A 56,605-nucleotide genomic window follows, 5' to 3' on the forward strand; every position below is an offset into this window, starting at 1 on the left:
CGCGGCCGGCGCAGACGGCTGGCTGTTCGTCTCGGGCCAGACGCCCATGGTGAACGGCGAGGTGGTCGGCAGCGGCATCGTCGAGCAATCGCACCAGACCATCAAGAACGTGCTCGCCATCCTGGCCGAAGCGGGCTACGGCCCCGAACACGTCGTGCGCTGCGGTGTGTGGCTGGATGATCCGCGCGACTTCCAGTCGTTCAACAAGGTGTTCAAGGAGTACTTCGGCGCCAACCCGCCCGCACGTGCGTGCGTGGTGTCGAGCATGGTGATCGACTGCAAGGTTGAAGTCGATTGCGTGGCCTACAAGAAGCCGTAACGCGCAATACAAGTGCAATTCAAAACGGGCGCCCGCACAACGGCGCGCCCACGACAACAAGAGCCGTGAATATCCCTGAGGAGGAAACCCGATGGTCCCGATGCAAGGCAACTCGCTATTGCTGACCGCCGCGCTGGCGGTGGTTGCGCTGATCTACCTGATTGCAGTCCAGAAACTGAACCCGTTCGTCACGCTGATCGTCGTCTCGCTCGCGCTGGGCGTGGTGGTCGGCATGCCGATGGGCAATATCGTCAAGGCGTTCGAAACCGGTGTGGGCGGCACCCTCGGCCACATTGCGCTGGTGGTGGGCCTCGGGACGATGCTCGGCAAGATGATGGCGGAATCCGGGGGTGCCGAGCGCATTGCCAAAACGCTCATCAGTGCCTTTGGCGAGAAAAACGCGCACTGGGCCATGATGGTCGTGGCGTTCATCATCGGTTTGCCGGTGTTCTTTGAAGTCGGTTTCGTGCTGCTGATCCCGATTGCCTTCAACGTGGCCAAGCGTACGGGCACGCCGATCCTGATGGTCGGCCTGCCGATGGTGGCCGGCCTGTCGGTGGTGCACGGCCTGATCCCCCCGCACCCGGCCGCGCTGCTGGCGGTGACGGCTTACCAGGCCGACATCGGCAAGACCATCATGTATGCGCTGATCGTCGGCCTGCCGACGGCCATCCTGGCTGGTCCGCTGTGGGCAATGCTGGTCTCGCGCTACGTCAAGCCGGACGAGAACAACCCGCTGGCCGCGCAATTTGTTGAAGCCGACCAGAAGCGCGAACTGCCGGGCTTTGGCGTGACGCTGTTCACGATCCTGCTGCCGGTGGTGCTGATGCTGATCGGCAGCTGGGCCGACCTGATCGCCGCGCCCAAGACGCTGGCGAACGACATTCTCAAGCTGGCAGGCAACTCGGTGATGGCCCTGCTGATTGCTGCCATCGTGAGCTTCTACACGTTCGGCAAGGCACGCGGCTTCAACCGCGAGACCATCCTCAAGTTCACCAACGAGTGCCTGGCACCGATCGCCACGATCACGCTGGTGGTGGGCGCGGGCGGCGGTTTCGGCCAGATCCTGCGTGACTCGGGCGTGTCGAAGGCCATCGTGGCTGTCGCCACCGATGCCCATCTGTCGCCGCTGCTGCTGGGCTGGGTGGTGGCTGTGCTGATCCGTATCGCCACGGGTTCGGCCACTGTTGCAATGACGACCGCCTGCGGCATCGTGGCCCCGATCGCCGCAGCCTCGGGCGCCGCCGTCAAGCCGGAGCTGATGGTGCTGGCCACCGGCGCCGGGTCGCTGATCCTGTCGCACGTGAACGACGGCGGCTTCTGGCTGGTGAAAGAGTATTTCAACCTGACCGTGCCGCAGACCTTCAAGACATGGACGGTGCTGGAAACCATCATCTCGATCGTCGCGCTGCTGCTCACGCTTGCGCTGGCGACCGTCGCTTAAGCTTGTTCCGTTGAAGTTGATCTAGGAGAACGTTGTGGGTATCGATTCCGTCGTCAAGGCCGGCCCGGTCATCCCGGTGCTGCAGTTCCAATCTGTCGATGAAGGCGTCAAGGTGTGCCGCGCGCTGTACGAGGGCGGTATCCGCACGTTCGAGATCACGATGCGCACGCCGGTGGCGCTGGATGTGATCCGTGCGGTGGTGAATGACCTGGGCAGCGATGCCATCGTCGGTGCCGGCACGCTCACGCGGCCGGAGCATTTCCAGCAGGCGAAGGATGCCGGTGCGGTGTTCGCGGTGTCGCCAGGCATTACGCCCATGTTGGCCGTGGCACAAGCCAAGACAGAACTGGACTGGCTGCCGGGCATCGCTACGCCGTCCGAGCTGATCCTGGCACTGGAGTTCGGCCTGAACACGCTCAAGTTCTTCCCGGCCGAAGCGGCGGGCGGCATCCCGATGCTCAAGTCGATCTACGGACCGTTCGGCGATGTGCGTTTCTGCCCAACCGGCGGCATCACGCCGCAAAGCGCGCCCGACTACCTCGCGCTGCCCAACGTGGTGTGCGTAGGCGGCTCGTGGATGGTGCCCAAGGACAAGGTCGCTGCCGGCGACTGGGCAGGCATCACGGCGCTCGCAAAGGAAGCGGCCGCGCTCAAGCGGTAAGTCAACCTCGCCCCTTTCGCGCGGCCGGCTTTGGCGTTAGACGAAGCTGACCGCGCGCTCCATCTGCTCCCGGTATTGAACGATGTCTTCAATGGTCAGCACCGGCAGGTTGTGCTGATCAGCGAAACGCACCGCGTCGTCCCGGCGCGCCATGGTGCCGTCGGGCAGCATCAACTCGCATAGCACGGCAGCCGGCGGCAGGCCCGCCAGGCGTGCCAGGTCGACCGAGCCCTCGGTATGACCGCGCCGCGCCAATACACCACCCTCCTTAGCCACCAGCGGAAACACATGCCCGGGGCTGACGACCGATTGCGTATCGGCGTCGTCCGCAATGGCTGCGCGGATGGTCGTGATGCGGTCCGCCGCTGACACGCCGGTACTGACGCCCGTGCGTGCCTCGATCGACACCGTGAACGCCGTGCCGTACTGGCTGCGGTTGTCTTCCACCATCGGGCGCAAGCCGAGCGATGCGCTCTTCTCCGCCGTCAGGCACAGGCAGACGATGCCGCTGCACTCGCGAATGAGCATGGCCATGCTGGCCTGCGTGAGCCTGTCGGCAGCGACGATGAGGTCGGCCTCGTTCTCGCGGTCGGCATCGTCGAGCACGACAACGGGCACGCCCAGCCGCACCGCATCAAGCGCAGCGGCCATGCGCGCGGGCATGTCGGCCGGATCAAAGCGGGCGTCGATGGCGTCAAGCATCACATTGCGGGCAGGCAATGCGGGCGGGTGAACTACAGGGGATTGCTGAGTGGACAACATGGAAACGCTCCTCGCAAGATTGGCGACAAGACGTTCCAGGGCAAGCAGACAAACACGCGCGCGCCATGCAGCGGCGCAGCCCGGCGCAGCCCGGCGCAAAGCCAAGCGCGCCCCTGTCGCACGGGCGTGTTGTTCCGCACATCTTCTTCCATCCGGACTCTGACCGTCGGCCCCGGCATCTCACCGGATCTGCTGACCCTTGCATGCAGGCGCATGCAAGGCGCTCGCGGGCTCACGGACGCACGGTCCGCCTACCGCCGGTGGGGAATTCCACCCCGCCCTGAAGACGTACTGAACCGGCAGGATCGCCGGCAAGCGCAATGCTACCGCAACAAGTTGCAACGATTCGACCCTACTGACGGGGCGGGCAAAGTGCTATCTCGCTATCTCGTTCACTGCGCCCGGGCCAGCATGGCATGCAGCAGCACATCGGCGCCGCGCGTCACATCTTCGGGCAGCGCGTCTTCGGCTTCGTTGTGGCTCAGACCGTTGACGCACGGGATGAAGATCATCGCCGTCGGGCAATGTTTAGCGATGTGGATGGCGTCGTGCCCGGCGCCACTCACGATGCGCTGGTGCGGGTAGTCGAGTGCTTCCACCGCATCGGCCACCGCCTTCACGCAGGCCGCGTCGAACAGCGTGGCCGGGCTGACCCAATGCTGGTCGATCTGCACGGCCAGGCCACGGCGCTCGGCAATGGCGGCAAAACGCTCACGCAGCGCGGTTTCCATCTCGGCGATGCGGGCGTCTTCGTGGTGACGCAAGTCCACCGTGAAGGTGAGATCGGCGGCGATGGTGTTGCGCGAGGCATTGCGGATACCGACTTCGCCAATGGTCACCAGACCATGCGGGGCAAACATCTCGACCAGCGTTTCCAGCGAGGCCGCCATCTCAGCGGCCGCGAACATCGCATCGCGCCGGAAGCGCATTGGCGTGGTGCCCGCATGCGCCGCCTGGCCCTGCACACGCACATCGAGCCAGCGGATCGCCTGCCCGCCGGTAACGACGCCAATCGGCACGCCGTTCTCTTCCAGGATCGGGCCTTGCTCGATATGCGCCTCGAAATACGCGTCGAACGGCACACCGGGAATGGCGCGTTCGCCTGCGTAGCCGGTCGCCGCCAGCGCATCGGCCACGGAGACGCCCTGCGCATCACGCGAGGCCAGCGCCTGTTCCAGCGGCATCACACCCGCAAATGCGGCAGAGCCCAACATGGCGGGCGTGAAGCGCGCCCCCTCCTCGTTGGTCCACACAACGATCTCGATGGGCTTGTCCGTTTCGATGCCCGCGTCGTTGAGCGTGCGCACGACTTCCAGCGCGGCCAGCACGCCGTAGACGCCATCAAAGCGCCCGCCTTCGGGCTGCGTGTCGAGATGGCTGCCGCTCGCCACAGCGCGGGCTTCGGCGGACTTGCCGGCGCGGCGTGCGAACAGATTGCCGACGCGGTCGGTGCTGAGCGTCATGCCCGCGTCTTCGCACCAGCGCGCAAACAGCGCGCGCCCAGCGGCGTCTTCTTTCGTCAGCGCGAGGCGCCGCACGCCGCCCTTGAACGTGCCCCCAACAGCTGCCATTTCCATCAGGCTCGACCACAGCCGCGCCCCGTTGACCTTCAACATGTCTCCATTCCTTTGCATGCACGCCGACCGGCTCGGCGCATCCAGCCGTCTTTATCTGGCAATCGCAAAATGCGCGTCAAATTGCGAATCTTTATTCGGGCTATAAATCGGGCAAATACGGCTGGCGCGATGCGTGCATTCCGTCGTTGCTGCGACCGGCGGGAAATGGCTCTGTAGAGCTCAACGGCAATCGGCGGACTTCTTCGCCCGCGCGCATGATGTGAATGGCGGTGGCCTGGCGGCCGATCAATGGCACGTCGATGGCGAGAAACATGCGCAGCAGGTCAGGGGCAGAGTCTGGACATTTGGCCGGGCTAACCATCCGCTAATCCGGCATCGACTAGAATCCCCCCTTTCCGACCGTGCCCGCGAAGTTCACCCCAGCATGGAATCCCGCCTCGTTTCTTCCCGCCGCTCGCCATGGATGGCGCTGATTGTCATCGCGCTCATCGCCGTATTCCTCGCGCTGTGGACGGATGACCTGTTCCAACGTTCCACCCTCTTCCGGCCAGATGAAGGCCGCTATGCGGAGATCCCGCGCGAGATGGTGGTCTCGGGCGATTGGGTGACTCCGCGCCTAAACGACCTCAAATACTTCGAGAAGCCGCCCCTGCAGTACTGGACGACGGCCGCCACGTTCCAGGCATTCGGCGTCAATGCCTGGGGTGCGCGCCTGTGGCCGGTGCTGTTCGGCCTGGGCGGCATCCTGATGACGGCCTGGACGCTGGCGGTCTATCGCGGTGGGCGCGCGGCGGCAACCGGTGCGGCGATTCTCGCCTCATCGCTGCTGTATCTGCTGTTCGGCCAAGTCATCACGCTCGACATGGGCGTGGGCTTCTTCCTGACCGTCGGTGCGTGCGGTTTTGCGTTGGCCCAGCGGCCCGGTGCATCGCGTCGCGGGCAGCTCGCTTGGATGCTGGTGGTCTGGCTGGCGCTGGCGGGCGCGACACTCACCAAGGGCTTGATCGGGCTGGTCGTCCCGGGCTTGATCGGCGTGGCCTACCTGCTGATGACGCGGGACTGGGCACTGATCCGCCGCATGCATTGGCTACCCGGCCTTGCGCTGTACCTGATCGCCACGGTGCCATGGTTCGTCGTCGTGCAGGAGCGCAACCCCGAGTTCTTCCATTTCTTCTTCATCCACGAGCATTTCGAGCGCTTCCTGACCAACGAGCACCATCGCAGCGGCAAGTGGTGGTACTTCATTGCGGTGGGCCTGGCTGGGCTGCTGCCGTGGACGCCCCTGTTGTTTGCGGCCATCGGCCGGCGCATGGGGCGCGTGGCCGATCTCTTCGTTGGCACGCGACAGTTTGACCTGATGCGCTGGTCGATTGCGTGGGCGGGGATGATTTTCCTGTTCTTCTCGGTATCCAACTCGAAGCTGCCGGGCTACATCGTGCCGGCCTTCCCTGCGCTGGCGATTGCGCTGGCTTTGGCGCTGGAGAAGATGCCCACGCGCGCCGTTGCGTGGTCGCTGGGCGTCAATCTGATGATCGCTGTCGGCCTGTGGTTTGCGGTGCCGATGATCGGCGCCAAGGCCGGCGCGAAGATGCCCGCCGAACAGGTTGCGCTGGCCATGCCTGCGTTACGTCAGGTGATGGCCATGCTGGCCGTCGGCACGCTGGCTGCACTTGTGGCGCTGCGCTGGCAAAGGCGCACCGTGGCCGTGATCGTGCTGTCGATCTCCGCCCTGCTCTGCTGGGACCGCGTGCTCAACGCCAGCGAGATCTTCCGCGACGCACTGTCTGCCCGCGACGTCATCGAAAAGACGCTGAGCGCGACGGGCCAGATTCCTGCCGAGACGCCGTTCTACTCGGTCGAGTGGCTAGATCAGACAGCTATCTACTACCTCGGTCGCCCAATGACACTGGTCTCGGGCTTTGACGAACTGGAAATGGGCGCCGGCCTGGAGCCGAGCAAGGTCGTTGCCACCACAGACGAATGGATCAAGCGCTGGACCGACGGGCCACCCGCCTACGCATTCATGCGCCGCACCACGTGGCAGAAACTCCAAGCCGCCGGTGTGCCGATGCGCCTGGTGGCCGAATCTGCCGACAAGGTGGTGGTGGCGCGGCGGTAAGCGCATCTCCAAACCATTCGCCTCCTCCAAACAAAAAGGGCCGCAACATCTGCGGCCCTTTTTCATTGCCTGCGGCAACTGCCCGCACTTACCACGTACAACTTCCGCGCAGGAACGCCCATTCCTCGCATTCATCCCCGCCAGGGCTGACGCAGGTTCCCACGTCAGCGCCGTTGGCACGGGTGGAAAATTCAAGTTGACCTCCGCGCTGCAGGCAATACGTGGATGCCGGATTCGCCATGCCTGGCGTTGCGCGCGGGGGTTCCGTGTCTGCGGCAGGCGGTGGGGCGTAGGCCGGCGGCTGAGACGGCGCCGGCTGCATGGCCGGGGACGGCGGCAGCGTGGTCACCGGCGCGGGTGCCGGTGCAGGCACAGGCGGTGGCGCGGGCTGGATGGTCATGCGCGGCGGCTGCCACGGAGGCATCGGCGACGAGCAGGCCGCCAAGCCCATCGCCAGCACACACGCGGCAACGGCGGCGGCCATGCGGGCCTGGCCAGCATCCTTGACGAGACAGACAGCGCGATTCATGCGTTTTCCTCCCGGAGTTCTGGTGAACGCACGCAACAAGCGTGCTTGCCTCGCCTAGGATAGCTCACGCAATCGCTTGCCCGTGTGTCAGTCGGGCAATCGGTCGGGCGATCGGGCGATCAAGCCGCCGCTGTTGAGACCGGAAACCGCATGGTGATGCGAAAACCCGGCGATGGCGCGTCCGCAGCCGACGGCCCGACCGCGAGCTCACCGCCCAGGTGACGCACCAGCCGATCGACGATTGCCAGGCCGAGCCCGCAATGCGCATTGCCGCCGCGCGCCGGGTCCAGGCGCACAAAGGGCCGCATGACGCGGTCAAAGTCGGCAACGGGGATGCCCGCGCCATGGTCTTCCACCGTCAGCGTGTAGCCGGTTTCATCCACCGTGGTGCGGATGTTGACAGGCTCGGCGCCATACGCGAACGCGTTGTCGAGCAGGTTGACGACGATGCGCTCCAGATGCGTCGGCTTGAGGCGGAAGCGGTCTCCCGCATGCAGATCGAGCGCGACATGCTTACCCTGCTCGGCAAACGGCTGCACCAGGCCGCGCAGATGGCGGTCGACCGACACCTCGCGCGCCTCGCTATCGCCGCTTTGCGCATAGGCGAGAAACTGTTCGACGATGGCCGACATGGATTCAACGTCGCGTTCGATACCGGCGCCTGCTTTCTGGTCGGCCAGCATTTCGGCGCGCAGGCGCAGGCGTGACAGCGGCGTCTTCAGGTCGTGCGCAATGCCGGCCAGCATGGTGTTGCGCTCTTCGTCGGCGGCCGACAGGTCAGCAGCCATATGGTTGAACTGATCGGTCAACTGGCGGAGTTCGTACGGGCCGCGCTCCTTAAGGGGGGCCACGTAACGACGCCGGGCCAGCGCACCGGCCGCATCGGCCAGCTCGCGCACGGGGCGCTGAATCTGCCACGCCGCAAACAGCGAGAACGCAATGGCAATCGCCAGCACCACCATCACGCCCGGCACAACGGCCGAGATGGTGGGCGGCGCATGCACCCACACCAGCGGCATGGCGATCCACTTGTTGCGCTGCGGAAAGCGCACGAACACGCGGGGCGTGGGGCCCGCTTCGAGCCGCAACTGCGTGTCGGATGGCAAACGGCGCGCAAGCTGTCGCACCAATTCCGCAGATTTGTCAGATGCCGACGACGCGTCGCCCGAAGGCGGCTCAGCGGTTTCGGTCACGAGGTCAGGGAGTTTGACCTTCAGATGACCATCCATCGCTGCCTGGAAGGCCTGCAACTGGAACGCCATCTGATCCACCGAAGCCTGGAACTGCCGCTCGCGCCGCTCCGCGCGCAGCACGCCCAGCCATGAGAAATGGCTGAGCACCAGCACCACCACGATCAGCACCGCCAGCCGGCCGAACAGCGTGTCGAATCTAGCCTTGAACTTCATTGACCTCTTCCCGCTCGTCCGGCACGAAGGTGTAGCCGCGGCCGCGCACGGTCTGGATGTACCGCGGGCGCTGCGCGTCTTCCTCCAGCACGCGGCGCAGGCGCCAGATCTGCACATCGATGCCCCGGTCGGACACGCCGCTGCCCGGCCCGTACATCAGCTCGACGATGTGCTCGCGCGTGAGCACCTGCATCGCATGCCCGATCAGCAGCTTGAGCAGCGCGAATTCGGTATCGCTGATGGAGAGTGCGTTGTCGCCGCGAAACAGCGTGCGCATGCGGAAGTTGAGCTTGAACGGGCCGAAGCTGAAGCTGTCGCGGTCTTCCGGAGCCGATGCCGGCACGGCCAGGCGCCGGCGCAGCACCGCGTTGATGCGGGCGAGCAGCTCGCGCGGCGAGAACGGCTTGCCGAGATAGTCGTCGGCGCCGATTTCCAGGCCGATGATGCGATCGATCTCGTCGCTGCGGGCGGTGAGCAGGATGACGGGCACGTCGTCGTTGCGGGCACGCAGGTCGCGCAGGGCGGACAGGCCATCCACCTTGGGCATCATCAGGTCGAGCACGACGAGTGCGGGGCGCTCCCGTTCGAGCCGGGCGCCCAGCCCATCGCCGTCGTGCAGCACGGAAACGGCAAAACCCTGCTGGGTCAGGTATTCGCGCAGAAGGTCGCGCAGTTCGACGTCGTCATCGACGACCAGGATCTTGGTGCCGCTCATCTGTCTGGTGGAGTGTCTGGTATGCGCAGGAAGGTGTGCTCATGATAGCGATTGTGGCCACCACGAATCGCGCGCACTTTCACCATATTGTTTCGCCCGGTAACACCGCAATGGGTTTGTAATCTGCCGTAATAGAACCCGCTGCGCGACTCATTCTGCGCAAAGGCGTTGCCTTTAAGCTGCGGTCTGACTGGCACGGGCGCCAGCTATGATGTGCGCTCGTCCCCATATTGCTAAGAACAGGAACGCCAACATGTCCGATCCCAAGGACCAGAAGCCCGGCCAGTTTGACGACGCCGGCCGCCGTACGCACGAGGGGAAGGAGACGCCCAACGAGGTGTCTTCGACGCTGCTGCCGCCCCCGCGCGAGGGTGGCAAGGGCCGCCGCTGGGGCATCTGGGTGGTGATCATTATCCTGGTGCTGATCGGCTATGCGGTCTACCACGCGAAGTACCGCAATGCGGGCGGCCCGGCAGGGCGAGGTGGCCCCGGTGGGCGCGGGGCGGCCATGGCGGGCAAGCCGATGCCGGTGATGGTCGGCACGGCCGTCAAAGGCGACATCAACGTGGTGCTGTCGGCGCTGGGCAATGTCACGCCGGTCAACAACGTGACGGTCAAGACGCGTGTGGATGGCCAGCTCGTGCGCCTGGCGTTTACCGAGGGGCAGACCGTCAGGGCCGGCGACCTGCTTGCCGAGGTTGACCCGCGTACCTATCAGGCGCAGCTCGCCCAGGCGGAAGGTCAGCTTGCGCGCGATCAGGCGCTGCTGCAAAACGCCAAGCTCGACCTGCAGCGCTATCAGACGCTGCTCTCGCAGGATTCGATCTCCAAGCAGCAGGTGGACACGCAGGCCGCGCTGGTGCGCCAGTACGACGGCACGGTCAAGCTGGACCAGGGCAACGTTGACAACGCACGCGTGCAGCTTTCCTATACGCGCATCACCGCGCCGGTGTCTGGCCGGGTTGGCCTGCGCCAGGTGGACCCGGGCAACATCGTGCACGCCTCGGACACCAACGGCATCGTGGTCATCACGCAGATCGACCCGATCACCGTCATCTATTCCATTCCTGAAGACAACCTGCCCAAGGTCATGCCGCGCCTGCAGTCCGGCGACAAACTGCCGGTGGAAGCCTGGGACCGCGGCCAGACCACGCAGCTCGCGCGCGGCGTACTCATGACGGTGGACAACACCATCGACAACACCACCGGTACGGTCAAGCTGCGTGCGCAGTTCCCGAATCAGAACGCCATGCTGTTCCCGAACCAGTTCGTGAACGTGCGCATGCGGGTGGATACGCTACGCGACGTGGTGATCGTGCCGGGCGCGGCTATCCAGCGCGGCACGCAGGGCACCTTCGTCTACGTGGTCGGCGAAGACAACAAGGTGGCGCTGCGCGTGGTCAAGCTGGGCGTGACCGAAGGGGAACGCGTGTCGGTTGCGCAAGGCCTGCAGCCCGGCGAGCGTGTGGTGATCGATGGTGCCGACAAGCTGCGCGACGGCTCGCCGGTGGAGGTGATCCAGCCGGGCGCCGCCGCAAGCGCACCCGCCGCCGGCCAGGCCCACCAGGGCGGGCGTCATCGCCGTGGCCAGGGCGGCGCTTCGGCACCCGCCGCGAGTGCCCCGGCTGCCAAGCCGTAAGCCCTGAGTCGTGCATTGCGTGCACTCGCCTGACGAAGTCTTCTGTTCCGAGCTGGCATGAATCCCTCCCGAATCTTCATCCTCCGGCCCGTGGCGACCACGCTGTTGATGGTCGCCATCCTGCTCTCGGGCCTGGTGGCGTACCGGATGCTGCCGCTCTCTGCGCTGCCCGAGGTCGACTACCCGACCATCCAGGTCACGACGCTGTACCCGGGTGCCAGCCCCGACGTGATGACGTCGTCCATCACCGCACCGCTGGAGCGGCAGTTCGGGCAGATGCCGGGCTTGAAGCAGATGACGTCGTCCAGCTCAGGCGGCGCCTCGGTCATCACGCTGCAGTTTGACCTGTCCCTCTCGCTCGACATTGCGGAGCAGGAGGTACAGGCGGCCATCAACGCGGCCGGCAACCTGCTGCCCAACGACCTGCCGATGCCGCCGATCTACAGCAAGGTGAACCCGGCCGACGCGCCGATCCTCACGCTGGCGATCACCTCCAACACGATGCCGTTGCCCAAGCTGGAAGACCTGGTCGACACGCGCATCGCGCAAAAGCTATCGCAGTTGCCGGGCATTGGCCTGGTCAGCATCAGCGGCGGGCAGCGGCCGGCCGTACGCATCCAGGCCAATACGTCAGCGCTAGCCGCGCTCGGGCTGTCGATCGATGACATCCGCACCGCCATCGGCACCGCCAACGTGAATGGCGCCAAGGGCAGCTTCGACGGCCCGATGCGCGCCTCCACCATCGATGCCAACGATCAACTCAAGTCAGCCGCCGAGTACGGCAAGATGATCGTCGCCTACAAGAACGGCGCGCCCATCCGACTGACCGACGTTGCGCAGATCGTTGACGGCGCTGAAAACAGCAAGCTGGCCGCGTGGTCCAACACCACCCCCGCCATCATCCTGAACGTGCAGCGCCAGCCTGGCGCCAACGTGATCGAGGTGGTCAACCGTGCCAAGGCGCTTTTGCCACAGTTGAAAGAAACGCTGCCCGGCAACGTTGAGGTGTCGCTGCTGACCGACCGCACCACGACGATCCGCGCCTCGGTATCGGACGTGCAGTTCGAGCTGATGCTGGCCGTGGCGCTGGTCGTGATGGTGATCTTCCTGTTCCTGCGTAACGTGCCGGCCACGGTCATTCCGGCGGTGGCGGTGCCGCTGTCGCTGGTCGGTACGTTCGGCGTGATGTACCTGGCGGGGTTTTCGATCAACAACCTCACGCTGATGGCGCTCACGATTGCCACTGGCTTCGTGGTCGACGATGCCATCGTCATGATCGAAAACATCGCCCGCTACATCGAAGAGGGCGACCCACCGATGGAGGCCGCACTCAAAGGCTCCAAGCAGATCGGCTTCACGATCATCTCGCTGACGTTCTCGCTCATCGCCGTGCTGATTCCGCTGCTGTTCATGGGCGACGTGGTTGGGCGGCTGTTCCGCGAGTTTGCAATCACGCTGGCGGTATCGATCCTGATCTCGGCCGTGGTGTCGCTCACGCTTACGCCGATGATGTGCGCGCGCTTGCTCAAGCACATTCCCGAAGCCGAGCAATCGCGCTTCTATCACGCTGCCGGCGCGTTCTTCGACAACGTCATCGCGCGGTACGGCCGCATGCTGCAATGGGTGCTTGACCGACAGAAGACCACGCTGCTGGTGGCCATCGGCACGCTGGTGCTGACGGGCCTGCTGTATGTGGTGGTGCCCAAGGGGTTCTTCCCCGTGCAGGACACCGGCGTGATCCAGGGCATTTCCGATGCATCGCAGTCGATCTCGTTCTCGGCCATGGCCGAACGGCAGCAGAAGCTGGCCGAGGTGGTGCTGAAAGACCCTGCGGTCGAGAGCCTGTCGTCGTTCATCGGCGTGGATGGCGTGAACACCACGCTCAACAGCGGGCGCATGCTGATCAACCTCAAGCCGAAGGATAAACGCGACGCCGACGCCACCGAGATCATTCAGCGCCTGCAGCCCGAATTGGCCAAGGTGGCGGGTATCTCGCTGTACATGCAGCCGGTGCAGGACCTGACGATTGAAGACCGCGTGAGCCGCACGCAGTACCAGTTCACGGTGGAAGATCCGGACCCGAACAACCTCTCGAAGTGGGTGCCGAGACTCGTTGAACGACTGCAGCAGACCAACGAGCTGCGCGACGTGGCGAGCGACTTGCAGGACAACGGCTTGCGCGCCTACGTGCAGGTCGACCGCGACAAGGCGGCGGTGTACGGCATCACGATGGCGGCGGTCGACAGCGTGCTGTACAGCGCCTACGGCCAGCGCCTGATTTCGACCATCTTCACGCAATCGAACCAGTACCGCGTGGTGCTCGAAACGGACCCGAAGATGCAGCTTGGGCCGCAATCGCTGTATGACCTGCACGTGGCATCGAGCAGCGGCCAACAGATTCCGTTGGGCGCGTTTGCCACGGTGGTGGAACAACCGGGCTCGCTGGTGGTGAACCATCAGGGCCAATTCCCGGCGGCAACCATTTCGTTCAACCTGGCGCCGCATGCTTCGCTGGGCGCGGCGGTCGACACGATCAATGCCGTCGAACAGGAAATCGGCTTGCCTGCCAGCATGCAAACAAGTTTCCAGGGTGCGGCACTGGCGTTCCGTGCGTCGCTGTCGAATCAGTTGTGGCTGATCCTGGCAGCCGTCATCACGATGTACATCGTGCTGGGCGTGTTGTACGAAAGCACGATCCATCCGGTGACAATCCTCTCGACGCTTCCGTCGGCCGGCGTGGGTGCCCTGCTGTCGCTGCTGGTGTCAGGCAAGGACATGGGCATCATTGCGATCATCGGGATCATCCTGCTGATCGGTATCGTCAAGAAGAACGCGATCATGATGATCGACTTCGCGCTGGAGGCCGAGCGCGAGCAGGGGATGGCCCCGCGCGACGCCATCTACCAGGCGTGCCTGCTACGCTTCCGTCCGATTCTGATGACGACCATGGCCGCCCTGCTGGGTGCCCTGCCGCTGATGCTCGGCACGGGCGTGGGCTCCGAGTTGCGCCAGCCGCTGGGGATCACGATGGTGGGCGGCCTGCTGGTCAGCCAGGTGCTGACGCTGTTCACCACGCCGGTCATCTATCTGGCCTTCGACAACGTGGGCGAACGCCTGCGTGACTGGCGAGCGCGCCGTGCTGCCCGACGCCACGGCGCTCCGGGCGCCAACCAATCTGGCGGGCCGCGATGAATCTGTCCGCCACCTTCATCGCGCGGCCGGTTGCGACGGCGCTGCTGACTATCGGTGTGGCGTTGGCCGGTATCGCGGCGTTCCGCCTGCTGCCGGTGTCGCCGCTGCCGCAGGTGGACTTTCCGACCATCTCGGTCAACGCATCGCTGCCGGGCGCCAGCCCCGAAACGATGGCGGCTACCGTGGCGACGCCACTGGAGCGATCACTCGGCCGCATCGCGGGCATTACCGAGATGACTTCGTCCAGCTCGCTCGGTTCGTCGCGGATCACGCTGCAGTTTGACCTGTCGCGCGACATCGACGGCGCTGCGCGCGACGTGCAGGCTGCCATCAATGCGTCGCGCAGCCTGCTGCCTTCGGGCTTGCCGAGCAACCCGACGTATCGGAAGGTCAATCCGGCCGATGCGCCGATCATGATCGTGGGGCTGACGTCCGACACCAAGTCGCGCGGCGAGCTGTACGACGCGGCCTCGACCATCCTTGCGCAGAAGCTGTCGCAAGTGAACGGCGTGGGCCAGGTCACCATCGGCGGTGCGTCGCTGCCGGCGGTGCGGGTGGAGCTGAATCCGATGGCACTGAACAAGTACGGTATCTCGATGGAGACCGTGCGCACCGTCATCGCCAGCACCAACGCGAACAAGCCCAAGGGCATGATGGAATCCGGCGAGCGCGTCTGGACCATCTACGCCAACGACCAGGCCAAGAAGGCTGCCGAATACCAGTCGCTCATCGTCGCCTGGCGCAAGGGCTCGCCGGTGCGGCTGGCCGACGTGGCGGACGTCAGTGACAGCGTGCAGGACATTCGCAACTACGGCTCAGCCAACGGCAAGCCATCGGTGCTGCTCATCATCAGCCGGCAACCGGGCGCCAACATCATCGACACGGTCGACCGCATCAACGACATCCTGCCGTACCTGCGCAACACCATTCCCGCGCAGATCAACCTCGATGTGATGATGGACCGCACGCCCACCATCCGCGCCTCGCTCAGGGATGTGGAGCGCACGCTGGTGCTGTCGATCGCGCTGGTGATCATGGTGGTGTTCCTGTTCCTGCGCAACGTGCGGGCAACGCTCATTCCGAGCGTGGCGGTGCCGGTCTCGCTCATCGGCACATTCGGGGTGATGTACTTGTGCGGCTACAGCCTCGACAACCTTTCGCTGATGGCCTTGACCGTGGCGACAGGCTTTGTGGTGGACGACGCCATCGTCGTGCTCGAGAACGTCTCGCGCCACATCGAGAACGGCATGCGGCCCATGCAGGCGGCACTCAAGGGCGCGCGCGAGGTCGGCTTTACCGTGGTGTCGATGAGCCTGTCGCTGATTGCCGTGTTTATCCCGCTGCTGATGATGGGCGGCATCGTGGGACGGCTGTTCCGTGAATTTGCGGTGACGCTGTCGGTCGCCATCCTGGTGTCGCTAGTGGTGTCACTCACCACCACACCGATGATGTGTGCGCGCTTGCTCAAGCCCGCTGCCGAGGAAGAACACGGCTGGTTCCACCGCAAGACCGAAGGCTTCTTCACCTTCCTGCTCGACATCTATCGCAACTCGCTGGCGTGGGCGCTGCGGCACAGCTGGCTCACGCTGCTGATCCTGTTTGCGACGGTTTGCCTGAACGTCTATCTGTACATCATCGTGCCCAAGGGGTTCTTCCCCCAGCAGGACACAGGCCGCGTGATCGGCAACATCCAGGCAGACCAGGCCATCTCGTTCCAGGCCATGCGCACGAAGGTGACCGATTTCATCCACATCATTCAGCAAGACCCTGCGGTTGAAAACGTGGTCGGCTTCACAGGCGGCAGCCAGCGTAACAGCGGCTTCATGTTCATCCAACTCAAGCCATTGGCCGAGCGGAAACTCTCTGCCGATCAGGTGATCAATCGCCTGCGGGGCAAGTTGGCGCGCGAGCCAGGTGCGAGCCTGTTCCTTCAATCGGTACAGGACATCCGCGTGGGGGGCCGGGCGAGCAATGCGCAGTACCAATACACGTTGCAGGCCGATGACCTGAACGAGCTGCGCGCGTGGGATCCGAAAATCAAGCAGGCACTCACGCAGGTGAAATCGCTGACAGACGTCAACACCGATACGCAGGACAAGGGCTTGCAGACCTCCCTCGTCATCGACCGCGACAAGGCGAAATCGCTCGGCATCAACCCAAGCGATGTCGACAATGCGCTGAACAACGCGTTCGGACAGCGCCAGGTGTCGACCATCTACAACCCGCTCAACCAGTACCGCGTGGTGATGGAAGCCGCGCCGCAGTACTGGCAGAACCCCGACGGCCTGCGGGACATTTACCTCATCACATCGACAGGTGCGCAGGTGCCGCTGTCGACCTTCTCGCACTACGAGCCGACCAACACGGCGCTGGCGGTCAACCACCAGGGGCAATTCGCGGCGAGCACGATCTCGTTCAACCTGGCCCCCGGGGCATCGCTGTCGGGTGCCACGCAGGACATTCAGGACGCCATGAACCGCATCGGCGTGCCATCCTCCGTGCACGGCAGTTTCCAGGGCACCGCCAAGGCGTTCCAGGATTCGCTCTCCAGCCAGCCCGTGCTGATTCTGTTTGCGCTCATCACCATCTACATCGTGCTGGGCGTGCTGTACGAGAGCTACGTGCACCCCATCACGATTCTGTCGACGCTGCCTTCGGCCGGTGTCGGGGCGCTGCTGGCGCTGATCATTACTGATACGGACTTTTCGATCATCGCGTTGATCGGCGTGATTCTGCTCATCGGCATCGTCAAGAAGAACGCAATCATGATGATCGACTTCGCGCTGGAGGCCGAGCGCAGCCAGGGCATGAGCCCTGCGGATGCGATCTTCCACGCCTGCGTGCTGCGCTTCCGACCGATCTTGATGACGACGATGGCCGCGCTGCTGGGCGCCCTGCCCCTGGCGCTCGGCCATGGCGACGGCGCGGAGCTGCGCACGCCGCTGGGCATCTCTATCGTTGGCGGGCTGCTGGTCAGCCAGATCCTCACGCTCTACACCACGCCGGTGGTCTACCTGGCGCTTGACCGGCTGCGCCTGCGTCGCGCCGGGCGCACCAAGGACACACCGCTGCCCGCATTGGATTCGCAAGGAAGCTGAACATGACAAGAGGCACTCAAGCCCTTCGTACCTCGTTGCTCGTGCTAGCCGCGTGCGCGCTCGTCTCGGCGTGCGCGGTCGGGCCCGATTACAAGCGCCCCACCGCCGAAGTGCCGCAGCAATACAAGGAAGCCGGCGACTGGAAAGTCGCCGACCCGAGCGACGCCATCGCCCGCGGCAAGTGGTGGGAAATCTTCAACGACCCGCAATTGAACGCGCTCGAAGAACAGGTGGCCGCCGCCAACCAGAACATCCTTGTGGCCGAGGCGCAATACCGCCAAGCCCAGGCGCTGGTGCAATCGGCGCAGGCTTCGTTCTTCCCGACGCTGGGTGCCAATGCATCGGCCACGCGCAGCCGTTCAGTGCGCACCTCGGTCAACCCGGACGGCAGCCTGTCGACAGGCAACCCGAGTCTGCTCAACTCGCAAAGCCTGTCACTCAACGCCAGTTGGGAGCTGGACCTGTGGGGCCGCATCCGCCGATCGGTGGAGTCGAACAAAGCCAGCGCACAAGCGAGCGCCGGTGATTTGTCGTCCGCTTTGCTGTCCGCGCAGGCAACGCTTGCGCAGAACTATTTTCAATTGCGTGTCACGGATACCCAAAAGGCTGTCTTGCAACGCACGGTTGCCGACTACGAGCGCTTCCTGAAGCTCACGCAAAACCAGTACGCCGTGGGCGTGGCGCAGCGTTCGGATGTGTTGACCGCGCAGACGCAGCTCAAGCAGTCGCAGGCGCTGCTGTTGGATACCGAAGTCACCCGTGCGCAGCTTGAGCACGCCATTGCGGTGCTGATCGGCAAACCGCCGTCTGAATTCTCGCTGGCCCCGGCCACCGCTGCGAGTGCAGCCGACTTGCCGGCCCTACCCGCCATTCCGCTGGAAGTGCCATCGGCCGTGCTGGAGCGCCGCCCCGACATTGCCGCCGCCGAGCGCCGCATGGCCGCCGCCAACGCGCAGATCGGCGTGGCCAAGGCTGCGTACTTCCCGACACTCACGCTGGGAGCCTCGACCGGTTTGGCGGCCAACACGCTTTCGCGCCTGGCAACGCTGCCGAGCCGCGTCTGGTCGATCGGCCCAACGCTGGCCGCCACGCTGTTCGATGGCGGCGCGCGTGCAGCCGCCGTCGACAAGGCCGGTGCTGCTTACGATGCGTCGGTCGCGACATACCGCCAGACGGTGCTGGGCGCGTTTCAGGATGTCGAAGACAACCTCGCCGCGCTTCGCTGGCAGACGCAGGAATTTGGCGTGCAGGCCGATGCCGTCAAGGCCGCGCAGGAAGCCGCGCAACTCAATCTGAACCGCTATCGCGCGGGCACGGTGAGCTTCCTGGAAGTCATCACCGCACAGGCCACGGCCTACAATGCCGAGCGCACGCTGCTCACGCTGCAGGGCAAGCAGTATTCGGCAGCGGTGCTGCTGGTCAAGGCGCTGGGCGGCGGGTGGCACGGCGAAGTGCCGGTGGTTGGCCAGGCGGCGCTGCCGCGGGCATCCGCTCCTGCCGCGCAATAACCCTTCTGTTGTTGCCGGTGGCCGACGATGTTTCGCTACCGGCAATGTCCCCTTGTGCGTAAGCCCGCACGCAGTCGGATAGTTCCCCCTATAATCGATGGAATTTATTTCAGACCGCCCGACCATCCGGGCCGGCTGATGCAGCAGCGGGCGCGCAAATTGCGTCGCCCGATGCCTTGCAAGCCGCCCCGGTGCTATCCAGACCGTCTGTTTGCCAGCCACCATGTCCGCCGCGCGCGTGGTTGCCGACGCAGTTGCCCCGATTCACGCGCGCCGCTCAACTGACTCTGCTCTCTCTCTGATGATCCGATCCGCGCTTCCCCGTTCCGCCAAGCTGCTGGCTGCCGCCCTGGGCGCCGCCACGCTGTTTGCCGCCCTGCCCGCTCAGGCTGACCCGTCCGTGCGCGTCATCTATGGCAAAGACAACAAGCACGGCATCGAGAAATACGGCGTCGACCTCGACTTCGACTCGGGCTTCCACTGGGGCAACCCGGAAGGCTGGTTCGTGAATCTGGATTGGGAAGTCGCGCTGGGCCAGTGGCGCTCGACCAAGGGCACCAACCGCCAAAACATCACCGAATTCGGCGTGACGCCGCTGTTCCGCCTTGAAAAGCGCGGCGGCTCGTGGGTACCGTTCATCGAGGCTGGTGTCGGCCCGCGCTTGCTGTCGCACGTCAGCACGTCCAACGAGCACTATTTCAGCACGGCCTTCCAGTTCTCCGACATGATCGGCGTGGGCGTGGCCTTTGGCAGCAAGCAACAATTCCAAATGGGCTACCGCTTCGAACACCTGTCGAACGCGTCGATCAAGCGCCCGAATCCGGGCACGGACCTAAACGAGCTTTACCTCCGTTACACGTTCTAAAACCTGAACGTTTGCGACGCTTGAAAAAAAAACGGCCTGCCTTGCGGCGGGCCGTTTTGTTTTGGCGCGCGGCGGTGAATCAACGCGCGTCGGCGTCCCCATCAAGATCGCGATCGCGCGATCGCATGCCCATCAACCGCTCGTAATTGAGCGAGGCATGGAAGCCCAGGCCGTTGCCGCCGGCACGCTTGACTTCATACATCGCTGCGTCGGCATTGCGGATGAGCGTCTGCGCGTCATGCCCGTCGGTCGGATACAGCGCCACGCCGGCGCTCACGCCCATCGACAGCACATGGCCTTCCACACGAAACGGCGTCTGCAATTCTTCGATCAGGCGTTCCACGGTTTGCGTCACATCGTCGCGCGTGGCGCAGTGCGTGAGGACGGCAACAAATTCATCCCCGCCCAAGCGCGCCACCGTGTCCGAGGCCCGCAGCCCGCTGCGCAACCGCATGGCCGTAGCCTTCAGGACGAGATCGCCAACCCCGTGGCCGTACTCATCGTTGACGGGCTTGAAGCGATCGAGATCGATGAACACGACCGCAACCTGGCCGCGCGCGCGACGTGCCGTCTGAATGGCGACGAACAGACGATCGCGAAGCAGACGTGCATTGGGCAAGTCCGTCAGCGGATCATGCAGCGCGAGGTGGTGGGCCCGATCCAGCGCTGTGCGCCGCTGTGTCACGTCGAGCAGCGTGCCGCTCACGCGCGTGGCCATGCCACGGGCATCGCGCTCGGTCACACGCCCGCGCGCGGCCACCCAGATCCATTGGCCATGGCGTGCGCGCATGCGTTGCTCGATTTCAAAGCTGTCGGCATCGCCGCGCATATGGCGGTAGATGCGTCGCGCGCTCAACGCGGCGTCTTGCGGATGCACCATCGCGAACCAGGCATCCGGATCGTTGGACAGATCCGTTGGCTCGTAGCCGAGCATGTCAGCCGTCCGACGGTTGAACGACACATGCCGTGCACGCGTGGACCAGTCGAACGTACCCAGCCCGGCACCGTCCAGCACATAGGCCAACCGTTGCTCCGACGCGCGCAGCGATTCCAGCGCCAGGCGCCGCGCGGTCACGTCCTGCATCTGCACGACGAGATGCTCATTGCCGTCGTCGCGCGCCACCGCCACATCGGTCTGCACCCAGACGGTGGTGCCGTCCTGGCGGACCAGGCGCGTTTCCATCGACAGCGTGTCGCGCTGACCGGCGAGCAGCGACTCGACACCATGTCGTGTGCGTTCAGTGTGGTCGGGGTGGCACAGGTCGAACAGATCGCGCGCGCGCAGCGCCTGTGCTTCGTGTCCCGTTAGCGCGCACAGCGCTCGGTTCACGTCGAGGAAGCGACCCTCCGGCGCGCACAGGCCGATTCCTATCGGCGAATGTTCGATCGCAGCCTTGTACAAGTGGTGGTCCTCAAGCATGGCGATGCTGTTTCGCGAATGCGGCAGTCCCGGGGTGTGGTTGATGTGATGGCCATCGCGCCGCCGGGTGCCCCATGACGCAATCGTTGCGTCAGGCGCGCGGTGGCAGTTGGCGTGATCCCCGTAACCGGTCTCGTGGTCTGCGTGGCCCAGTTGGCGGCGGGCAATGACAGACCTTGGTGCGTTGCAAGCGCACGAATCGAGGCGGACTATAGAAGCCGCGAGTTAACGGGGCAATCCCTTCCCGCGAGGGGACATGGACCGCGTGCGCGCTTTGGGTCCCCTCGTGCGCGAGATGACGCGAAGGAAACGCGCCCCGCGTCATTCCCGTCTGCGTTTGTCGACCTCGATTGTCGACACTTGTCCGGCGTCGCCAGACATCCGGTGACTGTACACCGGCCCTCGCGGCGAAGCAGCTAGCCGTTCGGTTAGGTCGCGTAGACGCTGCCGCCCCGCAACCGTTTGCCATATGAACGAACGGCAATCTCCACATTGTGAATGTCTTAAAGTTAAGACAAGACCCCTCGACCTCATCCGGAAAGACGAAAGGCGCAAACGGCCGGCTCCGTTACTATTCTTCAATATCGCTTCGGGGGGAGCGAATTCAAACACGGCAAGCCGCGGCACAAGCGCTCGCGGTTGTGGGAGGTCGTATGGAATTGAGTTTTGTCGCCCCCGGCACGCAGACGCATCGATATGCGCTCAAGCTCGCGGGTCTGCCCGAAGGTAACGAGCCCGGCACCACGGCAGTCGACCCCACCTGGGTGGACGATGCCCTTACCGCTGCCGTGCGCGTATTCGATGCGCACCGCGTGCATTTTGCCGATGCCTACTTCGCCTATCGCGCACGTGAGACAGCGCAGCACCCCACGCGCGCTGCCGGCAAAATCCCACCCGCACGCGTTGCCGGCGATCTCCACGACGATACTCCGCTGCTCGCGGATACGTTTGCGATTGCGCAGTTGGCCGCACTTGTTTCGCTGGAGGCATCTGGCGTGGCCGATGTGATCGATGTCCATCTGGTGGTGGAGCGCTTGCGTGACGATGCCCCCACCCCGCCTGCCGATGGCATCGGCGAAGTGACGTTCGTCACGGAAACCGCGGCCGGCCTGCAAAGCGTGGCAAGTCGGCATTAAGGCGGGCAGGGCCGCTTACGGCCCATGGTGCGTGGGCCGCTCCGGCACGACGGTCGGCTGCGGCTCAGTTGGCGCGCCGACTGCGTCGGCGTCGCGAAACGTCCAGTACCGGTGCACCACGAAGTTGAAGATTGCCGTGATGGCCGAGGCGAACATCTGCGCGATCAGGTAGTACAGGCCAATTCCCAGGCCGATGGCCATGATGGTCGCGTTGCATCCCAGCGCGAGAAAGGCCACCAGGCCAAACCGCACCATCGCGCCGACGTGCCCGCGTGTGCTGTTGAAGACGGCCTGCCGGCTGATGAAGTAGTTGAGCGTGGCACCGATCACACTGCCGACCACCGACGCTCGCCACGGCGAGACTCCCACCTGCACGAGCCCGAACAGCACCACATAGTGCGCCAGCGTTGCGCCGCCGCCGATGACGACATAGCGAGCAAACTGCTCCACCGCCGCCCAGAAATGCCGCCGAGACGCCATGCGCACACTCACCCCATCTACTTTGGAACCGACATTGTGCTCGACCATGGTTCTCAGGCCGCAACTCGCGTGCCACCGACCCCGCACAATAAGTGCGCTTAAAGTTGTGCAACATTTGGCCGTATAGAAACGTGGGGCCCTGCGCAGCTGTTGGCTCCCCATTGCCATGCTCGAACTTCAACCTCTCGACATTCCGCTAGCGATCCCCCTGCCGTGGCCGATGCTTGACGCCGACGGGCAGCTGCTCGTCCCGAAGGGCGACGTCATCCACTCCCCGGAGGAGATCGACCTGCTGTGCACGCTGCACCGCCCGCATCGTATGGCGGACGGCACGCCCGCGCCTGCACCAGCGTTTGCAAATACGCAGTTCCCGAACACGACGTTCCCCGACATGGGCGACGATCCTGACGGTGAACGCACGATCGCCATGGAGCTGCTGGGCCTGCGCCCCGGTGGCATGCTGACCGTGCGACTGACCGCAGGCGCCGGCCAGACCAAGGGCGCCGCGCGCGTGATGGGCTACAGCCCGCAGCGCCATCTGCTCATCACCATGCCCACCGACAGCGGCCGCTCGGTCATGCCGGTCAAGGACGAACTGGTGGAAGTCCACGCCTTCTCGGGCGAGGGCATTGCCAGCTTTGAATGCACGGTGATGGCGGTGTGCCGCATTCCGTTCGAATACGTCGTGTTGTCGCCGCCGCGGCGGATCAAGAACCGCATGTTGCGCAAATCGCTGCGCGTGCGCGCCAACGTGGTCGGCAAGATGCTGGTGAGCGGCGACCCGCCGCGCATGATCCATATCTCCGACATCAGCACGACAGGCGCGTCGTTCCGCTCCGTGCATCGGCTGGAGGTGAGCGGCGCGCCGGCGCGTCTGCGCTTCCGGGTGAAAACGCGCGACTATCACTCCGAACTGGTGGCAGCCGCCCTCGTTCGCAGTGAAAAACCGGCCGACCTGCCCAACGTCTATCAATACGGCGTGGAATTCGTAGAGCTGGTCGCGGCCCAAAAAATGCTGCTGCAATGCTTTATCTATGAACAGTTACTTTGGGGCGGCCAGCGCATGGTGTAGCGTGCAGGCAGAACTGATATTCGCCCCGCTTTGCTCAGAATTAACTGCCGCTAAAGGTTAAAAACATCTGCCGAAATCACGCAAAAAACGCCGCAAATCGGCCACCATGGCCGGTTTTCAGCTTATGATGCCGCAGGCATGCTTGTGACAAAGCTATACAATTGACAGCACATCAAGTGCAGGCATTTCCGTTTTAAAGGCATTTGCAGGACGATCCCCATTTATGAGCCGCGCAAGGTCTGCCGCGCCATCGAGTCTGGACCCAATCTCCGGATTGCCGGACCGCGAACGATTCGTCCAGCTGCTGGCTGCCATGCCGCAACCCGCACGCCAGGATGCAATCGGCGCACTGCTGCTGATCGGCTTCGACCATTTTGCCGAGGCCACCAACACGCTCGGGCCGCTGGCCGCGCGAGAGGTCATCGTCGAATGTGCATCGCGGCTTGAAGCGCTGAGCGTGCCACCTGCGGATGGCATCGCACCCATCGTCGGGCGCGTCGGCCCCGAGACCTTTGCCGTTGCCTGCGCAGACTTTGTCTCGGCACAGGATGTGCACGATCTCGCGCGGCGGATTTCCGCGGCGCTTACGCGACCTTTCATCACGCATGGTTACGAGCTGGTCTGCTCATGCAGCATCGGCATGACGCTTTTTGAGACCATGCCTTCGGATGCAGCGCGGCTGATTGAACAGGCCGACCGGGCGCTCTACGGGGTCCAGCACGGTGCCGAACAAAGCCCCGCGCTGTATGCCCCGGCGGCCATGCCTCCGATCTCGGGCGGCAACACCGCCGCCATCGATGGATACGACGCCGCCGCCGAGCATCCGCGCCTGGCCGCCCAGTTGCGTCATGCGCTTGCGCGCCGCCAGTTCAGCCTGAACCTGCAGCCGCAACTGAGCCTGACCGACGGACGGATCGTCGGTTACGAATTTTTGCTGCGCTGGATTTCACCGGAGCTGGGAGTCGTTGCACCGGCCGATTTTCTGCCAATCCTGGAGCAGACAGGCGACATTCGTGAGGTGGGCCGCTGGGTGCTCGACAATGCCGCGCAGATGCTGGCCGGGCTGCTACGCGAAGAATCCCTGCGCGCGGGACGCAACAGCCGGCATCAGCCGGGCGTGCATGCAGCTGTCAACTTGTCGGTTGCGCAGCTACTCGATCCGCAATTGAGCGACGCCGTGCGCGACATTGCCGCACGCCACGCGGTGCCGACCGCACGCCTCGTCTTCGAGATATCGGAACACACGCTGCACCGTGCCAACGGCTCGGCGCAGAAAGCCGTGGAAGCCCTGCATGCCTGTGGCGCACGCGTGGCTGTGGAAGACTTTGGCGCCACCGCGCACAGCCTCGATTGCCTGGCAACGTTCCGCCCCGATCAGGTCAAGCTCGATCAGGCCATCGTCAACGCAGTGACCAAGGCGAGCGATCACGCGGTGCTGCAACGCCTGGTGGCTGCCGCACATGGCGCGGGGGTGCCCGTCACCGCCACGCGCGTGGAAACCGCCGCGCAGCTCCATGCGTTGCGTGCCTGCCGGTGCGACGTAATCCAGGGCTACCTGCTCTCGCAACCCTTCCCTGCCCGCTGGATCGACGACACACAAGACGTGATTGCCGAGCGCGCACGCGATCTGATGCCGTAAAAGAAAACGCCCTCCCGCCTGCGCGGCGGAAGGGCATCGGCGCTGGCGCGCGTGCTGCTTATGCGTGCTCGACGCGAAAGACCGCCACTGCGCTGCGCAGCGCCTCGGCCTGTTCTTCCAGCGATTCCGCCGCAGCCGCAGCCTGTTCGACCAGCGCTGCATTCTGCTGCGTCACCTGGTCCATCTGCGTGACGGCCTGGTTGACCTGTTCGATGCCGCTGCTCTGTTCTTCCGACGCCGCGCTGATCTCGCCCATGATGTCCGTCACGCGGCGCACGGCCACCACCACCTCGTCGATCACCGTGCCAGCTTCGGCCACGAGGGTCGTACCGTTCTGCACACGGCCCACCGAATCGCCAATCAGCTCCTTGATCTCTTTGGCGGCCGTGGCGCTGCGCTGTGCAAGGCTGCGCACCTCTCCGGCAACGACGGCAAAGCCGCGGCCCTGCTCGCCGGCGCGTGCGGCTTCCACCGCAGCATTCAACGCCAGGATGTTGGTCTGGAACGCAATGCCTTCGATCACGCCGATGATGTCGGCAATCTTTCGGCTGCTTTCATTGATGCCGGCCATCGTGTCCACCACGCGGCCCACGACTTCCCCACCCTTGACCGCGATATCCGACGCACTGACGGCCAGCGTGCTCGCCTGACGCGCGTTATCGGCATTCTGCTTCACGATGCTCGTCAGCTCTTCCATGCTCGACGCGGTTTCCTCCAGCGACGAGGCCTGTTGCTCCGTGCGTTGCGAGAGGTCGGCATTGCCGGCGGCAATCTGCTTGGTAGCGCTGGCGATGGAATCGGAGCCAGTGCGCACCTGGCCGATGATCTGCTGCAGGCTCGTTTGCATGGACGACACCGCGTGCATCAGGCGTGCGGTTTCATCGCGGCGGCCCGCGGCTGTCTGGCCTTCCATACGCGTGGCGAGGTCGCCCGATGCCATGCGCTCGAACACCTGAATGGCGCGCTCCAGCGGACGCACCACCGTGCGGCCAAGCACGCCGCGCGCCACCACCGACAACACCAGCGCGGCGGCCAGCAAGCCACCCGAGATCCAGATGCTCATCGCATAGCGCGACTGGGAATGGTCAAAGCGTTGCTGGCCGTACTTGAAGCGCGCCCCGACCAGGGGCCCGAGCGCCGAGTCGTAATCGACGAACAGCTTCGGCACCAGGTTCGTGTTCAGTTCGCGGTACGTAGTGAGGTCGCTGCGTTCCAGTGCGGCAATGGCCGGCTCCAGCGCCGTCTTGACGAACTTGGTGCGTGCCGCGTCGGCGGCTTGCAGCTGGGCGCGGTCCGCATCGGGAATCGGCAGCTTCATGAACTGGGCCCAGGCATCGTTGGCCGAGTTGACCATGGTGTGCGCATCGGACAGCAGTTTCTTGAGTTCTTCAGGCGTGGAGACCGCATCGAAATTGGTCAGGTGGATGCGCGCCCACAGCAGGTTGATGGTGTCTTTGGCCAGCAGATCCAGGCCCTTGGCATCTTCCAGATACACCGCCCGCAAATCGTCATTGGTCGCCCGGCCGGTGGTGATACCCGCGAAGCCCACCACGGCAATCATCACTGCAAATACCGCGACCAGAAACGTCAGCCGCGTGCGAATGCTCGTATCCATCCATTTCCACATATGTTTTCCCCCTGCATGGTTGGGCCGTGTGCGCCGAGATCGTCTTCCCGCGCCCCTCTTCGGGCACCCTGTTCACTCCCAATGGTGCTAACGGCAAGGGACAGCGGAAATAGAGGGCATCACCACGAATGTCCGGAATGCGCCGCAAGTGATATGCAAGAAGGTAAAAAAGATACGACCGGCGCACCCCACGTGCGCGGGGTGGCACTAAAATGCGGGTTGCGCCACCGTCGTGGTGGCAATCACGCGAACATCGTGCGGGACACCGCACGGCTCACAAGGGGATCGAGATGAAGAAACTGATTGCACTGCTGGCCCTGGGCTGCGTCGTTCTGGCGGGCTGCAACACGATGGCAGGCATGGGCAAGGACATTCAGACGGGTGGTCAGAAGCTGGAAAACGCCGCTGACAACACCAAGCAGAAGATGTAATGAAGCGAAGGCCCGGAGAGTCCCTGGCCTGAGTTGAAAAAACGCCGCTGTTCGCGGCGTTTTTCTTTTGGGCCGCTACAGCAGCTCTTCCGGGGTAAACGGCGCCAGCATCTGAATCCACGTCCGGCGGCCAAGGCCCACTTCCGGCTCCTGATCGACGACGACCTCCTTGCCATTCTCATGCGTGGTCCAGCGCAAGTGGCCGTCGTCCTTGGTCACCCGGTAGGCACTGTCGCGCACCGAATCGTCAAACAGCTTGGCTACCGCATCCGACAGCATCGGGCTGCGGATGATCAACCCTGTTTCCGTATTCAGCCCGATGGAGCGCGGGTCGATGTTCATCGAGCCGACAAACAGCGTGCTGCGGTCCACCACGATCGATTTCACGTGCAGGCTTGCCTGCGACGAACGGAACGTGCCGAACATCTTCGGGCGATCGCCCAGCGTCGGGCGCAGCTCGTACAGTTCAACACCATCGTCGATCAGCGCGCCACGATATTTCGCATAACCCACATGCACGATGGGTGCGTCGGTCGCTGCCAGCGAGTTGGTCAGCACACGCAGCCGCACGCCCCGATCCTGCAAGTGCCTAGCCACCTCGACCCCGCGCTTGCCCGGCACGAAGTACGGTGAGATCAGCACCACCTCGCGCTTGGCCTCGTCAATCAGACGCAGAAGCGTCTGGGCGAGGCGCTCGCCGCCAGGTTCCACCTCATCACCCGACACCTTGGCCGGACGGTCGACGATCACCTGTGCCTGCGCCCACTCCAGGCGCAGGCGGCCACGGGCGATCTGGTCAGCCAGGAACCAGTCGCGCGGTGCGGGCTTGAGCGGCAAAGGCTGCTCCGGCGCTGGGCCGGCCAGATCAGTCTGGTTGCGGCGCTGCTCGAGCTGCGAAATCGTCTGGTCGGATGCCGGCTTGGCGGAATCGGAGCCCATGTTGATCGGCCGGGTCGGCACATCGATATGCTGCGGCGGCCCTTCCGGCCGGTGTGGCATCGTCACCGGCGGCGGATAGTTGCCCTCTTTCGGCTCGGGCGGATGCGCCATGCTCGGCTCGGGCGCCAGCGCCTGCACCGGATAGGCAAATTCGCTGTTCCAGTACGCATCGAACGCCGACGACAACTGACGCACCGCCGGCCCGGCAGCCAGCACGTCAAGATCGACGAAGTTGGTGGTCTGGTTCTGCGTGAAATACTCGGCGCCCAGATTGCGCCCACCTGTCACGGCCAGTGCGTTGTCGGCAATGAAGGCCTTGTTGTGCATGCGCCGATTGACGCGGCGGAACTCAGCGGCACCGCTCAGGTACCGTGTGACGTTCGACATCCGCCCGCCCGGAAACGGGTTGAACAGCCGCACGTCGATGTTCTTGTGCGACGAAAATTTCAGAAATGCCAGATCGCGCCCATCGCTGTGCAGATCGTCGACCAGCATGCGCACGCGTACGCCACGGTCGGCAGCGGCCCGCACATGGCGCATCAGTTCGCGCACGCTGTTGTCGCTCGCAATGATGAAGTACTGCAAGTCCAGCGTACGCTCGGCCCGGTCGGCCAGCGTGAGCAACGTGGCGTAGGCTTCTTCGCCCGACGGGATCAGCCGGAAGCCGGACACATCGGCCGACGGCGCATTCGTCTGCACCAGGCGCCCCAGCGAAGAGGCCGATTCGGCATTGGGCAGCGCCGTCGTCACGGGGCGATCGACGTGATCTGGCAGGCTTGCGCAGCCCGTCAGCAGTGCGATGACCAGCCAGGCAAACCAGGCGCGCAGATACGCGATCGGGAGGTTCCTCGGGTGCCCTTGCATGTTCGATGTCGTGTTGGGTACGGCACAGGTCGAGAGGACGTCTACTTCACACCAGCATGCGGCGTGCCTGAACAGACGCCACGGCCAGACTACGCGAGATGTCAGCCGGGGCAGTATCCGTGTTTGTCCGACGCCACGTGGGGCGTGTCAAAATGGCGCAACGGTGCGCTTTTTCCCCCGCTGCTTTCCATGCTGACCAACACCACGGCATTTGCCGCCTTCCTCTTTGTTGTGCATTGCGTGGGCGTCCTCGCGGCCATGCATGCCGTGTTGACCGTGCGCACGTCGCAGGGTGCCATCGCGTGGGCCATCTCGCTGGTCACGCTGCCGGAGTTCACGCTGATCCCCTATCTGATCTTCGGGCGAAGCACCTTTGCCGGCTACGTGGACGCGCGCCGCTTTCACAACGCGCGTCTGCGCGAAATCACCCTGTCTGACGACTGGCGCCGTCTGCGCGACCATGAGTCCAGCGTGGTCGCGCCGCAGCACACCTGCATGCAGGCCTTGCCGCGCCTGACCGGCACTCCGTGTCTGGCCCGGAATCGCGTGCGGCTGCTCGTCAACGGCGCGGAAACCTTCGATGCCATCTTTGCGGCGATTGCGCAGGCGCGGCGCGTGCTCATCGTGCAGTTCTTCATCGTGCATGACGACACGCTCGGCCGCCGACTGGCCGAACTGCTGCTCGACCGCGCGCGGGCCGGGGTGCGTGTGTACTTTCTCTTCGACAGCATCGGCTGCCACGCGCTGCCGCGCCGCTATGTGCAGCGCCTGATTGAAGGCGGCGTGCTGGCCAAGCCGTTCTCCACGCATGCCGGGTTCGTCAACCGCTTCCAGCTCAACTTCCGCAACCATCGCAAGCTCGTGGTGGTGGACGGAGACCGTGCTTACGTTGGCGGTCACAACGTCGGCAACGAATACATGGGCGAAAAACCGCCGCTTGCCCCGTGGCGCGACACGCATATCGAGATCGTCGGTGCCGCGGTGATGGACTTGCAACTGACCTTTGCCGAAGACTGGTACTGGGCCGCGCACGAAGTGCCGCAACTGATCGTGCCCGAACTGCGGCCCGAAGAAGACATGGTTTGCCAAGTGGTCGCCAGCGGCCCGGCAGACAAGCAGGAAACCTGCTCGCTGTTTTTCATGGAAGCCATTCAATCGGCGCGCAAGCGGCTGTGGATCACGTCGCCATACTTCATTCCCGACGAAGCCGTGTTCGCCGCGCTGCGCCTGGCCGTGCTGCGCGGGGTAGACGTGCGCATCCTGATCCCCTCGCGACCAGACCATCGCATGGTGTTCCTGGCGTCCACGCTGTATGCGTATCAGGCGATCCGCGCGGGCGTGAAGATCTATCGCTACCTGCCGGGCTTCCTGCACCAGAAGGTCGTGCTGATCGACGACGAGGCCGCAGCCGTGGGCAGCGCCAACCTCGACAACCGTTCGTTCCGCCTCAACTTCGAGCTGATGATCATGACCGCGGACCCACGCTTCGCCAACGATGTCGCACAAATGCTCGAAGTCGATTTTGCCGAAGCCGCCCGCGTTGGCCGTGACGAATACGAACACGCACACCCGCTGCGCCGCGTGATCATGCACGTCGCCAAGCTGTTCGCCCCCATCTTGTAATCACGCTCCGAATTCCGAATTCCGAGTTCGCCCGCAAGAAGCGGAGCGCATCCAGGCATCGCCGTCCCTACCCTGAAGCGAACATTTTCAGGAGTGTGCGATGTCCGATTCCCATGATCTTGCTGTCGACCGTCTACCGCCGGGCTTCAATCGGCTGGCGGGCTCCAACCTGGCTGCGCAGTCAGCCGAGCAGATTGCGCTGGCCGCCATGCCCATGGTTGCGGTGCTCACCCTGCATGCCGACGCCAGCACAGCGAGCTGGCTGCAAGTCGCCCTCACGCTGCCGTTTGTGCTGTTTGCCATTCCCGTCGGCATGCTGGCGGATCGTTGGCCCAAGCGTGCATTGATGGCCGGCGCGGAGGCGGTACGCGCGCTGGCCTTGTTTGCTGTGGCGGGTCTGCTGATGGCCGGACGCTTGAACCTGGCTGCGCTGGGTGTGCTGGGCTTTGTTGCTGTGTGCGGCACGGTGGTGTTCAGCGTGGCGGCGCCTGCGCTGGTGCCCTCGCTCGTACCGGCAGCGATGCTTGCGCGCGCCAACGGCCGAATCGAGCTAGCGCGCACGATTGCATTTGCTTGCGGGCCGGCCATCGGCGGTGCGTTGGTCGGCTGGACAGGCTCGATGGCGGCGTTCGCGCTGGCGGCGGCGTTGTCCGCCATGGCTGCGGCACTGCTGGCCGGCGTGGCCGCCCCGGAGTCAGTGGCGCGGCAAGCGGCGCACCCGCTGCGGGACATAGCCGAGGGCGCGCGCTTCGTGTTTCACCATCCGCTGCTGCGGCCGGTGTTCATCACGCAGTTCGTCTTCACCATGGCGTTCTTCATGGTGATTGCCATCTTCGTTCCGTATGCGGCGCATCGGTTGAACCTCTCTGCACAAGCGATTGGGCTGACGCTCGGCATGTACGGCGCGGGCATGGTGATCGGCGCGCTGCTGGCCGCGCGCATTCTGGCGCGCTGGCGCTTCGGCCATGTGGTGGCGACTGGCCCCGTGTGTGGACTGACGGGCGGTGTGCTGCTTGCGGCCACGCTCTGGCAGCCGTGGCCGGCACTGGCACAAGCGGGCTTCTTTCTGCTGGGTTGTGGGCCGATTCTGTGGGTGGTCAGCACCACCACGCTGCGGCAGACGGTGACGCCGCCCACGCTGCTGGCGCGCGTATCTGCAGTGAATGTGATGTCATATGGCGCTCGGCCAATCGGCGCGGCAATGGCCGCGTGGCTCGCCGCACACGCTGGTGCGGGGGCGTGCCTGCTGATGGCGGTGGCGGGCTTTGCGCTGCAGTTGCTGTGCATCCTGCAATCGCCCGCGGTGCGGCTGGTGCGTCAGCCGCGTGCGGACGATACGTCGGCCGGGCTCGAACCTGCCTGAGCCTCGTCGGCACCGCGATCACCGCGCTGCACGTCGCGCCACGCACGCGGCGTCATACCGAAGTGGGCGGTGAACCAGCGCGTGAACGACGCCTGCCGCGTATAGCCGAGCAACGCGGCCACCCGTCCGATCCGATAGCTCGGGTTCGCCATGTAGCGAACGGCGAGGTTGTGCCGGACCTCCTCCACCAGGTCAGAGAACGTCATGCCGGCTGCTTCCAGCTGGCGTTGCAGGGTCCGCACGCTCAGGTGGAGATGATCAGCCACCTGTTCGACCGAGGCGCGCTCCAGCGGCAGCAACAGGTAGATCGCGCGACGCACGTCCTGCACCACCGCCTCTTGCGCCGATACATTGAGCGGCTCGGCAAGGCTTTCCGCGTAGCGCACGAGGGCCGGGTCAGCGGCAGGGTTGGGCGTCTCCAGATCGGCAGCGGCGCAGACGATGCCGTTGAAGTCGCTGCCGAACACGATGGGGCAACCGAACACGCGTCTGTGCAGGCTGACGTCAGTGGGAGCGCCATGTGTGAAATGGATGCTGCGCGGCTTCCAGTGCACGCCCAGCAGCGCGCTGCACGTCCTGGCGAGCACGCCAACGGCCAGCTCGTTGGCCTGCCGCAGCGGCACGGGCGTCTCGGTGATCACCTCTTCGCGAATGACCACCATATCGCCATCAGATTCCAGGTAGATCGCCAGCGCCTCGTTCAGCAGGTGACGGTACTGGATGATGGCCTGCAGCGCCTCGCGCAGCGTGCGCTTGTGGGCGAGCAACAACCCGAGCACACCGAAATCCAGTTCCTGGCGCGCCTCGGCCATCTGCAGCCCGAGCGTCGGGCACGGGGCGCTGGCGGCGGTGATCTCCATCAACTGGCACGTCGCCACGACTGACACGAGCTGCTCGGGATCGGTCAGTCTGGCCGGGTCCAGCCCCACCTGCCGCAGTGCCTCCTGCGGGTTGAAACCAAGCCGCCGCACGACCTGGAAGTAGCCGTTGAGCGACCGGGCACGCACCATCGTTTCCATAGGTTTCAGTGGGCTTCGAGCCGTCTTGGTGTTTACACGGAATGGCGCGTAAAGAGAAAAACTTGGCGCCAATTGAGAAATTCAAAGCTACCGCTTCCCTATAGTGAAGTCCAGCCGAGACATCCCCTACAGGAGCCCCCAACATGCAATTCCTCGATGATTCGCTGCACCCTGAAAACCAGGACAAAGTCGTCATTACCGTTGCGCCGTACGGCCCGGAATGGATGCCGGAAGATTTTCCAGAAGACATTCCGGTCACGATGGAAGAACAGGTGCAGAAAGCCGTGGATTGCTACAACGCCGGCGCTACCGTGCTGCACCTGCACGTGCGCGAACTCGACGGCAAGGGCTCCAAGCGGCTCTCGAAATTCAACGAGCTGATTGCCGGCGTGCGTGCGGCGGTGCCCGACATGATCATCCAGGTGGGCGGCTCGATTTCTTTTGCCCCCGAAGACGAAGGGCAAGCCGCCAAGTGGCTGTCGGACGACACGCGCCACATGCTGGCCGACCTGACCCCAGCACCCGATCAGGTGACCGTGGCGGTCAACACCACGCAGATGAACATCATGGAGCTGCTGTATCCGGCGTATCTGGAAGGCACGTCGCTGGCCAATCCGGCGCTGGCTGCAGCCTATGCAGAAATGACCGTGCCCGCCGGCCCCGCCTGGCTGGAGGAGCACCTGCGCCGTCTGCAGGCCTCCGGCGTGCAACCGCACTTCCAGTTGACCGGCATCCACGCGCTGGAAACGCTGGAGCGTGTCGTCCGCAAGGGCGTCTACAAGGGCCCGCTCAACCTGACGTGGATCGGCATTGGCGGCGGCTTCGACGGCCCCAACCCGTTCAACTTCTTCAACTTCATCCACCGCGCGCCGGATGGTTGCACGCTGACGGCCGAGTCGCTGCTCAAGAACGTGCTGCCCTTCAACATGATGGCCATGGCAATGGGCCTGCACCCGCGCTGCGGCATTGAAGACACGATCATCGACCAGCACGGCAACCGCATGACATCCGTGCAGCAGATCGAGCAGTGCGTGCGCGTGGCGCATGAACTGGGCCGTGAGATTGCCAGCGGCAAGGAGGCGCGCGCCATCTACCGCATCGGCGTGCAATATGACAGCGTTGAAGAAACGCTGGCGAAGAACGGCATGTCCCCCAACCGTGCCCCGAACGTGAAAAACCTGCCGCTGCGCGCGGCCTAAACTAGAAGCCGCCGTATCACCGGGCCAACACAGGCGGCGCTCAACGCAAGCGCCGCCACTCGGAGACAACCATGAATCTGCATGCCGCCGACCCGCGCGCAGACCACCACGACGGCTATCTCGTCAGCCGACCCCAGGCGTGGTTTGCGTTTGCAATGACCTTTGCACTGATGCTGTTCGATTACATCGACCGGCAAGTCATCGTGTCGCTTTTCCCGCATCTGAAGACAGCCTGGGCGCTGTCCGACAAGCAACTTGGCGCGCTCGTCTCGGTCATCTCGATCGTGGTGGCGGTGGGTGGCCTGCCCGTGGCGTTGTTGGCCGACCGCTACAGCCGCGTCAAGAGCATCGTCGTGATGGCCACCGTATGGAGCCTGGCAACGATCTCCTGCATGTTCACGCGCAATTACGGACAGCTCTTCACCGCGCGCGCCATCGTGGGCGTGGGCGAGACCGGCTACGGCTCGGTGGGCGCGGCACTCATTGCCAGTCTGTTCCCCAAGCGCCTGCGCGCCACGTTGATGGGCGCCTTCTTTGCAGCGGCATCCGTCGGTTCGGTATTGGGCGTGTTGCTCGGTGGCGTGATTGCAGCGCGCTGGGGCTGGCAGGCAGCATTTGGCGTGGTGGGCATACCGGGTCTGGTGCTGGCGCTGCTCTATGTGTTCGTGCCGGACTACAAAACGGTGGCGATGGCAGCTGGCGGCACGCAAGTGCGTCAGCCCGCAGGCACGCTCCTGCAACGCGTTGCGGGCGCGCTCACCAGCTCGCGCACGCTGTGGTGGACGTGCCTGGGCGCAGCCTTCCAGTTGATCGTCGTGTCGACCATCTGGGCGTGGCTGCCTAGCTACCTGAATCGCTATCACGGGACACCGCCGGACCGTGCTGCCATGCAAGCCGCACTGGTGGTGCTGTGCGGTGCCCTGGGCGCCTTCGTGTGGGGTGTGGTGGCCGATGTAGTTGCAGCGCGCCGCCAGCGCAACCGGCTGATTGCGGTGGCTGTGCTGGCGGTGGTCACGCTGCTCGTGTTCATGACGGCCTTTGGTACCGCCATGCCGGCCAACCAGCAGTTCCTCCTGATCGCCTTCGGCGGCTTCTTGATGACGTGCACGGTGGCCCCGGCTTCCAGCGTGGTGTTCGACGTGGTGCACCCCGGCGTCCGCTCTACCGGAGCTGCGGTGCTCTCGCTGTTCCAGAACCTGTTCGGCTTGGCCATCGGGCCGTTTGTGGGCGGCGCCATGTCCGACGCGTGGGGCCTGCAGACCGCCCTGGCTGTGATGCCGATCTTCGGCGTGGTTGCAGCAGGCTGCTTCTTGCTGGCCGCACGCAGCTACGAAGCTGAACTCAAGCGCGTGGCCAACGTATCGATCGACGCGGCGCCCACCGCCGCACCAGCCGCTGTGGCTTCCGCATGACGGCCCGACTCCGCTAACCGCGCGCCGCCACAAGGCATCTCACCCCTCTCCCGCCTTGACCGCGTCTCGCCAAGCGAGCCGCGCGGGCGGCGCGCACCCCAAACATCTGAAGACGAATCCAGGAGATATCCATGGCAACCGCAGTCCGCTTTCATGAAACCGGCGGCCCCGAGGTCTTGCGCTGCGAGACCGTCGAAGTGGGCCAACCCGGCCCGGGCCAGGTCCGTCTACGCCACGAAGCCGTCGGCCTGAACTTTGCCGACACCTACTTCCGTTCGGGCCTCTACCCGGTACCCCGCCCCGCCGGCATGGGCGTGGAAGCAGCAGGCATCGTTGAAGCGGTAGGCGATGGCGTAAGCAACGTCGCCGTGGGTGATCGCGTGACCTATACCGGCTTCATCAACACGCTGGGCGCGTACAGCACCGAACGCCTCATTCCAGCCGCGCCGCTCATCAAGCTGCCCGCAGCCATTGCCTGCGAAACCGCCGCCGCCATGACCATGCGCGGCCTGACGTCGGCCTACCTGCTGCGCCGCATCTACCCGTTTGCGAAGGGCAACACGATCCTTCTGCATGCAGCCGCCGGCGGTGTGGGACTGATCGTCTCGCAGTGGGCGAAGCTGCTTGGGCTGACCGTGATCGGCACGGTATCGAGCGAAGCCAAGGCCGACATCGCCCGCGCGCACGGCTGCGACCACGTCATCAACTACGCGCACGACGACGTTGCAAAACGCGTGCGCGAACTGACCGACGGCGTGGGCGTGAACGTGGTGTTCGACAGCGTGGGCAAGGCCACCTTCGATGCCTCGCTCGATTCGCTCAAGGGACGCGGCCTGATGGTGTGCGTGGGTACGGCATCGGGCCCGATCCCGCCGTTCAACCCACAACTGCTGGCGATGAAGGGATCGCTTTACCTGACGCGCCCGGCCCTGGCCGATTACATCGCCGATCCGGCCGAGAAGGCCGAGCTTGCCGGCGAGTTGTTCGATCACGTGGCCGCCGGTCGCATCAAGATCGAAATCCACCAGCGCTATGCATTGGAAGACGCCGTGCAGGCACACCGCGATCTCGAATCGCGCAAGACGACGGGTTCATCCGTCTTCGTCATCTGAGGGGCTGTCATGCGCATCGAACAACTGACCAACGCCCTGGGTGCCGAGCTGACCGGCGTACAACTGAGTGACGCGATCGAAGACGAAGGCCTGTTCAGCGAAATCCGCACCGCGCTGCTCAAGCACCGCGTGATCTTCCTGCGCGATCAGGACTTGAGCCGTGCGCAGCATGTGGCGTTTGCCCGCCGCTTTGGCGAACTGGAAGACCACCCCGTGGCCGGTAGCGACCCGGAGCACCCCGGCCTCGTGCGCATCTACAAGACGCCCGACCACCCGAACGACCGCTACGAGAACTGTTGGCACGCCGACACCACGTGGCGCGAAGCGCCGCAGTTTGGCGCCGTGCTGCGCTGCGTGGAATGCCCGCCCGTTGGCGGCGACACGATGTGGGCCAACATGGTGCTGGCGTACGAGAAGCTGCCGGAAGACGTCAAGCGCGACATTGCCGGCCTGCGCGCACGCCACAGCATCGAGGCCAGCTTTGGTGCCGTCATGCCCATCGAAAAGCGTCTTGCACTCAAGGCGCAGTACCCCGATCCGGAACACCCCGTGGTGCGCACGCACCCCGAAACCGACGAGAAGGTGCTGTACGTCAACGGCTTCACGACGCACTTCACGAACTACCACACCCCTGCGCGCGTGCGCTACGGCCAGGACGCCACGGTAGGTGCATCTGAGCTGCTGCGCTACCTGATCAGCCAGGCCTACATTCCCGAATACCAGGTGCGCTGGCGCTGGAAGCCGAACAGCGTGGCCATCTGGGACAACACCGCCACGCAGCACTACGCGGTCATGGATTACGTGCCGTGCCATCGGAAGATGGAACGCGCCGGCATCATCGGCGGCAAGCCGTTCTAACGATCGTCGGGACACATCGGACCCGTCGGCGATAACACCAAGAGGAGACCCTGCAACATGAAGACGAAGCACATCGCCCCCGCTGCACTGCTGGCCTGCGCCGGCGCGGCCTGCGCGCAATCCGGCGTCACGCTGTATGGCGTGGTGGATACCAACATCGAATATGCGACCAACCTGGCGGGTGCCACGCCGGGCAGCTCGGGGCACCGCGTGTCGATGCAAAGCGGCGGCCTGTCGGGCTCGCGCTGGGGCCTGCGCGGGGTGGAGGATCTTGGCGGCGGCCTAAGTGCGCTGTTCGTGCTCGAAAGCGGATTTGCAAGCGACACGGGCCAATCGCAACAAGGGGGCCGGCTGTTCGGGCGCCAGGCCTACGTTGGGCTCAAGAGCAGCACGATCGGGCAATTTACTTTCGGCCGCCAGTACACGACGCTCTTCCAGTTGCTGGCCAACTTTGAGCCGATGGCGTATTCCACGCAGTACGAACCAGCGGCAGTGCAGACCGGCGTGAATTTCCGGTCCGACAACACCGCCATGTACACGGGCAACTTCGGCCCGGTGACTGCGCAGGCGCATTGGTCATTCGGCACCGGCGCCCCGAGCGCCAACCCAACCGGCGGCGGCAACGGCGAGGTGCCCGGCCAAGCCCGGCGCGACAGCGGCTACGGCGCGGGGGTGGCGTACTCGGCTGGCCCGCTGGGTGCCACGCTCGTGTATGACCAGTACAACCCCAGCACCCCGCTGGGCGGTGGCGCGTTCAGCTCCGGCACCGTGCGCAAGGCGGCGCTGGCGGGCAGCTACCTCGTTGGCGATGTGCTCAAGGTCATGGGCGGCTACCGCTGGGGCCAGAACAAGAACGCCAACGGCAGTGTGGCGCTGCGCGACGACTACTTCTGGGCCGGCGTGAACTATCAGGCGACAAACGCCGTGATGCTCTCGCTCGAATACTCGTACCAGAAGATCAAGACCATCAACAGCGCGCCGTCCACGCAGGCCAACCCGTGGCAGGTCGCGTTCATTGCCGACTACACCCTTTCCAAGCGCACCGATCTGTACCTGACCACGGCCTATGCGCGCAACGCGGGCCTGGCGCTCGACCAGGCCACGGTGGACCTCAACGCCACCGGCTACGGCCTGGCTACCGGCAAGACCAGCATGCTCGGCGCGGCCGTCGGTATTCGCCACAAATTCTGAGCGGCCCACACCACGGGAGGCGGACTCCGCCGTCTCCCCTGTCGGCATTCGAGGAGGGTGACCTCCTCGTTTTTTCTTCATGGCGTTTCATCATGACGTTGTCCAACCCTTCTCCCACCATCCTCATGGTGCCCGGCCTGCGCGACCACGTGGCCGAACACTGGCAGACGTTGCTCGAAGCCAAACTCCGGGCTGCAGGCCACAAGGCTGCGTCAGTCCCGCCGCTGGAAGCCGACAAGTTGAGCTGCGCGGCAAGGGTAGTGGCCTTGGACAAGGCCGTCAGCGCAATCGAAGGGCCGGTGATCCTGGTGGCGCATAGCGCAGGCGTGATGATCACCGTGCATTGGGCCAAGCGGCACGCGCGCAAGATCCACGGCGCCCTGCTGGCCACCCCGGCCGATCTCGACACGCAGTTGCCGTCGGGCTATCCCACGCAGGACGTGCTGCAGAAAAATGGCTGGCTGCCCTGCCCCCGGCGTCCGCTGCCGTTTCCAAGCGTCGTCGCCGCCAGTCGGAACGATCCGCTGGCATCGTTCGAGCGCGTGGCCGGCATGGCGGCCGACTGGGGCAGCCGTCTGGTCGATCTGGGGGACGTCGGTCATCTGAATCCCGCCGCCGGCTTCGGCCCGTGGCCCATGGCGGAAGCCCTGATCCATGAACTCGATTGACCGGTCCATGCAGGCAAGTCCGCGCGGCGCAATCCACCCACGCACCAAGCTCACCGTCGATGTTTTCTTCGACTTCATCTGTCCGTGGTGCTGGATCGGTACGCGCCATCTGGCCAGCGCGCTGCGCACGTTCGCGATGCTGCATCCGGAGGTGAAGACCAAGGTGCGGTGGCGCCCGTATCCGCTGCTGCCGGACACCCCGGCCGAAGGCCTGCCGTACCAGGCGTTTTACCTCAGCCGCCTCGGCAGCCCCACTGCCGTATCGATGCGGCGTGCTCAGGTGCAGCGCGCCGGGCAAGCGGCCGGCATCGACTTCGATTTCACACGCATCAATGTCCTGCCCAATACCGAGCGCGCGCACGGTGTGGTTCGGAAATATCGCCGGGTCGACGCGGGCGGACAGCCAGCTCAGCTCATCGAACACATCTTCAGCGCCTATTTTTTGGAAGGTGCCGACATCGGCAACGAAGACGTGCTGCAGCGCCTGGAGTTCGAGCACAACCTTGCCACGGCCATGGCGCCCGCAGTGTGCCCGCCCAGCGTTTGCAAACCAGTGGGCCGCGGCGTGACCGTGTCAGGAGTGCCGTATTTCATCTTCAACTCGAACGTGGCGATCTCGGGTGCGCATCCGGCAAGCACGCTGGTGCGCGCCATGCAGAACGCGCTGTCGCTGTCGCTATCGCCACTGCAATCGCAAGAGGAAGCGCAGTGAACACCATGGCGTGCAATGTCACCGTGGCTTCGTCCGGCGAGCTGGGCGCCGGAGAACGCAAGCTCGTCTTCGTCAACGGTCGCAGCGTCGTCCTGTTCAACGTCGAAGGCCGGCTTCATGCCATCGACAACAGTTGCCCGCACAACGGCGCATCGCTGGCCTCGGGCCGTCTTGCCGGCAACGTATTGCAGTGTCCGGCGCATGGCCTGCGCTTCGATCTCGCCACCGGCTGCACGCCCGGGTCCGGCGGCTTGTGCCTGAAAACCTACCCCGTTCAGGAGACCGACGGCCACGTCGTCATCCAGCTCGAAGACGCCAGTTGATTCGCCACGCGCGATACGAACCTGCACACCGAACGAGACCACTCAACATGCATGCGAACCTCATCACCCCAACACCTTCGGCGTACACGTATCCGCTGCTCGTCAAGCACTTGCTGACCAATGCGCAATGTCTCTACGGCGAACAGGAAATCACCTATCGCGGTGCGCTGCGCTACAGCTATCGCACGTTTCGGGAACACATCGGCCGGCTCGCGTCGGCACTGAGCACGCTGGCGGTCCAACATGGCTCGACCGTGGCCGTCATGGACTGGGACAGCCACCGCTACCTCGAGTGCTACTTTGGCGTGCCGATGATGGGCGCAACGCTGTTCACCGTGAACGTGCGGCTCTCTGCCCAGCAGATTCTCTACACGCTCAACGATGCACAGGCCGAGGTCGTGCTGGTACACGCCGACTTCGTGCCGCTGCTCGAAGAGATCTGGGACGGACTGACGAACGTGCGCCACGTTGTGGTGCTGGCCGACAACGCGCCCATGCCGCACACCACGCTGCCGGTGGCAGGCGAGTACGAGGCGCTGCTCGCCCACGCCTCGCCCGATTTTGCATTTGCCGACTTCGACGAACGCACGCGCGCCGCAACCTTCTACACGACCGGCACGACCGGTGACCCGAAGGGCGTGAGCTACAGCCACCGCGACATCGTGCTGCACACCATGGCGACTGCCACGACGTTGTGCGCACCGCGCGATGGCCAGCGCCTGCACCGCGAAGACGTGTACATGCCCATCACACCGATGTTCCACGTCCTGGCTTGGGGCATGCCGTACATCGCCGTCATGCTGGGCTTGAAGATCGTCCTGCCGGGGCGCTACGCGGCCGATCTTCTCCTCAAGCTGCACGAGACGGAGCGGGTCACCTTCTCGCATTGCGTGCCGACGCTGCTGCAGATGCTGCTGCAGGCGGCGGAAGGCGGCATGCACGATCTGTCGGGGTGGAAGGTCCTTATTGGCGGCTCGGCGTTGTCTCCGGCGCTCTGCGAGTCAGCGCTTGATCGCGGCATTGACGTATTTGCGGGTTATGGCATGTCGGAAACCGGCCCCGTGGTTGCGCTGGCGCAACTGCCGCCGGGCCGCAAGCCCGCAGACCGGCAGGAAGAGATCCGCATGCGCTGCGCGACGGGGCGCCCGGTGCCGCTGGCCGAATTGCGCATCGTCGACGAGCATCTGCGCGATGTACCGCACGACGGCAAGCACCAGGGCGAGATCGTGCTGCGTACGCCGTACCTCACGCAGGGCTACTTCAACAAGCCGGCAGCATCAGAAGAGCTGTGGGCCGGTGGCTACCTGCACACGCAGGACATTGCCGTCATGACGCCCGATGGCTTTGTGCAGATCGTCGACCGCATCAAGGACGTGATCAAGACCGGCGGCGAGTGGGTGTCGTCCATTGAAGTGGAAAGCCTGATTGCCCAGGTGCCGGGCGTGCAAGAGAGCGCTGTCATTGGCGTGCGCGACGCGAAGTGGGGCGAACGGCCGATGGCGTTTGTCGTCGGCAAGCCGGGGGTACGCCTGAAGGCTGAGGCCATCCGCGATTGCCTGCTGGCACACGCTGAAGCCAAGCGCATCAGCAAATACGCCGTGCCGGAACTGGACCGTATCGCCTTCGTGGCGGAGATTCCGAAGACGAGCGTTGGCAAGATCAACAAGAAGGCCCTGCGCGAGAACGCGGCGTAACCCACACGCGCTCCACCGCCGGCCGCACCTGTGGCAGCCGGCGGCAGTGTCGTCAAACCATGCGGCGGATGCCGAACCGCTGCGCGCGGCGGCGCCACACGAGCGCGTAATACAGCCCCTGCATCACGAACATGGCAAGAAAGGTGGCCGGGTATGCCGCCCAGATGCCGTCTGTGCCGATGTGTCGGCTCAACACCCAGGCCACTGGCACTTCCACCGCCGCAATGGCCAGGATAGAAATGGCCGTGGGCGCCAGCACCGTGCCGCTTGAGCGCATCACGCCCGAGAAGACGCTCGCCATGCCAAAGATGACCGAGCTCCACAGCGAGATATGCAGCAGGCTCTGGGCAAGGCTCATCACTTCCGTGTTCGTGGTGAACCAGCCGATGACAGCGCGCGAGAACAGCAACGCCATCACCACCAGCACGCCGGTAATGGCCACGTTGAGCCACAGCCCGGTGCGCGTGATGGCGTCAAGCCGCTCCGTATTGCCCGAGCCGATGGCCTGCGCCCCGAGGATGGACGCCGTAATCGCAATCGACATGGCGGGAAACTGCACGTAGCTGATGATCTGCGTGCCGGCGCCGTAAGCGGCCGTCGCGTCGGAGCCGAAGCCGTTGACGAATGACAGCAGCGCCAGCTCGGCAATCGAGATCACCACAAGCTGCACGCCCGTCGGCACGCCGATCTTCAGCACGGTTTTGAGTACCCCAAAATCGACCCACAGGTGCCGCGCCAACACGGCATCCGGCGCGAGCGGATGATTGCGCCGGCGCAGGAAGAAGGCGAGCCACACCAGCGCCACCGTGAACGAGATGATGGTGGCCACGGCGCCGCTTGCCACACCCAGTTGCGGCAAGCCGAACCAGCCGCGAATGAAGGTCGGTGTCAGCACCAGCCCAATCGACGTCGACAGCGCCAGGGTGCGCAGCGGCGTGCGCGTGTCGCCCACGCCGCGCATCATCGCTGTGGCAAGCAGGTAGACGAACAGCCCTGGCATGGCATAGAGCATGACGCTGGCGTAGAGCGTAGCGTCTTGCAGGATGTCGGCCGGCGTGCCGAGCCAGCCCAGCAGCGCGTTTGCAAACGGGCCGCCCAGCAGCGCCACAGCCAGCCCGACGATGAAGCCCACCGACAGCGTTGTCCCTGCAACGGTCTTGACCGCCTCGGGCTTCTTGGCGCCCCAGGCTTGCCCGATCAACACTGCCGCCCCCGACCCCAGCCCGATGATGAAGGCGATGAAGAAAAACAGGATCGGGAAGAATGCCGACACCGCAGCAAGCGCCTTCACGCCCAGCATGTGTCCGACATAGACGTTGTTGAGCGTGCCCGACAACGATTGCAGGATGTTTGCCAGGATCAGCGGGCCGAGGAATGCAATGAATGTTCGCCACAACGGGCGAGCAGCAGGCGCTGTCATGCAGCCTCCTGTTGAGGATGGAATGCCCGGCTCGCCAGTTCGCGCGCAAAGTCGCGCACGTCGGCGGGCCAGGATTGGGTCAGGGATTGGAACGCCATGGCATCTGCGGCAAACAAGGCGCGCGTGGCGTCTTCAAAGCCCGCGGCGTTGCCGGCCATGGCAGACATGAAGCGGTACGCCGCCTCTTGCGCAACGCGACGGCGGTCTGCGCCTTCGGCGGCGCGGCGGGCGTCTTCCACCAGCTTGCGCAGCGTAACCGACGCCCCGCCCGGCTGCGCGGCCAGCCAGTCCCAGTGGCGCGGCAGCAAGGTCACCTCGCGGGCAATCACGCCCAGCTTGGGGCGGCCAGGGCCACGTGGGCGGCTTTCGGATTCGGCGGGTTCAGCGGCAGATGGCGCGGCGCGATCGACGCGCGCAAGCACGTCTTCAACCGTGCCGCGCAAGTCGAACTCCACAGGGTGCGCACTGGTGTTGTCGAACACAAGCACCTGCGATTCGGGGTGCGCATCGAGGTGCGCCTTGACGGCGCGTGCGACATCTCGGACGGGACCGCCGGCCAGGCGTTGGGTGCCGGCAAACGCCGTGCACGCGTGGATTGCTGCGACATCCATGAGAAACGCTCCTGCTGAAGTTTCAACAGGAACGGATTCTACCCGGGTTTAATTGATTGTCAATATTACCCGGGCATAAAAGCGGTGCAGCGCGTAACGTGACGCAGAGGTCATGCCGCCTGCTGCACGCGCGCCTCCACCAGCAGCCGTTTGAGTTCCGGCACGCACGACCCGCAATTGCCACCCGCCTTCAGGCAGGCCGTGATCTCGCCAGTCGATTGCAGGCCCTTGGTGCGGATGGCATCGCAGATCGTGTTGCGACCCACGCCAAAGCACGAGCAGACCGTTGGCCCCACGTCGACGCCCGCTTCGATCGGCTGGCCGAGCAACACGCCCGCGCGATCAACGTCTTCCAGGCGCTCTTGCGCGAACAGGCCCGCGAGCCAGTTGCGCGACGGCAGGTCCGGACGCGGTGACAAAAACACGCAGGCTTCGATGCGGTCATCCACCACGTGCACGGCGCGGTAGACACGCGCGGTGGTGTCTTCGTATTCAAGCCAATCGGCATGGGGGTCGGTCACGCCCAGCAGCGCGCGCGCCCAATCGTGTACGGAGCCAAGATGCTGGCGGCCGGCAAGCTCATAGCGCACGAACTGCTTGCCTTGAATGCGCGTCCACCAAGTTGCATCGTCGGTGTCGAGTGCGCGGCGCGAGAGGACAAAGCCGTGCCACGCCACATCGAACGGCTCGACCATCACCGGCGTGTGCTTGAACTCAGGCTCGCCCGACACCGGGTCGACCACCGGATTGACGACCGCGCCCACGCGCGCATCGGAAGCAAACTGGCCGTTCCAGTGGATCGGTACGAACACGCTGCCGCGCGCGATGCCGCCCGTCATGCGCACGCGTGCCACCACACTGCCCCAGCGCGATGACACGCGCGCCAGGTTGCCTTCGCGCACGCCGGCCAGCAGCGCATCGTGCGGGTGCAGATCGACAAACGGTTCGGGCACGTGGTCCGCCAGCTTGGGCGCGCGGCCGGTGCGCGTCATGGTGTGCCATTGGTCGCGCACGCGGCCGGTGTTGAGGATGAGCGGATATTCGCCATCTGCCACATGCGCGGGCGCACGGGCAGGCGTCGGCACGAAACGCGCGCGGCCATCGGGGTGAGCGAAACGGCCATCGCTGAAGAGGCGCGCTTCGCTGTTGCCCGACGTTGCGATGGGCCATTGCACCGGCGACATGCCGTTGTATGCATCGGTATCGAGCCCCGTCAGGCCGCCCAGATGGAAGGCGCGACGCGTGCCGCTCGCATCGTTGGCGTAGGCGGACAGGCGTGCGTGTTCATCGAACACATCGCCCGGGCTCTTGAAGTCGAAGCCGTCGTAACCCATGCGGCGGGCAACGTCGGCGATGATGTCCCAGTCGGCGCGTGCCTCGCCGGGTGCGGGCAGAAAGGCGCGCTGGCGCGAGATGCGGCGCTCGGAGTTCGTCACGGTGCCGTCTTTCTCTCCCCAGCCCAGCGCGGGCAGCAGGATGTCGGCCAGAACGGTGGTGTCGGTGGCTTCAACGATGTCGGAGGCAACGACGAGCTCGCACTTGGCCAACGCACGGCGCGCCTGGTCAGCATCGGGCAGGCTGACCACGGGGTTGGTCCCCATGATCCACACGGCCTTGATGCGCCCGTCTTCAATGGCGTTGAATAGATCGACCGCCTTGAGGCCCACCTTGTCGGCCATGCGCGGTGCGCCCCAGAACGTCTGCACGAGGTCACGATGCGAAGGCTCGTTCAGTTCCATGTGCGCGGCCAGCATGTTGGCAAGACCGCCCACTTCGCGCCCGCCCATCGCATTCGGTTGGCCAGTAATCGAAAACGGCCCCATGCCCGCGCGGCCGATGCGGCCCGTGAGCAGATGGCAGTTGATGATGCTGTTGACCTTGTCCGTACCCGCCGTCGATTGGTTGACGCCCATCGAAAACGCGGTGATGGTGCGCTCGGTCTCGGCAAACCAGTTGTAGAACGTCAGCAGATCGTCGAGCTTGAGCTTGCAGGCCTTGGCAACAGCTTCGACGTCGTGGCTCTCGGTGCCGGCGGCTTCCAGGGCAGCGTCCGGGCCGTTGGTGTGCTGCGTGACGAAGTTGCGGTCAACCACACCGCGCCGCGAGAGGAACGACAGCAGGCCATTGAACAGCCACACATCGGTGCCGGGCTTGATGGGCAGATGCAGATCGGCCAGCTCGCACGTGGCCGTGTGGCGCGGGTCAACCACCACCACCTTCATCTCAGGCCGCGCTTCTTTGGCGCGCACGATGCGCTGGAACAGGATCGGGTGGCACCACGCCGTGTTGGAGCCCACCAGCACGACGAGGTCTGCCGTTTCCAGATCGTCGTAGCAGACCGGCACGAGGTCTTCGCCAAACGCGCGCTTGTGCCCGGCCACGGCCGACGACATGCACAGCCGCGAGTTGGTATCGATGTTGGCCGTGCCGATAAAGCCCTTCATCAGCTTGTTGGCGACGTAGTAGTCCTCGGTCAGCAACTGACCGGAGACGTAGAGCGCCACGGAATCCGGGCCGTGCTCTTCAGCGATGCGGCGAAAACCTTGCGCCACGGCATCGAGCGCGGTGTCCCACGAGACGCGTTGCAATGGCGCCGGCTTGGTGAGCTGCGCAGCATCCACATCATGCGAGCGATGGCGCATGGCCGGGTATAGCAGCCGCCCGTCCAGGCTGACGGTCTCGCCCAGCGCCGAGCCTTTCACGCACAGGCGCCCGGCGTTGGACGGATGCGTAGGATCGCCTTGAATGCCGACACTGCCATCCGCCTGCGGGGTCGCGAGCACGCCGCAGCCCACGCCGCAGTACGGGCAGGTGGTGCGCACCGTGTTGGCGGCGGTATCGACTGCCGGGTGGATGGGGATGGTCGTCATCGTCATGAGATGGCCTTGGGTGTCAGGCAGATCAGAGATCAGGCGGCTTCTGCTTCGCACAGCGCGCGGCCAAACAACAAGCGCTGGCGAATCGGTGTGATGGGGGTCTGGCGCTGGATCATGTCGAAGTACCACGGGCCATCGGCCACATCCCCGTACAGTACCGCGCCGACGATGCGGTCTTCCTTCAGCACAAGGCGCTTGTAGACGCCGCGGCGCGGGTCGCGCAGCACGATGTCTTCGGTGCCGTCGCCGCCGATGAAATCGCCAGCGGAATACAAGTCCACGCCCGTGACCTTCAGCTTGGTCGCCGTGGCCTGCTGGATATAGCGGCGGTGTCCGGCGCCAGCCAGGTGCGCGGCACACACACGGGCCTGGTCCCAGATCGGTGCAACGAGACCGAACGTTGCGCTGCGGTGCTGCACGCATTCGCCCACAGCGTAGATGCGCGGGTCGTAGGTCTGCAGCGTGTCGTCGACGATGATGGCGCGTTCGCAATGCAGGCCGGCGGCCTTGGCAAGCTCAATGTTCGGCCGTACGCCGGCAGTCATGACGACGAGGTCGGCGGGAATCTCAGTGCCGTCCTTGAAGCGGACGGTGGTCACGCGGTCGGTGCCAAGCAGCTCCGCCGTGTGCGCGCCCAGCAGGAAGCGCAGGCCCTTGGCCTCCAGCGCCTTCTGCAACAGCTTGGCGGCCGGCTTGTCGAGCTGGCGCTCCATCAGGCTGTCGGGCAGGTGCACCACGGTCACGTCCATGCCCTGGCGCATCAGGCCGTTGGCAGCTTCCAGCCCAAGCAGGCCACCGCCGATGACGACCGCGTGCCGGTGATTGCGGGCCGCCTCCAGCATCGTCTCCACGTCTTGAATGTCGCGGAAGGCGATCACGCCCGGCAGCAGGTGCCCCCGCACCGGCAGGATGAACGGCCGCGAGCCGGTGGCGATCAGCAGGCGGTCGTAGCACACCTCCACGCCGTCGCGCGAGCGCAGCGTGCGGCGGGGGCGGTCGATAGCGACCACCGGGTCGCCCGCATGCAGCGTGATGTGGTTCTCGTCGTACCACTCACGCGTGTTGAGCATGATGTCGTCAACCTGCTTCTCACCCGCCAGCACGGGCGAGAGCAGGATGCGGTTGTAGTTGCCGTGCGGCTCTTCGCCGAACACGGTCACGTCGTACAGGTCCGGCGCCAGCTTGAGCAACTCTTCGACCGTGCGCATGCCGGCCATGCCGTTGCCGATGACGACCAGCTTGGGGCGTACGGTCTTGGCGTTCATGCTGTCCTCTCCTGAAGGTTGTCGGTCATTTGATTCACTCAGTGCCGGCGGCCATCGGCATGCGCCGCCGTGTGTCTGCCCACTGCGCAGGGCAGCCGCTTACGGCTCATGCCGCTACCCAGACCTTGCCGTCTTCCACCTTGGTCGCGTAGGCATGCACGGAGTTGGCCGGCGCTTCCAGGCACTCGCCGGTGGTCAGGTCGAAATGCTGCTTGTAGATGGGCGAGGCGACGACAATGCGCTCGCCCAGGTTGCCGACCAGCCCGCGCGAGAGCACTGCGGCATCGGAGTTCGGATCGTAGTTGCCGATGGCGTACACGCTTTGCGGCGTGTTGCCGCCCACACGGAACACGGCAACCTGGTCGCCTTCCACCAGCGCGCAAACGCCGGTGTTGGGAACGATGTCGTCCAGGGCACAGATCGGGGTCCAACGGGATGCTTGCATGACGTCCTCCTCTTCCTCTATCCGGCTCAAGCGGCTTCAGCAACAACAGGAATGCGCACGGGCCGCGTTTTGGCACGCTCTTCCACTGTGGCGGGGCGGATCTGGCCGCGCTCCTCAACGAACACGACATTCGCGTCCTTCGCCTCGCTGTTGACGAAGTGACGGAAGCGCTTGCGCACCTCGGGGTTGGTCACGGCCGTCTTCCACTCGTCTTGATAGGTGTCGACCACGTGCTGCATGTCGGCTTCGAGTTCTGCGACGATGCCCAGCTTGTCGTTGATGACCACGTCCTTGAGGTAATCCAGGCCGCCTTCGAGGTTGTCGCGCCACGTGCTGGTGCGTTGCAGACGATCAGCCGTGCGCACGTAGAACATCAGGAAGCGGTCGACATACTTGATGAGCGTTTCCTGGTCCAGGTCTGCCGCCAGCAGTTCGGCATGACGAGGCTTCATGCCGCCGTTGCCGCACACGTACAGGTTCCAGCCTTTTTCGGTAGCGATGATGCCGACATCCTTGCCCTGCGCTTCGGCACATTCGCGCGTGCAGCCCGACACGCCAAACTTCAGCTTGTGCGGCGAGCGCAGGCCCTTGTAGCGGTTCTCCAGCGCCACCGCAAAGCCCACCGAATCGCCCACGCCATATCGGCACCATGTGGAGCCCACGCACGATTTCACCGTGCGCAGCGACTTGCCATAGGCATGGCCCGACTCGAAGCCGGCCGCAATCAGTTCTTCCCAGATCAGCGGCAACTGCTCCAGACGCGCGCCGAACAGGTCGACACGCTGGCCGCCGGTGATCTTGGTGTACAGGCCGTATTTCTTGGCGACCTGTCCTACGGCGATCAGGCCATCTGCCGTCACTTCGCCGCCCGCCATGCGCGGCACCACGGAGTACGTCCCATCCTTCTGGATGTTGGCGAGGAAGTAGTCGTTGGAATCCTGCAGGCCGGCGTGCTCTTCCTTGAGTACGAAGTCGTTCCAGCACGAGGCGAGGATGCTCGCAACGGCCGGCTTGCAGATGTCGCACCCCATGCCGCTGCCGTGCGCTTCCAGCAGCCCTTCGAACGACTGGATACGGCCCACGCGCACCAGGTGATACAACTCCTGGCGCGAATACGGAAAGTGCTCGCAGATGTGGTTGTTGACGGCCAGGCCTTGTTTCTTCATCTCGGCCTTCATCACCTGCGTCATGAGCGGCACGCAGCCGCCGCACGAGGTGCCGGCCTTGGTCGCATCCTTGAGCGCGCCCACGGTGGTGGCGCCGGCACACACGGCCTGGCACAGCGCGCCTTTCGATACGTCGTTGCACGAGCAGATCTGCGCGCTATCGGGCAGCGCATCCACGCCCAGTGCGGGGCGCGCATTGCCATCGGCCTGCGGCAGGATCAGGAATTCCGGCGCCTCGGGCAACTCGATGCGGTTGAGCATCATCTGCAGCAGCGTGCCGTATTCGGCCGCATCGCCCACCAGCACGCCGCCCAGCAGGTACTTGCCGTCTTCCGACACCACCAGTTTCTTGTAGATCTGCTTGCGCTCGTCGGTGAACTGCACGCTGCAGCTGCCCGGCGTGATGCCCTGCGCATCGCCCAGGCTGGCGACGTCCACACCCATCAGCTTGAGCTTGGTGCTCATGTCGGCGCCGCTGAACTCTGCCACATCGTCGGCCGCCAGGATCTGCTTGGCGGTGATGCGCGCCATCTCGTAGCCCGGCGCAACCAAGCCGTAGACCTTGCCGCCCCACAGCGCGCATTCGCCAATCGCGTACACGTCCGGCGCCGAGGTACGGCACTCGGAGTCGATCACGATGCCGCCGCGCTCGCCCACTTCCAGCCCGCAGGCGCGCGCCAGTTCATCGCGCGGGCGGATGCCAGCCGAGAAGACGACCATGTCGGCTTCCAGGTGCGTGCCATCGGCAAAGTTCAGGCGGTGCGTCGCCGTTTCGCCGTCGACGATCTCCGAGGTGTTCTTCTGCGTGTGAACGGTCACGCCCAGGTCTTCGATCTTCCGGCGCAGCATACGGCCGCCGCCGTCGTCCACCTGCATGGCCATCAGGCGGCCGGCAAACTCGACCACGTGCGTTTGCAGGTTCATGTCACGCAGCGCCTTGGCGCATTCCAGGCCCAGCAGACCGCCACCGATGACGACACCGGTCTTGGCGCGCTGGCCACATTCGGCCATCGCTTCGAGGTCTTCGATGGTGCGATAGACGAAGCAGTCCTTGCGGTCCTTGCCCGGCACCGGCGGCACAAACGGCGACGAGCCCGAAGCGATGACCAGCTTGTCGTACGGCAGCACCTCGCCGGTGGAGGCCGTTACCGTTTTGGCAATGGTGTCGATGGCCGTGGCGCGAGCGTTGAGCTTGAGCACCACGTCATCGCGATCAAAGAAACCCGGGGCCACGAGCGAGAGATCTTCGGCCGTCTTGCCCGTGAAGAATTCCGACAAGTGCACGCGGTCGTATGCGGGGCGCGGCTCTTCGCACAGCACCGTCACCTGAAGGTGATGGCCCGGTGTGTGCAGCAGGCTTTCCAGAAACTTATGGCCCACCATTCCGTGGCCAATGACGACGATCTTCATGGTCATGGTGATGTCTCCTTGACTGCGTTAGGCGTTGCCGGCGGCGGCCAGCGTGTTGTCGTACAGCGCTTGCTCGCGCGCCTTGTGTTCTGCCGAGAAGCGCACGGCAATCGCGCAGATGGCAGACAGCGCCACAAACACGCCGAGCACCGACAACGTGGCTTGCGTGTCGGCCATACCCTTGAGCAGGAAACCCGCCGCCACCGCGCCAGCGTTGCCGCCCGCGCCGATGATGCCGGCCACGCCACCCAGGGCGCGGCGATCAATGAACGGCACCAGCGCATACGTGGCGCCGCATGCCATGTGAGTGAACAGGCCGAAGCCGAGCATGGCGAGAATGGCCACCGGCACGCTGCCGGCGTGGGCGAAACCGAACAGGCCCAGGCCCTCGCCCACCATCAGCACGCACAGCAGTTGAGTACGCGCATCCAGGCCGCGCTTGGCTGCCACGCGGTCCGACACGATGCCGCCCAGCGCGCGTGCAAACAGCGCCAGCAGACCGAAGCTCGCCGCAGCCATGCCCGCCCCCGACAGCGACAGGCCAAAGTGATCGACGTAATAGGTGGCGGCGATGTTGTGGATGAAGATCTCCACGCCAAAGCACGCGCCGTAGGTGATGAACAACAGCCACACGCGGTAGTTGCCAGCGGCCGCCACGAAGCTGCCCCAGCCGCCCTTCTTGCCGCCTTCGATAGTCTTGCCGGCCGCGCGCAGCGCGCTGTAGTTGCCTTCCGGGCAGTCCTGCGTATAACGCCAATAGAGCGCCGCGACGATCAGCATCGCCACGCCCGGCACCACCATGGCGAGGCGCCAGCCCATGCTCTGCGTCACGCCCATCATCACGATGGCGGTCAGCAGCAGCGGCATCGTGCCTTGTGCCACACCACCGCCCGCATTGCCCCAGCCTGCAGCCGCCGCGTTGGCCGTGCCCACCACGTTGGGCGCGAACATGACCGACGTGTGGTATTGCGTGATGACGAAGCTCGCGCCAATCGCGCCGATCGCCAGGCGGAAGAACAGGAAGGCCTCGTAGCTCTGTGCCAACGCCACGCCCAGTACCGGGAGGGCACCCAGCGCGAGCAGGCCGGTATAGGTCTTGCGCGGGCCGAAACGGTCGCACAGCGGGCCGACAATCAGCCGCACCAGGATCGTCACCGCCACCGCGGCGATGTTGATGTTGGCGATCTGGCCGGGCGTGAGGTGGAACTCGCCCTTGAGCACCGGCATGAGCGGCGCGCAGGCAAACCACGCGTAGAAACACACGAAGAACGCGAGCCACGTCAGATGGAAGGCGCGCATCTGCGGCGTACGCAGGCTGAACAGGTCGATTCGGGTGGCTTTGCCGGTCATGTTGAATCCCAATCAGGGGCCGAAAAAAAAGAAAGGCGTCCGAGAACCCGACTGCACTAGCCAGGGTCTGGGACGCCGTTGTCCAAGTAGCCCTGAGCACCAGGGCCTTCACCACGAAGAGCACGGATCGCCTTTGACCCGCGCAATGTTGCTATGCAACAGGTATGCCAGGCGCGCAAAGCCTTGTGTTATAGCGGTTTGCAGGAAATGAGCTCGAAATCGGCCGGTGCGCGTGCCTCATGCGCGAGCACTACATCGCACGGTTTCGGTGCAGATGCGATTCGGGATGGTGCGGCACAGCAAATGCGTCGGCGGCCGCCTAGGGCGACCGGCACGCCACGTGGAGGACTGCTTGGGAGGAAAGCGCCGGATCCGGTATCGGCGTCAGTAGCCGTGCGTCACGATCGACAGCACCGACAGATCCGGGTGCGTCCCGTCGACAATGCTGCGCGCCACGTGCACGGCTTCCTCCATGGCCTCTTCGGGGCTGCGGAAGGTGTCGTCCCCGTCGGCATGAAAGGGCACGACGTGACCAGGCAACTGCGGATCGGCGCCGGGGTGGCACACGTAGCCGGTGTAGGTGTAGCGCGTGGAGTTTGCCCGCGTCGGGCTTGGCACAACGTGGATCTCGAACCCTTCGTAGAGTTCTTGCGGTGCGGTGATGAGCTGGTCAGACATGGTGGCCTCGCTGGGTTAGCGTGTACCGGCCGCGCTGGTGCTTGTGGCGTGGCGCGACTGCCCTTGGTTCAACCAGTCTAGGTGATGAGGTGCATGTTGAAATCCGGCGGTTGGATGACATCCGCATCCACCGCCGTTCTTGGGTCTGGTGCTGCCTTGCGCTATGCGCGCTTGATCAGCCGAATGATGAACAGCAGGATCACCGCACCGATCACCGCCGTGATGATCGAGCCGATCCACCCGCCGCCCAGCGAGATGCCCAGCACCCCCGCCAGCCATCCGCCGATGAAGGCACCGACGATGCCGACCACGATGTCGACGAAGATGCCGAAACCACCACCCTTGACCAGGATGCCGGCCAGCCAACCCGCCACCGCGCCGATGATCAACCAGGCAATCAAACCGTGTGAGGCCATGTTCGCGCTCCAAAGAATGTGCGTTTTGAGGGACGTTACCGCACAGGCATAGTAGGCGAAGACAGCACAATCGCGATGTGGCGCTCACACGGTTTTTGCAATTGCATCGTGCTCAACGGAACACGTTGACCGCCTCCACCAGGCGCGTAGCCTGAATGCGCAGGCCCTCGGCCGCCGCCGCGCTCTGGCCGACCAGCGTGGCGTTCTCCTGCGTGACCTGATCCAGATGGTTGACCGCCTGGCTGACCTGCGTGATGCCGTCGGTCTGCTGCGCCGTTGCCAGGCTGATGTCGGCAATCATGGTGGAGACCTTTTTGACCTGCTCGACGATGTCGTCCATGGTCTTGCCGGCATCGTCCACCAGCCGCGAGCCCGATTCGACCTTGTCGACGCTGGTGCCGATCAGCTCCTTGATCTCCTTGGCTGCACCGGCGCTGCGCTGCGCAAGCGCACGCACCTCGCCCGCCACGACAGCAAAACCTCGCCCTTGTTCGCCGGCGCGCGCCGCCTCCACGGCCGCATTGAGCGCCAGGATGTTGGTCTGAAAGGCAATGCTGTCGATCACGCCGATGATGTCGGCAATCTGCTTGGCACTCTGCGTGATGGCGCTCATGGTGGCCACGACCTGCTCCATCGCACGGCCGCCATTGACCGCCGCCTGCGTAGCCACACTCGACAACGTGTTTGCCTGCCCAGCCGTTTCGGCATTGCTGGCCACCGTGGCGGTCATCTGCGTCATGGAGCTGGAGGTTTCTTCCAGGCTCGCGGCAGCCTGCTCGGTGCGGGTGTTGATGTCGCCGTTGCCCTTGGCGATCTCCTGGCTGGCCGATTGCACATTGATGACCTGCTCTGCCACGTCGTCGATCAACCAGCGGAACATCAGCCCGAGCTGGCTGATCGTGCGCAGCGTCATGCCGATCTCGTCCACGCGGTCTGCGATGGCGACTTTCCGGCTCTCGCCCGAGGCCACGCTCAGCGCAAGTTCCTGAAGCTTTTCAAGCGGCGTGGCGATCTGCACCTTCAATGACCACGAGGCCAGCGCCAGGGCCACGAGCAACGCACCGGCAAAACCGCCGAGCGCCGCACCGGAGAGGCCAAACGCCCACGCCGTGGCCAGCAACGCGGGCAGCAATGTAAGAAAAGTGAGCCGGATGCGCCAGCGCACCGGCATCACCTGAAACACCGAACGCCAGGCCATCAACCCAGTTCGCACGATCAGGCCCTTGTGAAACTTGCGGTTACCCGCCTGGCCGGCGCGGAAATCCTTATAGAGCGCCTCGGCCGCCGCGATCTCCTCGCGCGTGGGCTTGGTGCGTACCGACATATAGCCGCTGGCCCGTCCGTTACGCACCACGGGCGTGGCGTTGGCACGCACCCAATAATGGTCGCCGTTCTTGCGACGGTTCTTGACCAGCGCCGTCCATGGCTGCCCCGCCTTGAGCGTGGCCCACATATCGGCAAATGCCTCGGTTGGCATATCCGGGTGGCGCACGATGTTATGTGGCTGGCCTTCAATCTCTTCGCGGGAAAAGCCGCTCACCTCCACAAACGCTGCATTCGCATAGGCGATGTAGCTTTGGGTGTCGGTGGTCGACATGAGCGTGGCGTTGTCGGGGAACTCGTATTCGCGCTGGGTGACAGGTTCGTTGACACGCATGGGGGGATCTCCTTTGATGATTTACTTCGCAACGGATTATCGGCACATAACTGGATTTATTAAGACCGAATACCCTTTTTTTGCGCTCACCAGATCCCAATCCGTTCCGGTGCGTGTCAAGGTAGTTGTCGCCTGAATCACGCAGCCAGTCGTTCTTTGTTGCCTCCTGGAAGTTCGCCGGCGCAAACGGTCGCTTCGCGCTCGGGGTTGAGGGCCACCACGTCGATGCGACGCCAGTTGCGGGTTTCTCCAGACCAGCGGCCCGGATTGCTTTGCCGCGCCCGAAGGTACAGCTCATGCCGAGCCTGCAGGATGTGGCGGTCAGTGCCGGCGTGGCGCTGCGCCGGCGTCACGTAGCCGATGCCGCTGTGGCGGTGCGCGTGGTTGTACCAACGCACGAACTCGGCCGCCCAGCCGCGAGCATGGTCCAGGTCGACGAAGCCGCCGGCAGGGAACTCGGGCCGGTACTTGGCGGTGCGAAACAGGCTCTCCACATACGGGTTGTCATTGCTCACGCGAGGGCGCGAATACGACGGGTCGATCCCCAGCCAGTGCAGCATCGCCAGCACGGTGGTTGCCTTGAAGGTCGAGCCGTTGTCGCCGTGCAGCACCGGCTTGGCCGCCATCGCGTGGATGCCCTCGGCCAGCGCGGTGCGCTTGACCAGATGGGCCGCATGGTCGGCGTGATCCGTCGC

Annotated in this window: 46 protein-coding genes and 1 riboswitch (1 of these 47 only partly in view); of the genes, 24 read left to right on the top strand and 22 right to left on the bottom strand. The window is 64.7% G+C overall.

Going from position 1 to position 56,605, the window contains the following annotated elements:
* The 3 genes from DOD19_RS22375 to DOD19_RS22385 all read left to right on the top strand — a co-directional run.
* Positions 1-319, top strand: partial view of a RidA family protein gene (locus DOD19_RS22375; protein ID WP_024978601.1) — the 3' portion only. 68 nt of this gene lie to the left of the window's left edge; the window shows 319 of its 387 coding nt (coding positions 69-387); its start codon lies beyond the left edge, outside the window; the stop codon is at positions 317-319.
* A 91-nt stretch (positions 320-410) separates the two neighbouring features.
* Positions 411-1,763 carry a gluconate:H+ symporter gene (locus DOD19_RS22380; protein ID WP_112188183.1) on the top strand — a complete coding sequence of 451 codons (1,353 nt, stop codon included), beginning with the start codon at positions 411-413 and terminating at the stop codon, positions 1,761-1,763.
* A gap of 34 nt (positions 1,764-1,797) precedes the next feature.
* On the top strand, positions 1,798-2,424 hold the full coding sequence (locus DOD19_RS22385) for a bifunctional 4-hydroxy-2-oxoglutarate aldolase/2-dehydro-3-deoxy-phosphogluconate aldolase (RefSeq protein WP_024978599.1): 627 nt from the start codon (positions 1,798-1,800) through the stop codon (positions 2,422-2,424).
* A gap of 36 nt (positions 2,425-2,460) precedes the next feature.
* Here DOD19_RS22385 and ribB read toward each other — a convergent pair whose 3' ends face one another.
* The 3 genes from ribB to DOD19_RS27580 all read right to left on the bottom strand — a co-directional run bounded on the left by ribB (position 2,461) and on the right by DOD19_RS27580 (position 5,076).
* Positions 2,461-3,186: a 3,4-dihydroxy-2-butanone-4-phosphate synthase gene (gene ribB / locus DOD19_RS22390; RefSeq protein WP_112188185.1), complete on the bottom strand. Its 726-nt coding sequence runs from the start codon at positions 3,184-3,186 to the stop codon at positions 2,461-2,463.
* Positions 3,187-3,322: 136 nt separating this feature from the next.
* Positions 3,323-3,478, bottom strand: a riboswitch (FMN riboswitch).
* A 100-nt stretch (positions 3,479-3,578) separates the two neighbouring features.
* Positions 3,579-4,802, bottom strand: a complete 1,224-nt coding sequence (locus DOD19_RS22395) for a Zn-dependent hydrolase (RefSeq protein WP_239498082.1) — start codon at positions 4,800-4,802, stop codon at positions 3,579-3,581.
* Positions 4,803-4,902: 100 nt separating this feature from the next.
* Positions 4,903-5,076 (bottom strand): hypothetical protein, encoded by a 174-nt coding sequence (locus DOD19_RS27580; RefSeq protein ID WP_162634443.1) that lies wholly within the window; start codon positions 5,074-5,076, stop codon positions 4,903-4,905.
* Positions 5,077-5,187: 111 nt separating this feature from the next.
* On the opposite strand from DOD19_RS27580, the gene DOD19_RS22400 reads away from it, so the two are divergent.
* On the top strand, positions 5,188-6,882 hold the full coding sequence (locus DOD19_RS22400; RefSeq protein ID WP_204360095.1) for a glycosyltransferase family 39 protein: 1,695 nt from the start codon (positions 5,188-5,190) through the stop codon (positions 6,880-6,882).
* An 88-nt stretch (positions 6,883-6,970) separates the two neighbouring features.
* Here DOD19_RS22400 and DOD19_RS22405 read toward each other — a convergent pair whose 3' ends face one another.
* The 3 genes from DOD19_RS22405 to DOD19_RS22415 all read right to left on the bottom strand — a co-directional run bounded on the left by DOD19_RS22405 (position 6,971) and on the right by DOD19_RS22415 (position 9,532).
* Positions 6,971-7,411 carry a DUF333 domain-containing protein gene (locus DOD19_RS22405; RefSeq protein WP_112188191.1) on the bottom strand — a complete coding sequence of 147 codons (441 nt, stop codon included), beginning with the start codon at positions 7,409-7,411 and terminating at the stop codon, positions 6,971-6,973.
* A gap of 119 nt (positions 7,412-7,530) precedes the next feature.
* Entirely contained in the window at positions 7,531-8,817 is a 1,287-nt protein-coding gene (locus DOD19_RS22410) for an ATP-binding protein (RefSeq protein WP_024978594.1), read from the bottom strand.
* The gene (locus DOD19_RS22415) at positions 8,801-9,532 is read right to left on the bottom strand and encodes a response regulator (RefSeq protein ID WP_112188193.1); all 732 of its coding nucleotides are present in this window, start codon (positions 9,530-9,532) and stop codon (positions 8,801-8,803) included. The genes DOD19_RS22410 and DOD19_RS22415 overlap by 17 nt, the downstream gene beginning before the upstream one ends.
* 253 nt (positions 9,533-9,785) lie before the next feature.
* On the opposite strand from DOD19_RS22415, the gene DOD19_RS22420 reads away from it, so the two are divergent.
* The 5 genes from DOD19_RS22420 (at position 9,786) to DOD19_RS22440 (ending at position 19,834) form a co-directional block, all read left to right on the top strand.
* A complete protein-coding gene (locus tag DOD19_RS22420; RefSeq protein ID WP_024978592.1) occupies positions 9,786-11,171 on the top strand; it encodes an MdtA/MuxA family multidrug efflux RND transporter periplasmic adaptor subunit in 1,386 nt (461 codons plus the stop codon).
* Between the two features lie 57 nt (positions 11,172-11,228).
* Entirely contained in the window at positions 11,229-14,363 is a 3,135-nt protein-coding gene (locus tag DOD19_RS22425; protein WP_112188195.1) for an MdtB/MuxB family multidrug efflux RND transporter permease subunit, read from the top strand.
* Positions 14,360-17,461, top strand: coding sequence for a multidrug efflux RND transporter permease subunit (locus tag DOD19_RS22430; RefSeq protein ID WP_024978590.1), 3,102 nt, complete (start codon positions 14,360-14,362; stop codon positions 17,459-17,461). Before DOD19_RS22425 ends, DOD19_RS22430 begins: the two co-directional genes overlap by 4 nt.
* A 2-nt stretch (positions 17,462-17,463) precedes the next feature.
* Positions 17,464-18,969 (top strand): efflux transporter outer membrane subunit, encoded by a 1,506-nt coding sequence (locus tag DOD19_RS22435; RefSeq protein ID WP_112188197.1) that lies wholly within the window; start codon positions 17,464-17,466, stop codon positions 18,967-18,969.
* Between the two features lie 301 nt (positions 18,970-19,270).
* The gene (locus DOD19_RS22440; protein WP_024978588.1) at positions 19,271-19,834 is read left to right on the top strand and encodes an acyloxyacyl hydrolase; all 564 of its coding nucleotides are present in this window, start codon (positions 19,271-19,273) and stop codon (positions 19,832-19,834) included.
* Positions 19,835-19,913: 79 nt separating this feature from the next.
* On the opposite strand, the gene DOD19_RS22445 is transcribed toward DOD19_RS22440, so the two are convergent.
* Positions 19,914-21,254 (bottom strand): sensor domain-containing diguanylate cyclase, encoded by a 1,341-nt coding sequence (locus tag DOD19_RS22445; RefSeq protein WP_024978587.1) that lies wholly within the window; start codon positions 21,252-21,254, stop codon positions 19,914-19,916.
* Between the two features lie 653 nt (positions 21,255-21,907).
* Between DOD19_RS22445 and DOD19_RS22450 the strand changes: the two genes are divergently transcribed.
* On the top strand, positions 21,908-22,390 hold the full coding sequence (locus DOD19_RS22450) for a hypothetical protein (RefSeq protein ID WP_112188199.1): 483 nt from the start codon (positions 21,908-21,910) through the stop codon (positions 22,388-22,390).
* Between the two features lie 15 nt (positions 22,391-22,405).
* Here the strand turns inward: DOD19_RS22450 and DOD19_RS22455 are convergent, their stop codons facing one another.
* Positions 22,406-22,918 (bottom strand): GtrA family protein, encoded by a 513-nt coding sequence (locus tag DOD19_RS22455; RefSeq protein ID WP_112188201.1) that lies wholly within the window; start codon positions 22,916-22,918, stop codon positions 22,406-22,408.
* Between the two features lie 118 nt (positions 22,919-23,036).
* Here DOD19_RS22455 and DOD19_RS22460 point away from each other — a divergent pair, with 118 nt between their 5' ends.
* Together DOD19_RS22460 and DOD19_RS22465 are read left to right on the top strand one after the other, a co-directional pair.
* The gene (locus DOD19_RS22460) at positions 23,037-23,942 is read left to right on the top strand and encodes a flagellar brake protein (protein ID WP_112188203.1); all 906 of its coding nucleotides are present in this window, start codon (positions 23,037-23,039) and stop codon (positions 23,940-23,942) included.
* Positions 23,943-24,165: 223 nt separating this feature from the next.
* Positions 24,166-25,581 (top strand): bifunctional diguanylate cyclase/phosphodiesterase, encoded by a 1,416-nt coding sequence (locus tag DOD19_RS22465; RefSeq protein WP_112188205.1) that lies wholly within the window; start codon positions 24,166-24,168, stop codon positions 25,579-25,581.
* A gap of 58 nt (positions 25,582-25,639) precedes the next feature.
* On the opposite strand, the gene DOD19_RS22470 is transcribed toward DOD19_RS22465, so the two are convergent.
* Complete coding sequence (locus DOD19_RS22470; protein ID WP_112188207.1) at positions 25,640-27,208, bottom strand: methyl-accepting chemotaxis protein; 1,569 nt, start codon at positions 27,206-27,208, stop codon at positions 25,640-25,642.
* 290 nt (positions 27,209-27,498) lie between these two features.
* Between DOD19_RS22470 and DOD19_RS22475 the strand changes: the two genes are divergently transcribed.
* Positions 27,499-27,639 (top strand): entericidin A/B family lipoprotein, encoded by a 141-nt coding sequence (locus DOD19_RS22475; protein ID WP_024978581.1) that lies wholly within the window; start codon positions 27,499-27,501, stop codon positions 27,637-27,639.
* Positions 27,640-27,714: 75 nt separating this feature from the next.
* On the opposite strand, the gene DOD19_RS22480 is transcribed toward DOD19_RS22475, so the two are convergent.
* A complete protein-coding gene (locus DOD19_RS22480) occupies positions 27,715-29,442 on the bottom strand; it encodes a phospholipase D family protein (RefSeq protein ID WP_112188209.1) in 1,728 nt (575 codons plus the stop codon).
* 189 nt (positions 29,443-29,631) lie between these two features.
* Here DOD19_RS22480 and cls point away from each other — a divergent pair, with 189 nt between their 5' ends.
* Together cls and DOD19_RS22490 are read left to right on the top strand one after the other, a co-directional pair.
* Positions 29,632-31,065, top strand: a complete 1,434-nt coding sequence (gene cls / locus DOD19_RS22485) for a cardiolipin synthase (RefSeq protein WP_024978579.1) — start codon at positions 29,632-29,634, stop codon at positions 31,063-31,065.
* 100 nt (positions 31,066-31,165) lie between these two features.
* Complete coding sequence (locus DOD19_RS22490; RefSeq protein WP_112188211.1) at positions 31,166-32,428, top strand: MFS transporter; 1,263 nt, start codon at positions 31,166-31,168, stop codon at positions 32,426-32,428.
* Here DOD19_RS22490 and DOD19_RS22495 read toward each other — a convergent pair.
* Positions 32,383-33,447, bottom strand: a complete 1,065-nt coding sequence (locus DOD19_RS22495; protein ID WP_112188213.1) for an AraC family transcriptional regulator — start codon at positions 33,445-33,447, stop codon at positions 32,383-32,385. The genes DOD19_RS22490 and DOD19_RS22495 overlap by 46 nt on opposite strands.
* A gap of 143 nt (positions 33,448-33,590) precedes the next feature.
* Between DOD19_RS22495 and DOD19_RS22500 the strand changes: the two genes are divergently transcribed.
* The 9 genes from DOD19_RS22500 (at position 33,591) to DOD19_RS22540 (ending at position 42,616) form a co-directional block, all read left to right on the top strand.
* Positions 33,591-34,646: a 3-keto-5-aminohexanoate cleavage protein gene (locus DOD19_RS22500; protein ID WP_024978576.1), complete on the top strand. Its 1,056-nt coding sequence runs from the start codon at positions 33,591-33,593 to the stop codon at positions 34,644-34,646.
* Positions 34,647-34,717: 71 nt separating this feature from the next.
* Positions 34,718-36,058, top strand: coding sequence for an MFS transporter (locus tag DOD19_RS22505; protein ID WP_112188215.1), 1,341 nt, complete (start codon positions 34,718-34,720; stop codon positions 36,056-36,058).
* Between the two features lie 131 nt (positions 36,059-36,189).
* Entirely contained in the window at positions 36,190-37,170 is a 981-nt protein-coding gene (locus tag DOD19_RS22510; RefSeq protein WP_112188217.1) for a quinone oxidoreductase, read from the top strand.
* A gap of 9 nt (positions 37,171-37,179) precedes the next feature.
* On the top strand, positions 37,180-38,028 hold the full coding sequence (locus DOD19_RS22515; protein WP_024978573.1) for a TauD/TfdA family dioxygenase: 849 nt from the start codon (positions 37,180-37,182) through the stop codon (positions 38,026-38,028).
* 57 nt (positions 38,029-38,085) lie between these two features.
* Positions 38,086-39,219: a porin gene (locus DOD19_RS22520; RefSeq protein ID WP_112188219.1), complete on the top strand. Its 1,134-nt coding sequence runs from the start codon at positions 38,086-38,088 to the stop codon at positions 39,217-39,219.
* Between the two features lie 92 nt (positions 39,220-39,311).
* On the top strand, positions 39,312-39,887 hold the full coding sequence (locus DOD19_RS22525) for an alpha/beta hydrolase (protein ID WP_024978571.1): 576 nt from the start codon (positions 39,312-39,314) through the stop codon (positions 39,885-39,887).
* A complete protein-coding gene (locus tag DOD19_RS22530; RefSeq protein WP_112188221.1) occupies positions 39,874-40,599 on the top strand; it encodes a DsbA family oxidoreductase in 726 nt (241 codons plus the stop codon). Before DOD19_RS22525 ends, DOD19_RS22530 begins: the two co-directional genes overlap by 14 nt.
* A gap of 5 nt (positions 40,600-40,604) precedes the next feature.
* Positions 40,605-40,922: a Rieske 2Fe-2S domain-containing protein gene (locus DOD19_RS22535; protein ID WP_112188261.1), complete on the top strand. Its 318-nt coding sequence runs from the start codon at positions 40,605-40,607 to the stop codon at positions 40,920-40,922.
* Between the two features lie 47 nt (positions 40,923-40,969).
* Positions 40,970-42,616 (top strand): fatty acid--CoA ligase, encoded by a 1,647-nt coding sequence (locus DOD19_RS22540; protein ID WP_112188223.1) that lies wholly within the window; start codon positions 40,970-40,972, stop codon positions 42,614-42,616.
* Positions 42,617-42,668: 52 nt separating this feature from the next.
* Here the strand turns inward: DOD19_RS22540 and DOD19_RS22545 are convergent, their stop codons facing one another.
* The 11 genes from DOD19_RS22545 to DOD19_RS22595 all read right to left on the bottom strand — a co-directional run.
* Positions 42,669-44,036, bottom strand: a complete 1,368-nt coding sequence (locus DOD19_RS22545; protein WP_112188225.1) for an MATE family efflux transporter — start codon at positions 44,034-44,036, stop codon at positions 42,669-42,671.
* Positions 44,033-44,647 (bottom strand): DUF2239 family protein, encoded by a 615-nt coding sequence (locus DOD19_RS22550; RefSeq protein WP_112188227.1) that lies wholly within the window; start codon positions 44,645-44,647, stop codon positions 44,033-44,035. The genes DOD19_RS22545 and DOD19_RS22550 overlap by 4 nt, the downstream gene beginning before the upstream one ends.
* A 110-nt stretch (positions 44,648-44,757) precedes the next feature.
* On the bottom strand, positions 44,758-47,523 hold the full coding sequence (locus DOD19_RS22555) for a nitrate reductase (protein WP_112188229.1): 2,766 nt from the start codon (positions 47,521-47,523) through the stop codon (positions 44,758-44,760).
* A 32-nt stretch (positions 47,524-47,555) separates the two neighbouring features.
* Complete coding sequence (locus DOD19_RS22560; protein WP_112188231.1) at positions 47,556-48,788, bottom strand: FAD-dependent oxidoreductase; 1,233 nt, start codon at positions 48,786-48,788, stop codon at positions 47,556-47,558.
* 106 nt (positions 48,789-48,894) lie between these two features.
* On the bottom strand, positions 48,895-49,233 hold the full coding sequence (gene nirD / locus DOD19_RS22565) for a nitrite reductase small subunit NirD (RefSeq protein WP_024978563.1): 339 nt from the start codon (positions 49,231-49,233) through the stop codon (positions 48,895-48,897).
* 26 nt (positions 49,234-49,259) lie between these two features.
* The gene (gene nirB / locus DOD19_RS22570) at positions 49,260-51,815 is read right to left on the bottom strand and encodes a nitrite reductase large subunit NirB (RefSeq protein ID WP_112188233.1); all 2,556 of its coding nucleotides are present in this window, start codon (positions 51,813-51,815) and stop codon (positions 49,260-49,262) included.
* Between the two features lie 21 nt (positions 51,816-51,836).
* The gene (locus tag DOD19_RS22575) at positions 51,837-53,159 is read right to left on the bottom strand and encodes an MFS transporter (protein WP_112188235.1); all 1,323 of its coding nucleotides are present in this window, start codon (positions 53,157-53,159) and stop codon (positions 51,837-51,839) included.
* A gap of 384 nt (positions 53,160-53,543) precedes the next feature.
* Positions 53,544-53,837: a hypothetical protein gene (locus DOD19_RS22580; RefSeq protein WP_024978560.1), complete on the bottom strand. Its 294-nt coding sequence runs from the start codon at positions 53,835-53,837 to the stop codon at positions 53,544-53,546.
* Positions 53,838-53,998: 161 nt separating this feature from the next.
* Positions 53,999-54,253 carry a GlsB/YeaQ/YmgE family stress response membrane protein gene (locus DOD19_RS22585; RefSeq protein WP_004627540.1) on the bottom strand — a complete coding sequence of 85 codons (255 nt, stop codon included), beginning with the start codon at positions 54,251-54,253 and terminating at the stop codon, positions 53,999-54,001.
* A gap of 112 nt (positions 54,254-54,365) precedes the next feature.
* On the bottom strand, positions 54,366-55,910 hold the full coding sequence (locus tag DOD19_RS22590; RefSeq protein ID WP_024978559.1) for a PAS domain-containing methyl-accepting chemotaxis protein: 1,545 nt from the start codon (positions 55,908-55,910) through the stop codon (positions 54,366-54,368).
* A gap of 137 nt (positions 55,911-56,047) precedes the next feature.
* Positions 56,048-56,605 (bottom strand): integrase core domain-containing protein (locus DOD19_RS22595; protein WP_162634445.1); only part of this gene is annotated, 558 nt, incomplete at its 5' end.

Origin of the sequence: Ralstonia sp. GX3-BWBA (assembly GCF_003290055.1) — a bacterium.
Taxonomy (GTDB): Bacteria; Pseudomonadota; Gammaproteobacteria; order Burkholderiales; family Burkholderiaceae; genus Ralstonia; species Ralstonia holmesii.

Bases quoted from the DNA above. Each gene is read 5' to 3' on its own strand.
- DOD19_RS22380 (WP_112188183.1), top strand. From the start codon at position 411: ATGGTCCCGATGCAAGGCAACTCGCTATTGCTGACCGCCGCGCTGGCG.
- ribB (WP_112188185.1), bottom strand. From the start codon at position 3,186: ATGTTGTCCACTCAGCAATCCCCTGTAGTTCACCCGCCCGCATTGCCT.
- DOD19_RS22395 (WP_239498082.1), bottom strand. From the start codon at position 4,802: ATGTTGAAGGTCAACGGGGCGCGGCTGTGGTCGAGCCTGATGGAAATG.
- DOD19_RS27580 (WP_162634443.1), bottom strand. From the start codon at position 5,076: ATGTTTCTCGCCATCGACGTGCCATTGATCGGCCGCCAGGCCACCGCC.
- DOD19_RS22400 (WP_204360095.1), top strand. From the start codon at position 5,188: ATGGAATCCCGCCTCGTTTCTTCCCGCCGCTCGCCATGGATGGCGCTG.
- DOD19_RS22405 (WP_112188191.1), bottom strand. From the start codon at position 7,411: ATGAATCGCGCTGTCTGTCTCGTCAAGGATGCTGGCCAGGCCCGCATG.
- DOD19_RS22410 (WP_024978594.1), bottom strand. From the start codon at position 8,817: ATGAAGTTCAAGGCTAGATTCGACACGCTGTTCGGCCGGCTGGCGGTG.
- DOD19_RS22415 (WP_112188193.1), bottom strand. From the start codon at position 9,532: ATGAGCGGCACCAAGATCCTGGTCGTCGATGACGACGTCGAACTGCGC.
- DOD19_RS22420 (WP_024978592.1), top strand. From the start codon at position 9,786: ATGTCCGATCCCAAGGACCAGAAGCCCGGCCAGTTTGACGACGCCGGC.
- DOD19_RS22425 (WP_112188195.1), top strand. From the start codon at position 11,229: ATGAATCCCTCCCGAATCTTCATCCTCCGGCCCGTGGCGACCACGCTG.
- DOD19_RS22430 (WP_024978590.1), top strand. From the start codon at position 14,360: ATGAATCTGTCCGCCACCTTCATCGCGCGGCCGGTTGCGACGGCGCTG.
- DOD19_RS22435 (WP_112188197.1), top strand. From the start codon at position 17,464: ATGACAAGAGGCACTCAAGCCCTTCGTACCTCGTTGCTCGTGCTAGCC.
- DOD19_RS22440 (WP_024978588.1), top strand. From the start codon at position 19,271: ATGATCCGATCCGCGCTTCCCCGTTCCGCCAAGCTGCTGGCTGCCGCC.
- DOD19_RS22445 (WP_024978587.1), bottom strand. From the start codon at position 21,254: ATGCTTGAGGACCACCACTTGTACAAGGCTGCGATCGAACATTCGCCG.
- DOD19_RS22450 (WP_112188199.1), top strand. From the start codon at position 21,908: ATGGAATTGAGTTTTGTCGCCCCCGGCACGCAGACGCATCGATATGCG.
- DOD19_RS22455 (WP_112188201.1), bottom strand. From the start codon at position 22,918: ATGGTCGAGCACAATGTCGGTTCCAAAGTAGATGGGGTGAGTGTGCGC.
- DOD19_RS22460 (WP_112188203.1), top strand. From the start codon at position 23,037: ATGCTCGAACTTCAACCTCTCGACATTCCGCTAGCGATCCCCCTGCCG.
- DOD19_RS22465 (WP_112188205.1), top strand. From the start codon at position 24,166: ATGAGCCGCGCAAGGTCTGCCGCGCCATCGAGTCTGGACCCAATCTCC.
- DOD19_RS22470 (WP_112188207.1), bottom strand. From the start codon at position 27,208: ATGTGGAAATGGATGGATACGAGCATTCGCACGCGGCTGACGTTTCTG.
- DOD19_RS22475 (WP_024978581.1), top strand. From the start codon at position 27,499: ATGAAGAAACTGATTGCACTGCTGGCCCTGGGCTGCGTCGTTCTGGCG.
- DOD19_RS22480 (WP_112188209.1), bottom strand. From the start codon at position 29,442: ATGCAAGGGCACCCGAGGAACCTCCCGATCGCGTATCTGCGCGCCTGG.
- cls (WP_024978579.1), top strand. From the start codon at position 29,632: ATGCTGACCAACACCACGGCATTTGCCGCCTTCCTCTTTGTTGTGCAT.
- DOD19_RS22490 (WP_112188211.1), top strand. From the start codon at position 31,166: ATGTCCGATTCCCATGATCTTGCTGTCGACCGTCTACCGCCGGGCTTC.
- DOD19_RS22495 (WP_112188213.1), bottom strand. From the start codon at position 33,447: ATGGAAACGATGGTGCGTGCCCGGTCGCTCAACGGCTACTTCCAGGTC.
- DOD19_RS22500 (WP_024978576.1), top strand. From the start codon at position 33,591: ATGCAATTCCTCGATGATTCGCTGCACCCTGAAAACCAGGACAAAGTC.
- DOD19_RS22505 (WP_112188215.1), top strand. From the start codon at position 34,718: ATGAATCTGCATGCCGCCGACCCGCGCGCAGACCACCACGACGGCTAT.
- DOD19_RS22510 (WP_112188217.1), top strand. From the start codon at position 36,190: ATGGCAACCGCAGTCCGCTTTCATGAAACCGGCGGCCCCGAGGTCTTG.
- DOD19_RS22515 (WP_024978573.1), top strand. From the start codon at position 37,180: ATGCGCATCGAACAACTGACCAACGCCCTGGGTGCCGAGCTGACCGGC.
- DOD19_RS22520 (WP_112188219.1), top strand. From the start codon at position 38,086: ATGAAGACGAAGCACATCGCCCCCGCTGCACTGCTGGCCTGCGCCGGC.
- DOD19_RS22525 (WP_024978571.1), top strand. From the start codon at position 39,312: ATGACGTTGTCCAACCCTTCTCCCACCATCCTCATGGTGCCCGGCCTG.
- DOD19_RS22530 (WP_112188221.1), top strand. From the start codon at position 39,874: ATGAACTCGATTGACCGGTCCATGCAGGCAAGTCCGCGCGGCGCAATC.
- DOD19_RS22535 (WP_112188261.1), top strand. From the start codon at position 40,605: ATGGCGTGCAATGTCACCGTGGCTTCGTCCGGCGAGCTGGGCGCCGGA.
- DOD19_RS22540 (WP_112188223.1), top strand. From the start codon at position 40,970: ATGCATGCGAACCTCATCACCCCAACACCTTCGGCGTACACGTATCCG.
- DOD19_RS22545 (WP_112188225.1), bottom strand. From the start codon at position 44,036: ATGACAGCGCCTGCTGCTCGCCCGTTGTGGCGAACATTCATTGCATTC.
- DOD19_RS22550 (WP_112188227.1), bottom strand. From the start codon at position 44,647: ATGGATGTCGCAGCAATCCACGCGTGCACGGCGTTTGCCGGCACCCAA.
- DOD19_RS22555 (WP_112188229.1), bottom strand. From the start codon at position 47,523: ATGACGATGACGACCATCCCCATCCACCCGGCAGTCGATACCGCCGCC.
- DOD19_RS22560 (WP_112188231.1), bottom strand. From the start codon at position 48,788: ATGAACGCCAAGACCGTACGCCCCAAGCTGGTCGTCATCGGCAACGGC.
- nirD (WP_024978563.1), bottom strand. From the start codon at position 49,233: ATGCAAGCATCCCGTTGGACCCCGATCTGTGCCCTGGACGACATCGTT.
- nirB (WP_112188233.1), bottom strand. From the start codon at position 51,815: ATGACCATGAAGATCGTCGTCATTGGCCACGGAATGGTGGGCCATAAG.
- DOD19_RS22575 (WP_112188235.1), bottom strand. From the start codon at position 53,159: ATGACCGGCAAAGCCACCCGAATCGACCTGTTCAGCCTGCGTACGCCG.
- DOD19_RS22580 (WP_024978560.1), bottom strand. From the start codon at position 53,837: ATGTCTGACCAGCTCATCACCGCACCGCAAGAACTCTACGAAGGGTTC.
- DOD19_RS22585 (WP_004627540.1), bottom strand. From the start codon at position 54,253: ATGGCCTCACACGGTTTGATTGCCTGGTTGATCATCGGCGCGGTGGCG.
- DOD19_RS22590 (WP_024978559.1), bottom strand. From the start codon at position 55,910: ATGCGTGTCAACGAACCTGTCACCCAGCGCGAATACGAGTTCCCCGAC.